This is a genomic window from Janthinobacterium longum (assembly GCF_051380735.1).
Taxonomy (GTDB): Bacteria; Pseudomonadota; Gammaproteobacteria; order Burkholderiales; family Burkholderiaceae_D; genus Janthinobacterium.
The window spans coordinates 113,386-169,910 of sequence record NZ_JBNYXQ010000001.1; the positions used below are offsets into that span (position 1 = coordinate 113,386).

The 56,525-nt window shown below is 61.2% G+C and carries 54 protein-coding genes and 3 tRNA genes (2 of these 57 only partly in view); 25 read left to right on the forward strand and 32 right to left on the reverse strand.

Annotation, left to right across the window (positions count from 1 at the left end; all coding sequences use genetic code 11):
• Positions 1 to 601: the 5' portion of an NAD(P)-dependent alcohol dehydrogenase gene (locus ACQ4WM_RS00490; protein WP_436544762.1), read on the reverse strand. The gene continues 452 nt to the left of window position 1, outside the view; 601 of the gene's 1,053 nt are visible here — the first part of the coding sequence; the start codon lies at positions 599 to 601; the stop codon falls past the left edge of the window.
• A gap of 176 nt (positions 602 to 777) precedes the next feature.
• Here ACQ4WM_RS00490 and ACQ4WM_RS00495 point away from each other — a divergent pair, with 176 nt between their 5' ends.
• Positions 778 to 1,707 (forward strand): AraC family transcriptional regulator, encoded by a 930-nt coding sequence (locus ACQ4WM_RS00495; RefSeq protein ID WP_436544763.1) that lies wholly within the window; start codon positions 778 to 780, stop codon positions 1,705 to 1,707.
• A gap of 81 nt (positions 1,708 to 1,788) precedes the next feature.
• Positions 1,789 to 3,318 carry an NAD(P)H-hydrate dehydratase gene (locus tag ACQ4WM_RS00500; protein WP_436544764.1) on the forward strand — a complete coding sequence of 510 codons (1,530 nt, stop codon included), beginning with the start codon at positions 1,789 to 1,791 and terminating at the stop codon, positions 3,316 to 3,318.
• A 5-nt stretch (positions 3,319 to 3,323) separates the two neighbouring features.
• Here ACQ4WM_RS00500 and ACQ4WM_RS00505 read toward each other — a convergent pair whose 3' ends face one another.
• Positions 3,324 to 3,971, reverse strand: a complete 648-nt coding sequence (locus ACQ4WM_RS00505) for an ABC transporter ATP-binding protein (RefSeq protein WP_409518362.1) — start codon at positions 3,969 to 3,971, stop codon at positions 3,324 to 3,326.
• Between the two features lie 106 nt (positions 3,972 to 4,077).
• Here ACQ4WM_RS00505 and ACQ4WM_RS00510 point away from each other — a divergent pair, with 106 nt between their 5' ends.
• Positions 4,078 to 4,767, forward strand: a complete 690-nt coding sequence (locus tag ACQ4WM_RS00510; protein ID WP_436544765.1) for an arylesterase — start codon at positions 4,078 to 4,080, stop codon at positions 4,765 to 4,767.
• Positions 4,768 to 4,930: 163 nt separating this feature from the next.
• On the opposite strand, the gene ACQ4WM_RS00515 is transcribed toward ACQ4WM_RS00510, so the two are convergent.
• The 11 genes from ACQ4WM_RS00515 to ACQ4WM_RS00565 form a co-directional block, all read right to left on the reverse strand.
• Positions 4,931 to 6,853, reverse strand: coding sequence for a SurA N-terminal domain-containing protein (locus tag ACQ4WM_RS00515; protein ID WP_436544766.1), 1,923 nt, complete (start codon positions 6,851 to 6,853; stop codon positions 4,931 to 4,933).
• Positions 6,854 to 7,165: 312 nt separating this feature from the next.
• Positions 7,166 to 7,242 (reverse strand) — tRNA-Asp (locus ACQ4WM_RS00520).
• Between the two features lie 17 nt (positions 7,243 to 7,259).
• Positions 7,260 to 7,336 (reverse strand) — tRNA-Asp (locus ACQ4WM_RS00525).
• Between the two features lie 115 nt (positions 7,337 to 7,451).
• A complete protein-coding gene (locus ACQ4WM_RS00530) occupies positions 7,452 to 7,724 on the reverse strand; it encodes an HU family DNA-binding protein (protein ID WP_065309571.1) in 273 nt (90 codons plus the stop codon).
• A 204-nt stretch (positions 7,725 to 7,928) separates the two neighbouring features.
• Positions 7,929 to 10,340 carry an endopeptidase La gene (lon, locus tag ACQ4WM_RS00535; protein ID WP_436544767.1) on the reverse strand — a complete coding sequence of 804 codons (2,412 nt, stop codon included), beginning with the start codon at positions 10,338 to 10,340 and terminating at the stop codon, positions 7,929 to 7,931.
• Between the two features lie 279 nt (positions 10,341 to 10,619).
• Positions 10,620 to 11,888, reverse strand: coding sequence for an ATP-dependent Clp protease ATP-binding subunit ClpX (clpX, locus tag ACQ4WM_RS00540; protein ID WP_436544768.1), 1,269 nt, complete (start codon positions 11,886 to 11,888; stop codon positions 10,620 to 10,622).
• A gap of 203 nt (positions 11,889 to 12,091) precedes the next feature.
• Complete coding sequence (gene clpP / locus ACQ4WM_RS00545) at positions 12,092 to 12,709, reverse strand: ATP-dependent Clp endopeptidase proteolytic subunit ClpP (protein WP_436546177.1); 618 nt, start codon at positions 12,707 to 12,709, stop codon at positions 12,092 to 12,094.
• Positions 12,710 to 12,794: 85 nt separating this feature from the next.
• On the reverse strand, positions 12,795 to 14,135 hold the full coding sequence (gene tig / locus ACQ4WM_RS00550) for a trigger factor (RefSeq protein WP_436544769.1): 1,341 nt from the start codon (positions 14,133 to 14,135) through the stop codon (positions 12,795 to 12,797).
• A 583-nt stretch (positions 14,136 to 14,718) separates the two neighbouring features.
• Positions 14,719 to 14,801: transfer RNA gene (locus ACQ4WM_RS00555), tRNA-Leu, on the reverse strand.
• A 162-nt stretch (positions 14,802 to 14,963) separates the two neighbouring features.
• On the reverse strand, positions 14,964 to 18,053 hold the full coding sequence (locus tag ACQ4WM_RS00560) for an efflux RND transporter permease subunit (RefSeq protein WP_436544770.1): 3,090 nt from the start codon (positions 18,051 to 18,053) through the stop codon (positions 14,964 to 14,966).
• Positions 18,050 to 19,219 carry an efflux RND transporter periplasmic adaptor subunit gene (locus ACQ4WM_RS00565; RefSeq protein WP_436544771.1) on the reverse strand — a complete coding sequence of 390 codons (1,170 nt, stop codon included), beginning with the start codon at positions 19,217 to 19,219 and terminating at the stop codon, positions 18,050 to 18,052. Before ACQ4WM_RS00565 ends, ACQ4WM_RS00560 begins: the two co-directional genes overlap by 4 nt.
• 293 nt (positions 19,220 to 19,512) lie before the next feature.
• Between ACQ4WM_RS00565 and hpnC the strand changes: the two genes are divergently transcribed.
• The 7 genes from hpnC to ACQ4WM_RS00600 all read left to right on the forward strand — a co-directional run bounded on the left by hpnC (position 19,513) and on the right by ACQ4WM_RS00600 (position 25,110).
• Entirely contained in the window at positions 19,513 to 20,397 is an 885-nt protein-coding gene (hpnC, locus tag ACQ4WM_RS00570; protein ID WP_436544772.1) for a squalene synthase HpnC, read from the forward strand.
• Positions 20,398 to 20,443: 46 nt separating this feature from the next.
• Complete coding sequence (gene hpnD, locus ACQ4WM_RS00575) at positions 20,444 to 21,277, forward strand: presqualene diphosphate synthase HpnD (protein ID WP_436544773.1); 834 nt, start codon at positions 20,444 to 20,446, stop codon at positions 21,275 to 21,277.
• Positions 21,270 to 22,634 (forward strand): hydroxysqualene dehydroxylase HpnE, encoded by a 1,365-nt coding sequence (hpnE, locus tag ACQ4WM_RS00580; RefSeq protein WP_436544774.1) that lies wholly within the window; start codon positions 21,270 to 21,272, stop codon positions 22,632 to 22,634. Before hpnD ends, hpnE begins: the two co-directional genes overlap by 8 nt.
• Before the next feature lie 136 nt (positions 22,635 to 22,770).
• Positions 22,771 to 22,932 (forward strand): hypothetical protein, encoded by a 162-nt coding sequence (locus ACQ4WM_RS00585; RefSeq protein ID WP_436544775.1) that lies wholly within the window; start codon positions 22,771 to 22,773, stop codon positions 22,930 to 22,932.
• Positions 22,933 to 22,966: 34 nt separating this feature from the next.
• A complete protein-coding gene (locus ACQ4WM_RS00590; protein WP_436544776.1) occupies positions 22,967 to 23,758 on the forward strand; it encodes a DUF1700 domain-containing protein in 792 nt (263 codons plus the stop codon).
• An 11-nt stretch (positions 23,759 to 23,769) separates the two neighbouring features.
• A complete protein-coding gene (locus ACQ4WM_RS00595) occupies positions 23,770 to 24,576 on the forward strand; it encodes a head GIN domain-containing protein (protein ID WP_436544777.1) in 807 nt (268 codons plus the stop codon).
• Between the two features lie 108 nt (positions 24,577 to 24,684).
• Positions 24,685 to 25,110, forward strand: a complete 426-nt coding sequence (locus tag ACQ4WM_RS00600) for a hypothetical protein (RefSeq protein ID WP_436544778.1) — start codon at positions 24,685 to 24,687, stop codon at positions 25,108 to 25,110.
• Positions 25,111 to 25,151: 41 nt separating this feature from the next.
• Here the strand turns inward: ACQ4WM_RS00600 and ACQ4WM_RS00605 are convergent, their stop codons facing one another.
• From ACQ4WM_RS00605 to ACQ4WM_RS00620, 4 genes are all read right to left on the reverse strand, one after another.
• Positions 25,152 to 25,331 (reverse strand): hypothetical protein, encoded by a 180-nt coding sequence (locus ACQ4WM_RS00605; protein ID WP_436544779.1) that lies wholly within the window; start codon positions 25,329 to 25,331, stop codon positions 25,152 to 25,154.
• Positions 25,332 to 25,361: 30 nt separating this feature from the next.
• Complete coding sequence (locus tag ACQ4WM_RS00610; RefSeq protein ID WP_436544780.1) at positions 25,362 to 25,904, reverse strand: DUF2812 domain-containing protein; 543 nt, start codon at positions 25,902 to 25,904, stop codon at positions 25,362 to 25,364.
• Positions 25,901 to 26,236, reverse strand: coding sequence for a PadR family transcriptional regulator (locus tag ACQ4WM_RS00615; protein WP_436544781.1), 336 nt, complete (start codon positions 26,234 to 26,236; stop codon positions 25,901 to 25,903). The genes ACQ4WM_RS00610 and ACQ4WM_RS00615 overlap by 4 nt, the downstream gene beginning before the upstream one ends.
• Positions 26,237 to 26,323: 87 nt before the next feature.
• Entirely contained in the window at positions 26,324 to 27,565 is a 1,242-nt protein-coding gene (locus ACQ4WM_RS00620) for a TIGR03862 family flavoprotein (protein WP_436544782.1), read from the reverse strand.
• Positions 27,566 to 27,698: 133 nt separating this feature from the next.
• Between ACQ4WM_RS00620 and ACQ4WM_RS00625 the strand changes: the two genes are divergently transcribed.
• Complete coding sequence (locus tag ACQ4WM_RS00625) at positions 27,699 to 27,926, forward strand: hypothetical protein (RefSeq protein ID WP_436544783.1); 228 nt, start codon at positions 27,699 to 27,701, stop codon at positions 27,924 to 27,926.
• Positions 27,927 to 28,034: 108 nt separating this feature from the next.
• On the opposite strand, the gene ACQ4WM_RS00630 is transcribed toward ACQ4WM_RS00625, so the two are convergent.
• From ACQ4WM_RS00630 to thrC, 4 genes are read right to left on the reverse strand one after another with little or no spacing between them, the layout of a single operon-like run.
• The gene (locus ACQ4WM_RS00630; protein ID WP_436544784.1) at positions 28,035 to 29,153 is read right to left on the reverse strand and encodes an outer membrane protein assembly factor BamB family protein; all 1,119 of its coding nucleotides are present in this window, start codon (positions 29,151 to 29,153) and stop codon (positions 28,035 to 28,037) included.
• Positions 29,154 to 29,213: 60 nt separating this feature from the next.
• On the reverse strand, positions 29,214 to 29,471 hold the full coding sequence (gene moaD / locus ACQ4WM_RS00635; protein ID WP_436544785.1) for a molybdopterin converting factor subunit 1: 258 nt from the start codon (positions 29,469 to 29,471) through the stop codon (positions 29,214 to 29,216).
• Positions 29,472 to 29,482: 11 nt separating this feature from the next.
• Positions 29,483 to 30,706 (reverse strand): molybdopterin molybdotransferase MoeA, encoded by a 1,224-nt coding sequence (locus ACQ4WM_RS00640; RefSeq protein WP_436544786.1) that lies wholly within the window; start codon positions 30,704 to 30,706, stop codon positions 29,483 to 29,485.
• Positions 30,706 to 32,196, reverse strand: a complete 1,491-nt coding sequence (thrC, locus tag ACQ4WM_RS00645) for a threonine synthase (RefSeq protein ID WP_436544787.1) — start codon at positions 32,194 to 32,196, stop codon at positions 30,706 to 30,708. The genes ACQ4WM_RS00640 and thrC overlap by 1 nt, the downstream gene beginning before the upstream one ends.
• A gap of 215 nt (positions 32,197 to 32,411) precedes the next feature.
• On the opposite strand from thrC, the gene ACQ4WM_RS00650 reads away from it, so the two are divergent.
• Positions 32,412 to 33,155, forward strand: coding sequence for an AAA family ATPase (locus tag ACQ4WM_RS00650; RefSeq protein ID WP_436544788.1), 744 nt, complete (start codon positions 32,412 to 32,414; stop codon positions 33,153 to 33,155).
• 73 nt (positions 33,156 to 33,228) lie between these two features.
• On the opposite strand, the gene ACQ4WM_RS00655 is transcribed toward ACQ4WM_RS00650, so the two are convergent.
• The 3 genes from ACQ4WM_RS00655 to kbl are packed head-to-tail and all read right to left on the reverse strand — an operon-like array spanning position 33,229 to position 36,896.
• Positions 33,229 to 34,629 (reverse strand): L-serine ammonia-lyase, encoded by a 1,401-nt coding sequence (locus tag ACQ4WM_RS00655; protein WP_436544789.1) that lies wholly within the window; start codon positions 34,627 to 34,629, stop codon positions 33,229 to 33,231.
• Between the two features lie 47 nt (positions 34,630 to 34,676).
• Entirely contained in the window at positions 34,677 to 35,642 is a 966-nt protein-coding gene (locus ACQ4WM_RS00660) for an NAD-dependent epimerase/dehydratase family protein (protein ID WP_436544790.1), read from the reverse strand.
• A 24-nt stretch (positions 35,643 to 35,666) separates the two neighbouring features.
• The gene (gene kbl / locus ACQ4WM_RS00665) at positions 35,667 to 36,896 is read right to left on the reverse strand and encodes a glycine C-acetyltransferase (RefSeq protein ID WP_436544791.1); all 1,230 of its coding nucleotides are present in this window, start codon (positions 36,894 to 36,896) and stop codon (positions 35,667 to 35,669) included.
• A gap of 201 nt (positions 36,897 to 37,097) precedes the next feature.
• Between kbl and ACQ4WM_RS00670 the strand changes: the two genes are divergently transcribed.
• From ACQ4WM_RS00670 to ACQ4WM_RS00705, 8 genes are all read left to right on the forward strand, one after another.
• A complete protein-coding gene (locus ACQ4WM_RS00670) occupies positions 37,098 to 37,673 on the forward strand; it encodes a helix-turn-helix domain-containing protein (protein ID WP_436544792.1) in 576 nt (191 codons plus the stop codon).
• Positions 37,674 to 37,764: 91 nt separating this feature from the next.
• Positions 37,765 to 38,691: an STM4015 family protein gene (locus ACQ4WM_RS00675; RefSeq protein WP_436544793.1), complete on the forward strand. Its 927-nt coding sequence runs from the start codon at positions 37,765 to 37,767 to the stop codon at positions 38,689 to 38,691.
• A gap of 6 nt (positions 38,692 to 38,697) precedes the next feature.
• Positions 38,698 to 39,774 carry an STM4014 family protein gene (locus ACQ4WM_RS00680; RefSeq protein WP_436544794.1) on the forward strand — a complete coding sequence of 359 codons (1,077 nt, stop codon included), beginning with the start codon at positions 38,698 to 38,700 and terminating at the stop codon, positions 39,772 to 39,774.
• A complete protein-coding gene (locus ACQ4WM_RS00685; RefSeq protein ID WP_436544795.1) occupies positions 39,767 to 40,606 on the forward strand; it encodes an STM4013/SEN3800 family hydrolase in 840 nt (279 codons plus the stop codon). The genes ACQ4WM_RS00680 and ACQ4WM_RS00685 overlap by 8 nt, the downstream gene beginning before the upstream one ends.
• Entirely contained in the window at positions 40,603 to 41,982 is a 1,380-nt protein-coding gene (locus tag ACQ4WM_RS00690) for an STM4012 family radical SAM protein (RefSeq protein ID WP_436544796.1), read from the forward strand. Before ACQ4WM_RS00685 ends, ACQ4WM_RS00690 begins: the two co-directional genes overlap by 4 nt.
• Entirely contained in the window at positions 41,976 to 42,851 is an 876-nt protein-coding gene (locus tag ACQ4WM_RS00695; RefSeq protein ID WP_436544797.1) for an STM4011 family radical SAM protein, read from the forward strand. Before ACQ4WM_RS00690 ends, ACQ4WM_RS00695 begins: the two co-directional genes overlap by 7 nt.
• A gap of 95 nt (positions 42,852 to 42,946) precedes the next feature.
• A complete protein-coding gene (locus ACQ4WM_RS00700) occupies positions 42,947 to 43,459 on the forward strand; it encodes a DinB family protein (RefSeq protein WP_436544798.1) in 513 nt (170 codons plus the stop codon).
• Between the two features lie 48 nt (positions 43,460 to 43,507).
• Positions 43,508 to 44,026, forward strand: coding sequence for a hypothetical protein (locus tag ACQ4WM_RS00705; protein ID WP_436544799.1), 519 nt, complete (start codon positions 43,508 to 43,510; stop codon positions 44,024 to 44,026).
• A gap of 219 nt (positions 44,027 to 44,245) precedes the next feature.
• Here the strand turns inward: ACQ4WM_RS00705 and ACQ4WM_RS00710 are convergent, their stop codons facing one another.
• Positions 44,246 to 46,429, reverse strand: a complete 2,184-nt coding sequence (locus tag ACQ4WM_RS00710; protein ID WP_436544800.1) for a prolyl oligopeptidase family serine peptidase — start codon at positions 46,427 to 46,429, stop codon at positions 44,246 to 44,248.
• 339 nt (positions 46,430 to 46,768) lie between these two features.
• Here ACQ4WM_RS00710 and ACQ4WM_RS00715 point away from each other — a divergent pair, with 339 nt between their 5' ends.
• Positions 46,769 to 48,556 (forward strand): GGDEF domain-containing protein, encoded by a 1,788-nt coding sequence (locus tag ACQ4WM_RS00715; protein ID WP_436544801.1) that lies wholly within the window; start codon positions 46,769 to 46,771, stop codon positions 48,554 to 48,556.
• Here ACQ4WM_RS00715 and ACQ4WM_RS00720 read toward each other — a convergent pair.
• From ACQ4WM_RS00720 to ACQ4WM_RS00740, 5 genes are all read right to left on the reverse strand, one after another.
• Positions 48,553 to 49,014 (reverse strand): DUF6386 family protein, encoded by a 462-nt coding sequence (locus tag ACQ4WM_RS00720; protein ID WP_436544802.1) that lies wholly within the window; start codon positions 49,012 to 49,014, stop codon positions 48,553 to 48,555. The genes ACQ4WM_RS00715 and ACQ4WM_RS00720 overlap by 4 nt on opposite strands.
• A 64-nt stretch (positions 49,015 to 49,078) precedes the next feature.
• A complete protein-coding gene (locus ACQ4WM_RS00725) occupies positions 49,079 to 50,458 on the reverse strand; it encodes a tetratricopeptide repeat protein (RefSeq protein ID WP_436544803.1) in 1,380 nt (459 codons plus the stop codon).
• Between the two features lie 120 nt (positions 50,459 to 50,578).
• Positions 50,579 to 51,208, reverse strand: coding sequence for a 3'-5' exonuclease (locus ACQ4WM_RS00730; protein ID WP_436544804.1), 630 nt, complete (start codon positions 51,206 to 51,208; stop codon positions 50,579 to 50,581).
• 35 nt (positions 51,209 to 51,243) lie between these two features.
• Complete coding sequence (locus tag ACQ4WM_RS00735; RefSeq protein ID WP_436544805.1) at positions 51,244 to 52,494, reverse strand: Hsp70 family protein; 1,251 nt, start codon at positions 52,492 to 52,494, stop codon at positions 51,244 to 51,246.
• A 102-nt stretch (positions 52,495 to 52,596) separates the two neighbouring features.
• On the reverse strand, positions 52,597 to 53,097 hold the full coding sequence (locus ACQ4WM_RS00740; protein WP_436544806.1) for a YidB family protein: 501 nt from the start codon (positions 53,095 to 53,097) through the stop codon (positions 52,597 to 52,599).
• A 95-nt stretch (positions 53,098 to 53,192) separates the two neighbouring features.
• Here ACQ4WM_RS00740 and ACQ4WM_RS00745 point away from each other — a divergent pair, with 95 nt between their 5' ends.
• From ACQ4WM_RS00745 to ACQ4WM_RS00755, 3 genes are all read left to right on the forward strand, one after another.
• Complete coding sequence (locus tag ACQ4WM_RS00745) at positions 53,193 to 53,918, forward strand: hypothetical protein (protein ID WP_436544807.1); 726 nt, start codon at positions 53,193 to 53,195, stop codon at positions 53,916 to 53,918.
• 74 nt (positions 53,919 to 53,992) lie between these two features.
• A complete protein-coding gene (locus ACQ4WM_RS00750) occupies positions 53,993 to 54,478 on the forward strand; it encodes a DUF6328 family protein (protein ID WP_436544808.1) in 486 nt (161 codons plus the stop codon).
• A 127-nt stretch (positions 54,479 to 54,605) separates the two neighbouring features.
• On the forward strand, positions 54,606 to 54,983 hold the full coding sequence (locus ACQ4WM_RS00755; protein WP_436544809.1) for a c-type cytochrome: 378 nt from the start codon (positions 54,606 to 54,608) through the stop codon (positions 54,981 to 54,983).
• A gap of 18 nt (positions 54,984 to 55,001) precedes the next feature.
• On the opposite strand, the gene ACQ4WM_RS00760 is transcribed toward ACQ4WM_RS00755, so the two are convergent.
• Complete coding sequence (locus ACQ4WM_RS00760; protein WP_436544810.1) at positions 55,002 to 55,460, reverse strand: DUF421 domain-containing protein; 459 nt, start codon at positions 55,458 to 55,460, stop codon at positions 55,002 to 55,004.
• 42 nt (positions 55,461 to 55,502) lie between these two features.
• Complete coding sequence (locus tag ACQ4WM_RS00765) at positions 55,503 to 56,420, reverse strand: LysR substrate-binding domain-containing protein (protein ID WP_436544811.1); 918 nt, start codon at positions 56,418 to 56,420, stop codon at positions 55,503 to 55,505.
• 102 nt (positions 56,421 to 56,522) lie between these two features.
• On the opposite strand from ACQ4WM_RS00765, the gene ACQ4WM_RS00770 reads away from it, so the two are divergent.
• Positions 56,523 to 56,525, forward strand: partial view of an aldo/keto reductase gene (locus tag ACQ4WM_RS00770; protein ID WP_436544812.1) — the start only. It continues 1,005 nt past the right edge of the window; 3 of the gene's 1,008 nt are visible here — the first part of the coding sequence; its start codon is at positions 56,523 to 56,525; its stop codon lies off the right edge, out of view.

Sequence of the window (56,525 nt, forward strand, 5' to 3'; positions counted from 1 at the left end):
CGGCGCCCATCGCATGTGCAATCTTGACGCCCATGTGACCGAGGCCGCCCATGCCCAAAATCGCCACCTGCTTGCCAGGGCCGGCTTTCCAGTGGTTCAGTGGCGAATACAGCGTGATGCCGGCGCACAGCAGCGGCGCGGCCGCGTCCAGAGGCAGGTTGTCGGGTATCGACAGCACATAGCCTTCCTTGACGACGATGCTGTCCGAATAGCCGCCCTGGGTGGCCGTTTTTCCGTCTGCTTCGACGCTGTTATAAGTCTGCACCAGACCGGGCATATACTGTTCCAGGTCCACATTGCGCGTCTTGCAGGTGGTGCAGGAATCGACGAAGCAGCCCACGCCCACATGGTCGCCCACTTTGAACTTGGTGACATTGGCGCCAACCGCAGTGACGACGCCGGCGATCTCGTGGCCAGGCACCATCGGGAAGGCCGCATTGCCCCATTCGTCGCGCGCCTGGTGGATATCGGAATGGCATACGCCACAGTATTTGATCGAGATGGCAACGTCGTCTTCGCGCGGGGTGCGGCGCTCGAAGCTGAATGGCTGCAGTTTGCTGGTCGGGCCGAGTGCGGCGTAGCCTTTGGCAGTAGTGGTCATGAAAACTCCTGTGGTCTGGTTGCGGGGATCACGCATGGCGTGCATGCGACAAGCCACAGTGTGCACCAGCGCGGCAGCGCACGTTACCGCGATCCTGCAAAAACTTTGCACGATAGTCCGAATGTGGCCGGGAACACGCTGTGCTTGCATCGCCGCCCTGCTACACTGGCGCTACCATGACACCTACAATGTTACCGCAAGATGAAATCGCCGCCCTGATCAGCCGCCATGCCCCTGGCAGCGGTGATTACGGCACGTTGATCGAGAGCCTTTCCTTCCACCGCCGCGACGCGCCTACCGATTCGCTATGTCATGCGGCGCGCCCCAGCGTGGCGATCATCGCCCAGGGTGCGAAAGAAGTGACACTGGGTAGCGAGGTCTTTCACTACAGCCGCATGCAGTACCTGCTGACGTCGGTCGACCTGCCGGTGCAGGCGCGCGTGGTGGAAGCGAGCGCGCAGTCGCCGCATCTGTGCGTGGTGCTGGCTATCGATATCGCCGACGTGGCTGCGCTGACTGCCAGCGACGACGCGGGCTTTTCGCGCCAGGTCCCGGTCGCACGCGGCATATCCGTCAGCGAGGTGCCTGGCGACCTGCTCGACGCCATGCTGCGTCTGGTACGCCTGCTCGATCAGCCTGCCGATATCGCCGCGCTGGCACCCCTGATCCAGCGCGAGCTGACCTACCGCCTGCTCAAGGGACCGGTCGGCGCGCGGCTGCGCCATATGTCCCTGGCCAGCAGCCAGTCGCACCAGGTCGGGCAGGCCATCCAATGGATACAGCACAATTACTGCGAGCCGCTGCGCATCGAGCAGCTCGCTGGCGTGGCCAACATGAGCGTGTCGTCGCTGCACCACCATTTCAAGGCAATTACCGCCATGACGCCGATGCAGTATCAGAAAACCTTGCGCCTGCAGGAAGCGCGCCGCTTGCTGCTGGTCGAGAAAATCGACGCCGGTACGGCCGGCTACCGCGTCGGCTACGCCAGCGAATCGCAGTTCAGCCGCGAATACAGCCGGCAGTTCGGCAAAGCGCCGATGCGTGACGTGGGCCAGGTGCGCGCACAACTGGCGGGCGCACCGGCAATCTATTCCAGCCCGCCATAGCTGCGCCGGGGGCACGTGTGCGCCTTGCATTGCGCGGCCATCGGCCTTATGTTGTCTGCATCGACATTAAGGAAGCCGCCCATGACCCTGCCTGCCACCGCCACCCCGCTCTACAGCATCGCCGAGATCCGCGCCATCGAAGCGGCCGCCACGCAGTCATTGCCGCAAGGCACGCTGATGGCGCGCGCCGGCCAGGCCGCCGCCAGCGCCGCCCTGAAAATACTGCACCATCTGGCAGACGCTGATGCCGCGCACATGCGCGTGCTGGTGCTGGCCGGCCCCGGCAACAACGGCGGCGACGCGCTGGAAGCGGCGTTTCACCTGGCCGGCAGCGGCATCGAAGTGCTGGTGTGGCTGGCGCCCGAAGCTGCGGCCACCTCGCCCGAACGCGAGCAGGCGGCCTCGCGCGCACGCAACAGCAGCGCCCGCTTTATCGACGGCGCCACCACCATGGCCAGCGCCGCCATCCATGCCGCACCGTGGAATCTGATCGTCGACGGTCTGTTCGGCATCGGTTCTGCGCGCTCCCTCTCTGGCGTATGCCGCGACATGGCGCAGCTGGTGAACCAGCAAAGCTGCCCGGTGCTGGCGCTGGACGTTCCGAGCGGCCTGCATGCCGATACCGGCGTGGTGGACGGCGTGGCGATACGCGCCAGCCACACCATCACTTTTATCGGCGACAAGCCGGGCCTGCACACGGCAGATGGCCGCGACCATGCGGGCGAGGTGGAAGTGGCGGCGCTGGCAATCGAGCCGGCACTGCTGCCACAGGCTGGCGCGCAACTGAACGGCCTGCACCTGTTCGCGCGCCATTTGCAGCCGCGCCGGCAAAACACGCACAAGGGCAGCTATGGCAGCGTGGCCGTGATCGGCGGCGCCACCGGCATGGCGGGCGCGCCCATCCTGGCGGCGCGCACCGCCCTGCATGCAGGCGCGGGCCGTGTCTACATCGGCTTTCCCGGCACGCCGCTGGCGTATGACAACGGCCAGCCGGAACTGATGTGCCGGCGCGCTCAGGAGATGGATTTCACGGGCCTGCAGTTTGGCGCACTGGTGGCCGGCCCGGGCCTGGGCAGCGACAGCGTGGAACTGCTGCAGCGGGCCATCGACAGCGACAGCCCGCTGCTGTTTGACGCCGATGCGCTGAACCTGATGGCGGCCGAGCCCGAACTGCAATCGGCGCTGGCCACGCGCGCCGGCGCCACCATCCTGACGCCGCATCCGCTGGAAGCGGCGCGCCTGCTCGACCTGACGGTGGCCGAAGTACAGGCCGACCGCCTCGCTTGCGCACGCCAGCTGGCGGCGCAACTGGGCGTGATCGTGGTATTGAAAGGGTCGGGTACGGTGATTGCGGCCCAGGATGGCAGCGTGGTGATCAACAATACCGGCAGCCCTGCGCTGGCAACGGCCGGCACCGGTGACGTGCTGGCGGGCCTGTGCGGCAGCCTGCTGGCGCAAGGCTGGCCGGAGTGGGAAGCCGCACTGGGCGCCGTGTGGCTGCATGGCGCGGCGGCCGATGCGCTGGTAGCCTCGGGCGCCGGACCGATCGGCCTGACGGCCGGCGAGCTGATACCGGCGATCAGGAAATTGATCAACACCCTGTCGGCCTGAGGAAACTAGACCAGCCGCCCGGCCGCAATCGTGATGGTGCGTCCGCAGCGCGCAGCGATCGAGGTGTCGTGCGTGACCAGTACCAACGTGGAGCCGCGTTCACGATTGAGTTCGAACATCAGCTGTATCACCGCTTCGCCGGTGGCCGCGTCCAGGCTGCCGGTGGGCTCGTCGGCAAACAGCAGCGGCGGCTGTGTCACAAAGGCGCGCGCCAGGGCCACCCTCTGCTGCTCGCCGCCGGACAGGTATTTCGGATAGTGCTTCAGGCGGCTGCCCAGGTTGACCCGGCCCAGCATCGCCTGGGCTTTTTCCTTTGCGTCCGGGTCGCCGCGCAGTTCCAGCGGCAGCATGACGTTTTCCAGCGCCGTCAGGTGGGCCAGCAGTTGAAACGACTGGAACACGAAACCGAGTTTTTCCTTGCGAAAGCCGGCCCGGCCGTCTTCGTCGAGGGCAAAAATATCGGTGCCATCGAGGATCACCTTGCCGGCGCTGGGCGTATCGAGGCCGGCCAGCAAACCGAGCAAGGTGGACTTGCCGGAACCGGAGGCGCCGACGATGGCCAGCGTCTCTGCCGTTTGCACGGTAAAATCAAGCTGATGCAGGATGGTGAGCTCGCCATCGGCATCGGGTACACGCTTGGCCAGCCCCACCACTTCGATGGCTTGCTGGCCGCTCTGGTTCGCTGTGAAAGCCGCCGGCCGCTGGCCGGATGCCGCATGGGGAATGAAATTGGTGGAAGTCGCTTTAGGGAATTCGGGCATGCTGATCTATCTTAAAAAATTTCGTGAACAAATAAGTACGGGAAAAACCAGCCAGTCGCGGCGGCGCTCCCTGTCCTTGCTTCCTGCGGCAGCCCTGCTGCTGGTATCGAGCATGACGAACGCCTATTCTGCACCAAAAACGCTGCTGGTGCTGGGTGACAGCCTGTCGGCCGAGTATGGCCTGGCGCGCGGCACCGGCTGGGTGGCGCTGCTGGAACAGCGCCTGAAAGCGCAAAAGAACGACACGCGCATCATCAACGCCAGCATCAGCGGCGAGACCACCAGCGGCGGGCGCGCGCGCCTGCCTGCCCTGCTGGCCAAACACAAGCCTGACGTGGTGCTGATCGAGCTGGGCGCCAATGACGGCCTGCGCGGCCTGCCGGTGGCGGCTGCCGAAGCAAACCTGCGCGCCATGGGCGACGCGGCCAGAAAAAGCGGCGCGCAAGTGGTGCTGGTGGGCATGCGCATGCCGCCCAACTACGGCCGCGACTATGCCGACCAGTTCTATGGCGTGTACGGCAAGCTGGCCAGGGAATGGAAGGCGCCGCTGGTGCCCTTCATGTTCGAAGGCATCGCCGACCAGCCGCAATTGTTCCAGGCCGACCGCATGCATCCGAACGCCCAGGCGCATCCGACCATTCTGAAGAATATCTGGCCGCAGTTGTCGCCATTGCTGGGCGCGAAATAATCTTGCTGTTGACTTGTTCGTAGTACGCAGCGGAAATCCGGGGTCAGACACTTCCGGTCTGACCCCAGCTTTACGCTGACAGCATTAATACCTTTACCAAGCACCTCGACATCTCCAAAAAAAATAGCCGCTCAAGAGCGGCTATTTTTTTGAGCAGCGAAGCTTACGGCGCTTCGGCTACCGGGGCGGCGGCGGTGACCGGTTTGACGATCTTCACTTTGGCCTTGCTCTTCAGGTACTCGACATAGTCGAACATTTCCTGTTGCGCCAGGATGCCGCCGATCTGGTCTTTCTCTTGCTGGCGGCGCGCGGCGTCCACTTCGGTCGGCTGCTGCACCTTGCCGACGCGGTAGATGCCATAGCCCAGGGCCGGCAATTCGACGCCCACATAGGCTGGCAGCTTGCTGGTGTCGACCTTCATCACCTGCGCGATGGCGGCGCGGTTCACGCCGTCAAGCTTGCTGCGCGAGACCCACTGGGCGGCGCCGAAACCGGTGGCGTCACCCGAGGTTTTCAGTGCTGCCAGCTTGCTTTCGCCAGCCTTCTTCGCCAGTTTGGCCGCTTCTTCCAGCGTCACGCGCTGGCGTATCATGGCGTCGACTTCGGCCAATGGGCGTTTCGATGCTGGCTTGAATTCCACCACGCGACCGGCGATCAGGGTATTGGCGCCAACGGATACGGCTTCCGTATTGCGCTTGTCCTTCAGGGAATCGTTCGAGAAGATGGCGGCCAGGAACTTGGCGTTATTGTATGGCGCCGTGCCCAGCGCCGGCGACGGCGTACGCGACAGATTGGCGACGGTTTCCACTTTCAGTTTCAACTTGTCGGCCACCGGCTTCAGGCTGTCTGACTGATCGTAGACGGTATCGGTAAAGACGGTTGCCATTTCCGAGTATTTTTTCGCCGCGAATTGCTTGCGCAGGTCGGCCGTGATCTGACCCTTCACTTCGTCCAGCGTCTGGATATGCGACGGCTTGATGCTGGTAACGGTCAGCACATGGTAGCCGTAGTCAGAGGTGATGACATCGCTGATCTCGCCTTGCTTGAGCTTGTAGGCGGCCTCTTCCAGCGGTTTTGGCAGTGCATCCTTGACGACAGGACCCAGGTCGCCGCCCAGTTCGGCCGAGGCCGGATCTTCCGACTTGGCCTTGGCCACGGCAGCAAAAGTAGCCGGCGCCTTGCGCACCTCGGCCAGGATGGCTTCAGCCTTGGCCTTGGCGGCAGCCTTGTCGGCGGCGGACGCGTCTTTCTTGACCGTGATCAGGATATGGCTGGCGTTGCGCGCTTCGGCAGTGGTGTAGGCCTTCTGGTTCTTGTCGTAGTAGCTTTTCACGTCGGCATCGCTGACGTCGACCTGGTCGCCCACTGCGGCGGCGTCGAGCACCACGTATTCGATTTTGGCTTGCTCGGGGATCTGGAAGAACTTGCCGTTCTTGTCGTAGAAATCCTTGACCATGGCGTCAGTCACTTTGACTTGTGACGTGAACTGGGCTACTGGCAACAGCAGTTCCTGCACTTCGCGCTCTTGCGAGGTGATGTCCGACAAATGCTTCGATACGGTATTCGGCGCAAACGCGGTGTTCTGCACGGCGCCGGCCAGTTGCTGCAAGGCCAGGTCGCTGCGGCGGCGCGCATCGTACATCTGCGGCGTCATGCCTTGGGCGGCCAGCATGGCCTTGTATTTTTCCAGGTCAAACTTGCCGTCGGCCATGGTCAGGCCAGGAATCTCCAGCACTTCCTTCTGCAGCACGGCGTCGCTGATGACCAGCTTGCTGCGACCGACTTCGGCGGCCACGGCGCGCTCGGCGATCAGGTTGTCAAGGATGCTCTGGCGTGCTTCCGGCGTATCGAACATTTTCTGGTCGAACTGCTCGCCCATCATCTGGCGGTAGCGGTCGATCTGCTGGCGTTGCGCTTCTTCATATTGCTGCTGCGTCACGACCTGGTCGCCGACCTTGGCGATGGTGTTCGCGCTGTCGCCGAAACTTTGGTAGCCACTGATACCGACCAGTGCAAATGACGGGACGATGACCAGCATCAGCAGAAACTGCATCAAGCGTCGATGGGTACGAATAAATTCAAACATGGGCAGCCAATTCGGATGAGTGGATCACTATAAAAAAAGGCGAACATGCGTTCGCCTTGATTTCTTCGGCGGAATGGACGGGACACAAGCCCACTTCCCCTTTACTTCCCGATTCTACAATGCCCCTAGCGCTATAGCAAGGGCAAATCAGGGCGCGCGCCCCGCAGGACAGCAGCGTTTTGCACCGGCGAATCGAGGCCTGTTCCATCAATAAAAAAGGCGCCGGGAATTACACCGGAGACTGGCAATATAATCGCGTGCACAAACAAAAAACCCGCGCGGCATATTCATGCAGCGCGGGTCTTGATATTCTGGCGGAGCGGACGGGACTCGAACCCGCGACCCCCGACGTGACAGGCCGGTATTCTAACCAACTGAACTACCACTCCTTGAGAGCGTATTTTTTTGGCGGAGCGGACGGGACTCGAACCCGCGACCTCCGACGTGACAGGCCGGCATTCTAACCAACTGAACTACCACTCCGAAAAATACACAGTACTACGTGCATCTGTTTTTCAGCCGGTTTCCCGTCCTGAAAATTACGGCACCCGAAAGCGCCGCCAGATGTTTCCGGTGATTGTCACCTCACCGAAGTCCGTTAGTTTACAGCATCCTTCAAAGCTTTACCAGCTTTAAATTTTGGCACTTTTGCCGCTTCGATGGTGATCGCTTCCTTGGTACGTGGATTGCGGCCGGTGCGTTCTGCACGCTCGCTTACCGAGAAAGTGCCGAAACCAACGAGTGTCACGCTGTCGTTGTTTTTCAGGGTTTCCGTCACGCCGCCGATAACAGCGTCGAGTGCGCGCGCAGCGGCCGCTTTGGAAATGTCAGCTGTTTCAGCAATGTGGTCGATCAATTCAGTCTTGTTCACTAGCATCCCCAATTACAAAGGTATAAAACGTTTACCGCGCTGTTGCAGTGCTTTTGGCGCTACAGCGGCGCGGCGAAAAAAATGTGCAGCCGTATTAAACAAGCCGCACTGTATATGTGTCAAGCGCTTTGGCGCCGCAATTCACGTTTCAATATGAAACAAGCGCCCTAAAAGCGCTTGTTTGGATAAAACGGCCGCAAAGAGTTAGTGTTTTACTACCTCGCCAGCAGCGTCAGGCTTGGCCGCAGCGGCCGCGACAGGCTCCACCGCAGGCACTTCCGGCAACGCTTCGGGCATGCGTTCAAGGGCAATTTCCAGCACTTTGTCGATCCAGCGCACCGGCACGATCTCGAGCTTGTTCTTGACGTTGTCCGGAATATCGGCCAGGTCTTTCACGTTCTGCTCGGGAATCAGGACCGTCTTGATGCCGCCGCGATGGGCCGCCAGCAGCTTCTCTTTCAGGCCGCCGATCGGCAATACTTCGCCGCGCAAGGTGATCTCGCCCGTCATCGCCACATCGGCGCGCACCGGAATGCCGGTAAATACCGACACCATTGCCACCGTCATCGCGGCACCGGCAGACGGACCGTCCTTCGGCGTGGCGCCTTCCGGCACGTGGATATGAATATCGCTCTTCTCGAATGCTTCCGGCTTGATGCCCAGGCGTGCCGAGCGGCTGCGCACGACGGTACGGGCCGCTTCGATCGATTCTTTCATCACGTCGCCCAAAGTCCCGGTGCGTATGATGGCGCCCTTGCCCGGCATCGACACGGCCTCGATAGTCAGCAGATCGCCGCCCACTTCGGTCCATGCCAGCCCGACCACCTGGCCGACCTGGTTTTCTTTCTCGGCCACGCCAAAATCATAGCGGCGCACACCGAGGAATTTATCGAGGTTTTTCGAGTTGACGATGACCTTTTTGTCCGACTTTTTCAGCAGCAGCATCTTGACTACCTTGCGGCAGATCTTCGACACTTCGCGTTCCAGCGAACGCACGCCGGCTTCGCGCGTGTAGTAGCGGATGATGTCGCGCAATGCCGACTCGGCCACCGAAATCTCTTCCTCTTTCAGACCGTTGTTCTTGATCTGTTTCGGCAGCAGGTAACGCTGGGCGATGCTGGTTTTCTCGTCTTCCGTGTAACCGGACAAACGGATCACTTCCATGCGGTCAAGCAGGGCCGGCGGAATATTGTACGAGTTCGAGGTGGCCACGAACATCACGTCCGACAGGTCGAAATCGACTTCGATGTAATGGTCGGAGAACGTGTGGTTCTGTTCCGGATCCAGCACTTCGAGCAGGGCCGACGACGGATCGCCACGGAAATCGGCACCCATCTTGTCGACTTCATCGAGCAGGAACAGAGGATTGCGCACGCCGACTTTCGACAGCGATTGCAAGATCTTGCCCGGCATCGAACCGATGTAGGTACGGCGATGGCCGCGGATCTCGGCCTCGTCGCGCACGCCGCCCAGCGCCATGCGCACGAACTTGCGGTTGGTGGCGCGCGCAATCGACTGCCCCAGCGACGTCTTGCCGACGCCAGGAGGACCGACGAAGCACAGGATAGGCGCTTTCAGCTTGTCGACGCGTTGTTGCACCGCGAGGTATTCCAGAATGCGTTCCTTGACCTTGTCCAGGCCATAGTGATCGCCCTCGAGCACTTTTTCGGCGTTCGACAGGTCGTTGTTGACCTTGGATTTTTTCTTCCAAGGCAAGTTGACCAGGGTATCGATATAGTTGCGCACGACTGTCGCTTCGGCCGACATCGGCGACATCAGCTTGAGCTTTTTCAGCTCGTTGGTGGCCTTGTCGAGCGCTTCCTTCGGCATCTTCGCGGCAGCGACTTTTTTCTCCAGCTCGTCGAGGTCGGCACCATCTTCGCCTTCGCCCAGTTCTTTCTGGATCGCCTTGACCTGTTCGTTCAGGTAATACTCGCGCTGCGATTTTTCCATCTGGCGCTTGACGCGGCCACGGATGCGTTTTTCCACTTGCAGGATGTCAAGCTCGCCTTCGAGCTGGCCCAGCAGGTGTTCGAGGCGCTTGGCCACGCTGAAAATTTCCAGGATGACCTGTTTTTGCTCCAGCTTGAGCGGCAGGTGCGCGGCGACCGTGTCGGCAAGGCGGCCGGCATCGTCAATGCCCGACAGCGAGGCGAGGATCTCAGGCGGAATCTTCTTGTTCAGTTTGACGTACTGGTCGAACTGCTGGACGATCGCGCGGCGCATGGCTTCGACTTCCGACTCGTCGCCCGGCTCGGATTCGAGCGGCGTCAGGTCGGCGATGAAGTGCGTGGGCGCATCGCTGATGTGGTTGATACGGGCACGCTGTGCGCCTTCGACCAGCACCTTGACGGTGCCATCGGGCAGCTTGAGCATTTGCAGGATATTGGCAACACAGCCAATTTCATAGATGTCCGAAGGCGATGGCTCGTCCTTCGCAGCTGCTTTTTGAGCGGCAAGCATAATGCTCTTGCCCTGCTCCATCGCAGCTTCCAGCGCCTTGATCGACTTTGGACGGCCAACGAACAGCGGTATCACCATATGCGGGAAAACGACGACATCCCGCAACGGCAATAACGGCAGTTGAGTTTGCTCAGTTAATTTGGAAGTTGTCATGGCGTACCTTATAGAAAGCGTGTTTACGATGTTGGCGCTCGCTGCCAAAACACAAGACCGGCGAGAATAAATAATTCTGGGAAACAAACTTTCTTTTGTTTATTTCGCAAAACACACCCGCATGACTCTAATAAATGCAGCATTCATAATAAAAAAGCCACGCGCAGCAGGTCTGCCGCGAGTGGCTTTCCGATTGAAGCCTGCAATATTATTGATTTAAATTGTACTGCCATGCATTAAGGAATCAAAACCCTTTTCATGCAAATACCTCGGCAGTGATCAGTTTTCTCCGGAGGCCTTGGCAGTCTCTTGATAAATCAATAAAGGTTTGGCGCCGCTGGTGATGGTGTTTTCGTCGATAACAACTTTCACCACGTTTTGCTGGCTCGGCAGTTCGTACATCACGTCCAGCAAGGCATGCTCGAGGATCGAGCGCAGACCACGCGCACCGGTCTTGCGTGCCAGCGCCTTCTTGGCGATCGCATGCAAGGCAGCCGGACGAATTTCCAGTTCCGCGCCTTCCATGTCGAGCAGCTTCGAGTATTGCTTGATCAGCGCATTCTTCGGCTCGACCAGGATCTGGATCAGCGCCTCTTCCGTCAGTTCCGCCAGGGTGGCGATGACGGGCAGGCGGCCGACCAGTTCCGGAATCAGGCCGAATTTCACCAGGTCTTCCGGCTCCGCTTCCAGCAGCAAATCGCTGGCCGAGCGCTGCGACTTGCTCTTCACGCTGGCCGAGAAGCCGATGCCGCTCTTGTCGGAACGGTTCGAAATGACTTTCGACAGACCGTCGAACGCACCGCCGCAGATGAACATGATGTTGGTGGTGTCGATCTGCACGAAGTCCTGGTTGGGATGCTTGCGCCCGCCTTGTGGCGGCACCGAAGCCATGGTGCCTTCGATCAGTTTCAGCAGCGCTTGCTGCACGCCCTCGCCCGACACGTCGCGCGTGATGGACGGGTTGTCGGACTTGCGTGAAATCTTGTCGATCTCATCGATATAGACGATGCCGCGCTGGGCTTTCTCGACATCATAGTTGCAGCTTTGCAGCAGCTTCTGGATGATGTTTTCCACGTCTTCGCCCACATAACCGGCTTCGGTCAGGGTGGTCGCATCGGCGATCACGAACGGCACGTTGAGCATGCGCGCCAGGGTCTGGGCCAGCAGGGTCTTGCCCGAACCGGTAGGACCGACCAGCAAGATATTGCTCTTGGCCAGTTCGATGTCGTCTTTCTTGCCCAGGTGCTTGAGGCGCTTGTAGTGGTTGTACACCGCCACCGACAGGATGCGCTTGGCCGTCTGCTGGCCGATCACGTACTGATCGAGCATGGCGGCAATTTCTTGCGGAGTCGGCAGGTCCGACTTGGTGCCGGTCACCGTCTCGATGCTCGACGTTTCATCACGGATGATGTCGTTGCACAAGTCGATGCACTCGTCGCAAATGAAGACGGACGGACCGGCGATGAGTTTCTTTACCTCGTGCTGGCTTTTGCCGCAGAACGAGCAATACAGTAATTTTTCGCCGCTAGAGGATTTTTTGTCTGACATAAGGCATTTTGGTTGGAACTACATTAACAATATTGCAAAATCGCTGGCCGGCAAAACGGCAGCAAGCCATCAAGGCTGCCACCCATGGCGCGAGTCGGATCAGCATGCACAAGCACCATGCTACCCGAAATAAAAGCGAAACGCCCGAACGTTTGAGCGCCCGGGCGTTTACTTAAATACTTAGCAATACCGGTAGGGGCACATCAAGCGCGGGTGGTCAACACTTTGTCGATCAATCCGTACTCCACAGCCTCGTCGGCAGACATGAAACGATCGCGGTCGGTATCTTTGGCGATCTGTTCGATCGACTGGCCCGTGCGCTCGGCCATGATGCCGTTCAAACGCGTACGCAAGTAAAGGATTTCCTTGGCCTGGATCTCGATATCGGACGCCATGCCTTGCGAACCACCGGAAGGCTGGTGAATCATGATGCGCGAGTTCGGCAGCGAGAAACGCTTGCCCTTGGCGCCTGCAGCCAGCAAGAAGGCGCCCATCGAGGCGGCCATGCCGGTACACAGGGTCGAGACGTCAGGCTTGATGAACTGCATCGTGTCGTAGATGGCCATGCCGGCTGACACCGAACCACCTGGCGAGTTGATGTACAGCGAGATTTCCTTTTCCGGATTTTCGCTTTCCAGGAACAGCAGCTGGGCGACCACCAGGTTGGCCATCTGGTCATTGACCGGACCGACCATGAAAATCAAGCGTTCCTTGAGCAGGCGCGAGTAAATATCATACGAGCGCTCGCCGCGGCCGCTTTGTTCCACCACCATCGGCACCAGGCCGAGCATTTCAGTGTCCAGCGCCGGATTACGGTACATACCTGTCATTTTATTTCCTTGTGAAGCAGTTAGAGGGCGCCGCCCAGGCCGCAAGGCCGGGAGCGGCACCCGGATGCCAACTGGTTTACGCTTGTGCGTTGCTTCCCATCAGTTCATCGAAAGCAACTGCTTTCGATGTCACTTTCGACAGGCCCAACACGTAAGTGACGACGTTTTCTTCCAATACAAGGGCTTCGATCTCACCGAGGCGACGACGGTCGCTGTAGTAGTACTTCAGCACTTCGCGTGGATCTTCGTAGCTTTGAGCGAAATCTTCGATTTGCGCCTTGACTTGCTCAGGCGTCGCTTGCAGATTGTTGTCGCCGACCAGTTGCGACAGGATCAGGCCCAGGCGTACGCGACGCTCGGCTTTTTCTGCGAACAGTTCTGGTGGGAAAGGCACGTCCTTGACGTTCATGCCGCGCTGCGCCATGTCCTGGCGGGTCATTTCAGCCAGGCGGTCGGAATCCAGGGTGATCAGCGTTTTTGGCACGTCCAGCTCGGCGACCTTGACCAGCGCGTCCATGACGGCTTCCTTGTTGCGTGCTTTCACGCGGCCAGCGACTTCGCGCTGCAGGTTGACTTTGATGTCTTCGCGCATTTTGGCCAGGTCACCATCGGCAACGCCCAAGGACTTGGCGAATTCGGCATCGACTTCCGGCAGGTGCGCCCACTCCAGCTTTTGCAGGGTGATGGTGAACGAGGCGCTCTTGCCGGCCACGTCCTTGCCATGGTAGTCCTCAGGGAAGGACAATGGGAAAGTCTTGGACTCGCCCACTTTCAGGCCCAGCGTCGCTGCTTCGAATTCTGGCAGCATGCGGCCTTCGCCCAGCACGAAAGCATAGCCATCAGCTTTGCCGCCAGGAAATTCCACATCGTCGATCGAGCCGACGAAGTCTACCGTCACGCGGTCGCCGTTAGCTGCGACTGGCTCGCCGCCGTCACCGTGTTCGCCGGCTTCGCCCTTGGTGTGGAAATGCACGCGCTGCTTGCGCAGGATGTCGATGGTCTTGTCGATTTCGGCTTCCGACACTTCGGCTTGCACGGTTTCGATTTCAACGGCGGCCAGGTCGCCGATGGTGACTTCCGGATACACTTCGAAAGTTGCGTCAAATGCCAGCTGGCCTTCCGCGGCTTCTTCTTTCGGCACGATGTTCGGGAAACCGGCCACGCGCAGATTGTTTTCGTTGGCGGCGTCGTTGAACGCGCGGCCGACTTTGTCATTCAGCACTTCGGATTCAATTTGATAGCCGTATTGTGCCGCGACCATTTTCAACGGCACTTTACCCGGACGGAAGCCCGGTGCCTTGGCCGTACGGGCTTGCACTTTCAGGCGCTTCTCGACTTCCGTGCGGACGTCCGTCAGCGGGAAGGAGATGGTGATACGACGTTCGAGTTTGCCCAAGGTTTCGACTGCAGTTGCCATGTAAAAAATCGTCCAAAAAATAAACACTGTTGGTGCGAGAAAAGAAGACCCGACCCCTTGCGCCATCACTGGCGGCAAGACATGGGTCCAGCTTCACTCGCTCGCATATTCATCTGCGCAGCCGGACAACAGGCTGGTGGACCCGGTCTGCCCGGCGAACTTCACCAGGCACCAGACAATCCGCTGTGTTCCATACTGCAACAGGGCTCCGACCGTCCGGCACTGCTTCGGTTCAAGCGCAGGGCCGGCCATCATTCGGTAAAGCGTGGCATTATAACAAAGCACCTGGAAAAGTGGCTGTCTCCAGTAATGCCCGTTATCGCCTGAAATCAGGCTTTCCAGCCTGCTTCGTCTACTAGTATATGCGATCTGCCGCCACGTCCCAAACAAAGAAATGCCGAAAACGGGAAGTTTTCATGCAAAAACCGCCTGTTTTACGCCGAATCGGCTAAAAACGGCATCGATTGCATTGCAAACCGGGAATGATGGAGAGTAAAACCGGGGAGATGGCGCTATAGCTGGTGGGGTCCCAGCTTGCCGAAAGAAAAACCTGATTGCACCACCAGATAAAATCCACCTGGTTTGGTGCGGATGGGGAGACTCGAACTCCCAAGCCGAAGCACTGGCTTCTAAGACCAGCGTGTCTACCAATTCCACCACATCCGCTTGTTTCAACTGCCTGATCCAGGCACTCCCGATTCTAACAACTCGGAAGCATTCTGGATACCTCGCTCTTGCCTGCCGAAGCTGGCTGCCAGAGCAAAGGCGGCATTCTACTGGATTTCCCAGAGGAATGCCGCCTTTTTTACTATCAGCCGCGCTGAAGTGCTACTTGTCCGGCGCCACCGGCTTCTTCACTCGGAACCACGCCGCATACAGGGCCGGCAGGAACAGCAGCGTCAATGCGGTGGCCAGTATCAGGCCGCCCATGATGGCGACCGCCATCGGCCCCCAGAACACCGAGCGCGACAGCGGAATCATGGCCAGCGCAGCAGCGGCGGCCGTCAGCACGATGGGCCGGCAGCGGCGCACGGCCGAGTCGATAATCGCATCCCACGGCGCGGAACCATCCTTGATATCCTGCTCGATCTGATCGACAAGAATCACCGAGTTGCGGATGATCATGCCGAACAGCGCGATCACGCCCAGGTTGGCGACAAAGCCGAGCGGACGGTGCAAGGCCAGCAGGGCAAACGCCGCGCCCGCCACGCCCAGCGGCCCCGTCAGGAACACCAGCAGCGCGCGCGAGAAGCTGTGCAGCTGCAGCATCAGCAAGGTAAAGATCAAAAAGATCGCCAGCGGCAGATTGGCCGCGATCGACGCCTCGGCCTTGCCGCTGTTGGCCGCCACGCCCTTGAGCGTGATGCGATAGCCCGGCGGCAATTTTGCCCGCAAGGCATCGAGTTGCGGCTGCAACTGGGTCGAGACGGTGGCGCCCTGGATAGTGTCGCCCACGTCGGACTGCACGGTAATCGCCCATTCACGCTTGTCGCGCCAGACCACGCCCGGCTCCCACACGAAATGGATGCGGGCGATCTGCGAAATCGTGACCGACTTGCCATTCGCGGCCGGGATATTCGTGTCGTTCAGCACGGAAATGGTGTTGCGCTCTTCCAGTGGCTGGCGTACCTGGATATCGATCAGCTTGTTGTCTTCGCGGAACTGGCCGATCACCGTACCCGACAGAATGGTATTGGCTGCCTGCATCACCGTCTTCGAGGTAATGCCCAGCGCCCGCATCTTGTCCTGGTCCAGGTCCAGGCGCATCACCTTGACCGACTCATTCCAGTTGTCGTTGACGCCGACCGTATTCGGGTTGGCGCGCAGGATATCCTTGACCTGGTCAGCGATATTGCGCACCGTGGCCACTTCCGTGCCGGTCACGCGAAACTGCACCGGATACGGCACCGGCGGGCCATTCGGCAACAGTTTCACCCTGCCCCGCACTTCCGGGAAATCGTGCTTGAAAACTTCGACAATCTTCTTGCGCAGCAATTCGCGGTCGGCCAGGCTTTTCGGCAGGACGACGATCTGCGAGACGTTGGTCTGCGGGAAAATCTGATCGAGCGGCAAGTAGAAACGCGGGCTGCCCGTGCCGACGTAGCTGGTCACGCTGTCCACGCCATCGAGTTTGCTGACGAAAGCTTCGAATTTCTTTACCTGCTTTTCATTGGCCGCAAACGTCGTGCCTTCGGGCGACCACATCTCCACCATCAGTTCCGGACGGCTGGAATCGGGGAAGAATTGCTTCTCGATAAAATTGAAGCCGTAGATGCCCAGCGCAAAAACGGCCAGGGTGGCGGCAATCGTCGTCTTGCGCCATTCCACGCACCAGGTGACGGCGCGGCGAAAACGGCGAAAGTTCGGCGTATCGAACAGCTCATGGTCATTATTGGCGTGCGGCTTGACCTTCAGCAGCAAGTAGCCAATGTATGGCGTAAACACCACCGCCACCACCCAGGAAATGATCAGCGCCAGCGCATTGACGGAAAACAGCGAAAAGGTATATTCGCCGGCAGTCGACTTGGCCAGGCCGATCGGCAAAAAGCCCGCCACGGTAATCAAAGTGCCAGTCAGCATCGGCATGGCGGTCGAGGTATAGGCAAAGGTGGCGGCGTCAAAGCGCGACATGCCCTCCTCCATCTTGCGCACCATCATCTCGACTGCAATAATGGCGTCATCGACCAGCAGGCCCAGCGCAATGATCAGGGCGCCCAGCGAGATTTTGTGCAGGTCGATGTCGAGCATGCGCATGAACAGAAAGGTGACGGCCAGCACCAGCGGGATGGTCAGCGCCACCACCAGTCCCGGGCGTACGTCGATGCGCAGCGGCTTGGTGTGCAAGCCCAGCGCGACAAAGCTGACCGCCAGCACGATCAAAATCGCTTCGATCAGGGTATGCACGAATTCACCTACCGAGGCCGAGACAGATGCGGGCTGGTTCGACACGCGCTGCAACTGTATGCCGACTGGCAAGCCTTTTTCCATGCGCGACACGGTTGCCTGCAAGGCCTTGCCCATCTCGATGATATTGCCGCCCTTTTCCATCGATACGCCCAGGCCGATCACTTCCTTGCCGTTGAAACGCATCTTGTCCTTGGGCGGATCGATGAATTCACGTTTCACGGTAGCAAAGTCACCGAGGCGGAAGGTGGTGCCATTGGCGCGCAGCTCCAGGTTTTCCAGGTCTTTCACCTTGACCATGGCGCCCGTGACCCGCACCTGCAGATTGTCGGTCGGCGTGACCAGCACGCCGGTGGCGTTGATGGTGTTCTGTTCCGATAACTGATTGACGATGGCTTCGAACGGGATGCCCAGCTGGGCGAATTTCTTGTGCGAAAAAACGATATTGATCTTTTCATCCTGCACACCGAACAGTTCCACCTTGGCTACCTGCGACACGCCCAACAATTGCTGGCGCACGTCGTCGGCGTAATCTTTCATTTCGGCATAGGTAAAACCATCGCCGGACAGGGCGAAAATGGAGCCATAGGTATCGCCGAACTCGTCGTTGAAAAACGGCCCGACCACGCCGGCCGGCAAGGTATTCTTGATATCGCCGATCTTTTTGCGCACCTGGTACCAGGCGGCCGAGGTTTCCTTCGGTGGCGTCGATTCGCGCAGTTCCAGCAGGATCAGGGTCTCGCCCGGCTTGGAATAGCTGGTGATCTCGTCGATGTACGGGGTTTCCTGCAGCTTGCGTTCCAGCTTGTCGGTTACCTGTTCGGCCATCTGCAGGGCGGTCGCGCCGGGCCAGTACGCTTGCAGCACCATGGCGCGGAAGGTAAACGGCGGATCTTCGTCCTGCCCAAGATTGGCATAGCTGAGCATGCCGCCGATCAGCAGCACCGCCATCAGGTAGCGCGTCAGCGGTATATGTTCAAGCGCCCAGCGTGACAGATTGAAACCGCCCTTCATTTGGCCGCCCCGCCAGCATTCAGGGCGGCTGTGGCCGGCGTCGCCAGATCGGCGCCGAGGATCGTCACCTTCTGGCCCGGTTTGAGCAGATTGACGCCGGCCGTGACCACCGTCTGGCCTTCTTTCACGCCCGAACTCAGCAACAAATCATTGCCGGCCACGCCGCCGACGGTGACATTGACCAGTTTCACGGCGCCGCTCTCCACTACCCACACCGAACTTTGCGATTTCTCATTGAACAGCGCCGTCAGCGGCACCTTGATTTGCGGCGTCGCCGTGGTGGAGGCAAATTGCACCACCGCCGTCATGCCCAGCCGGGCCTCGGGCGCGTTGGGAATGGTCACCTTGGCCAGGTAGGTGCGGGTGGCAGGGTCGGCCACCGGCGACACTTCACGGATCTTGCCCGGCAGCGCCTGTTTCGGGTCGGCCCACAGGCGCACCACGACGTTCTTCACGCCGCGCATGGTCTCGACCTTGTCCTCGGGAATGCCGATCACCACTTCCCGGTCGCCATTGCGTGCCAGCACGGCCACCGGCGTGCCGGCCGACACCACCTGCCCCACTTCCCCGTCGAGGCGGGTAATCACGCCATCGCCATCGGCCAGCAGGCTGGCATAGCCGGACTGGTTGCTTTGACCGCGGTAGACGGCCTGCGCCACTTCAACCTGCGCCTGGGCTGCCTTGTAGGTGGCATCCTTGCCATCGAGCACGGCCTGGCTGACGAAATTCTTTTCGCGCAAATCCTGGTAACGTTTCAGTTCGGCGCGCGCCAGGTCGCGGCTGGTTTCAGCGCTGTTAAGGCTGGCCTTGGCCTGCGCCTGTGACAATTGCAAGTCCTGCGGATCGAGCTGCATCAGCACTTGGCCCCGCTTGACGACGGCGCCCACGTCAACCTTGCGCTCGACGATCTTGCCGCCAACGCGAAAGCCCAGCTGCGAGGTGACCCGCGCCACCACTTCGCCGGCGAACTCGGCATTCACATCGACATTGCTGCTGGCCAGCACGATGGCGCGCACCGGGCGCACGTCTTCGACCTTGGGCGCGGGTTTGGAACACGCGGCCAAGGTTGTTGCAAGGACAGTGGCCAAGGCAGCCGCCGCCAGCAGGCGCAGGGCGGGAAGAGCTGGGGCGCCGGTCTCGCGGCGCAGGGTTTTCAGGGCAAACAAGGTATTTTCCTTTACTATGCGGGCTGTTAGATTTTATATGAGGAAACTTTTTGCCTGCCGACTGGGTAGCGCCAAACTTTTTCTCACGCAATATCCTTAAATTTGTGACAATCGCAGACGGTCTGGAGAGGAAGCGTTTTCCTTACTGACTTTCTGGTTAGTAATTATAATCGTGGCGGTATTTTTTTAGTGACTTTTGCGTCATTAATTAATATTTTGTTGCGTCGATAACTATTTACTGTGTCGCCTTTGCACCGGCCGTTGGTGGCCGTGCATGATGAGAGAAGTGTTTCATGCCTGTAGACCATTACGAAAATTTTCCCGTAGCCTCCGTTTTATTGCCGCGCCGACTGGTGCCGGCCGTTGAAGCCATTTATGCCTTTGCCCGCAGCGCCGACGACCTGGCCGATGAAGGCGACGCCCTGCCTGCCGAACGGCTGGCAGCCCTGCAGTTGTACGAGTCGGCACTGGACCGGATTGCGCGCCACGAAGCGCATGCCGCGCCAGGCCTTGATCCGATGTTTGCGCGCCTGGCTGCCACCATTGCCCAGTTCGACCTGCCGATGCAGCCGTTCTACGACCTGCTGTCGGCCTTCAAGCAAGATGTCAGGACCACGCGCTACGCCACCTATGCCGACCTGCTCGATTACTGCGCGCGGTCCGCCAACCCGGTCGGCCTGTTGATGCTGAGCTTGTACAAGGCGGCCGATGAAGACAATGTACGCGATTCCAATGCCATATGTTCTGCTTTGCAACTAATTAATTTTTTGCAAGATGTCGCGATTGACCGGCAAAAAGAGCGCATCTATCTGCCGATGGAAGACCTGACCCGCTTTGCCGTCTCGCCGGCCGCCTTCGAGCAGCCGGAAGCGCATGGCAAATGGAGCGCACTGATGCGTTTCGAGGTGATGCGTGCGCGCGCGCTGATGCTGTCCGGCGCGCCGCTGGCATTGCGCCTGCGCGGGCGTATCGGCTGGGAATTGCGGCTGGTGGTGCAAGGCGGCTTGCGCATCCTGGAAATGATCGAGGCCGTCAATTACGATGTGTTCCGGCGCCGGCCCAAACTGTCGAAGCGGGACTGGCTGATCATTTTCTGGCGCGCCCTGCGCATGTCGCGCAAAAGCGTGGCGGCAGCTGCTCAAGAAAACCCGCTATTTCCACCGTCGCCCACGCGCTAAGACGATAGAATAGCGGCTTCGATCTGTAACCCTTGCACTTTTGACTATGTCTCCCGACGAATATTGCCAACAAAAGGCCGCCCAGAGCGGCTCCAGCTTTTACTACAGTTTCCTGTTCCTGCCCGCCGAGCGCCGCAAGGCAATCACGGCCTTGTATGCATTCTGCCGCGAGGTAGACGATACGGTAGATGACTGCACGGACGAGAACGTGGCACGTACCAAGCTGGTCTGGTGGCGCAAGGAAGTCAAGTCCATGTATGAGGGCAACCCCAGCCATCCCGTGATGCGCGCGCTGGAACCACACCTGGCCGTCTACAAGCTGGAAGAAAAACACTTGCAGGCAATTATCGACGGCATGGAGATGGACCTGAACCAGACCCGCTACCTCGATTACCAGGCCATGAGCCGCTATTGCTGGCATGTGGCCAGCGTGGTCGGCATTTTGTCGGCCAGCATTTTTGGTGCGACCCGCCCGGAAACCTTGCTGTACGCCGAGAAACTGGGCCATGCCTTCCAGCTGACCAATATCATCCGCGACGTGGGCGAAGATGCGCGCAAGGGGCGCATTTACCTGCCGATCAGCGAACTGCAGCAATTTAATGTCACGGCGGCCGACCTGCTGAACGCGCGCCATACCGAAAACTTTGAAAACCTGATGCGCTTCCAGGTGGCGCGCGCGCAAAAGACCTATGACGAGGCGTTCGCCCTGCTGCCGGCGCAGGACCGCCGCGCCCAGCGCCCTGGCCTGATCATGGCCGCCATCTACCGCACCGTGCTCAATGAAGTCGAGCGCGACGGCTACCACGTGCTCACGCAGCGCATTTCGCTCACGCCTATCCGCAAACTGTGGCTGGCCTGGACCACCTGGATCCGTGGCTAAGGCAGTGCCGACGCCGCTGTCCGTCGCCGTTATCGGCGCCGGCTGGGCCGGTTGCGCCGCCGCCATGGAACTGGCGCGCGCCGGCCATGCCGTGACTGTGTATGAAGCAGCGCGCACCGTCGGTGGCCGCGCGCGCAAGGTCGAGCGCGACGGTACGGTGTTGGACAACGGCCAGCATATCCTGCTCGGCGCCTATACAGAAACCTTGCGCTTGCTCAAACTGGCCGGCCAGGACCCGCAAGCGCTGATCCTCGACCTGCCCTTGCAGATGCGCTATCCGATGGGGAGCGGCGGCATGGATTTTGTCGCGCCGCGCTGGCCGGCGCCGCTGCACCTGGCCTGGGCCTTGCTGCGCGCCAAGGGCCTGGCGCGTGCCGACAAGCTCTCGCTGCTGCGTTTTTCCAGCGCCATGCGCTGGATGGGATGGCAGTTGTACAACGATTGCACAGTGGCCGAGTTGCTGGAGCGCTTCGACCAGACCGAACGCCTGGTCCAGCTGATGTGGCGCCCGCTGTGCCTGGCGGCACTGAACACTCCACCAGAACGGGCTTCGGCCAAGGTCTTTGTCAATGTGCTGCGCGACAGTCTGGGCGCGCGCCGTCGCCGCGCCTCGGATATGCTGATTCCGAAAACCAATCTGAGCGCGCTGTTTCCAGAAGCCGCCGTCAGTTACGTGGAAAGCCATGGCGGGCAAGTGAATCTGGGGGCCAAGGTTGTAGCACTGCAAGCGCTGCCGGACGGACGCTGGCAGCTCAACAGTGCAGACACCCATGACCGCGTGGTGCTGGCCACCTCCGGCACCCAGGCCGCCAGCCTGCTGGCCAGCGTGGGCCACGCCGCCGTCGACGGCGTGCTCGCGCAGTTGCAGGCGTTTACCCATGAAGCGATCAGCACCTGCTACCTGCAATACGACACCGCCGTACGCCTGGACCTGCCGTTTTACGCGCTGGTCGATGCACCGGAACAGGCGCACTGGGGCCAGTTCGTGTTTGATCGCGGCCACCTCGACGGGCAGCAAGCGGGCTTGCTGGCGGTGGTGATCAGCGCCTCGGGCGAAGCCGCCGCGCAAGGCCATGAAGCGCTGGCCCAGGCGGTTGCAGCGCAACTGGCCCAGGTCTTGCGCATGCCGCAGCTGGCACAGCCCGCCTGGACGCAGGTGATTACCGAAAAACGCGCCACCTATGCCTGCACGCCGGACCTGGCGCGCCCGCCCAACGCCAGTGGCTTGCCGGGCCTGGTGCTGGCCGGTGACTATACGGCCGGTGACTATCCGGCCACCATTGAAGCGGCCGTGCGCAGCGGCGTACAGGCGGCCGCTCTCGTGTGCCAGATCAACACGTTCGCCGCGAAAGCGTGACCGCGCATCGCCCTGTAGTGTCGCTGACCCCTTGATTTGTGCAGCCTGTCGCACCGCGCTGGTGAGTACCTGGCCGTTTCGATACAGTCACATCATCGGCTACCAGGCCAGCAATGCAATTAACCCGGAAAACACCATGAAAACCACACCCTTCAAAACCACTTGCAAAACCGTGCTGCTGCTGGGCTTCGTGGCGCTGGCGATGGCGATCGTGGCCGGCACCCATCAAGGCCAGGCAGCCCGGCACGCACCGTTGATGCTGAGCCAGGCAAGCATGCTTCTGCCGACCCTGAGCTAGGCAATCGGTGAAAACGGAAAGCACAGGAAACATCATGCACCAACAAGACTATCTCGACGCGCTGCGGCGCGCGCTGGCCGGCCTGCCGCCAGACTTGATCGCCAAGACCATCAGCTATTATGAGCAGAGCTTCAACGATGGCCTGGCCGCCGGGCGCAGTACCGAGGAAATAGCGCACGACCTGGGCGACCCGAAAAAAATCGCCCTCACCCTGCGCGCCAACACCCAGCGCCGGGCCTTCGACCAGAAAAAGACGCCGGTCAACCTGCTGCGCCTGCTGGTCTCGCTGGCCGGTCTCGCCATCTTCAATCTGTTCATGGTGATTCCGGCCGCCGTCTACGCCGCGCTGCTGGCTACCTTGTATGCAGTCGGCCTGAGCTTTTACCTGGCCGGCATCGCCATTACGGCCAGCGGCCTGTCGGGCGCCAACGAACTGCTGCTTGATGGCCCGCTGCGCTACATGCTGATCCACGACGATGATGGCGGTGAAGGCGACGACCAGCGGCAGACCCGCATTACCATCGGCGACACAGGCATCGAGATCGACCATCTGCCCGGCCCGGTTGGCACGGCCCCGGACAACCCGCCGTCGCCGCCCTCACCATCCTCGCGCGTGATCGAACAAGCCGAGGCGCTGGCCGGCAGCGGCATCCATATTTACACCGACCCTGACCATGATGCGCGCACCACGCAAACTGTGTTCGGCATGGGCATGGTGCTGGGCGGCATTGCGTTATTCCTGCTCAGCCTGGTCGTCTCCCGCTACACCCTGATCGGCCTGCGGCGTTATATCGCCATGAATATTTCCCTGCTCAAAGGTCATTAAGGAGACTCGCCATGAAACGCCTGTTCAAAGTCGGCCTGTCCATGTTCCTGCTGGCCCTGGCACTGATCGCCCTGTCCTACACGGCCTTGCGCGCCAAGGGCATCAGCAACCCCAGCAGTTCAGCCGGCCGCGCCGTGCGCGCCGAAACGCGCCCGATTTCCGACGCCGTGACCCATGTGGACCTGAACGGCCCGATCGACCTGACGCTGCGCCGCGGCGCCACGGCGTCCTTGAAAGTGAGCGGCGAACAGCGCCTGCTGGCCAATGTCGATACCACCGTCGATGGTTCCACCATCCATATCGGCCCGAAAGGCATGTTGTTCCACCACCGTCAGCCCTTGCAGGTGGAGCTGGTGCTGCCAACACTGACAGGCGTCGAAGTGCGCGGTTCGGGCGATAGCCGTATTACCGGGTTCAGCGGCGACAAGTTCACCCTGGAACTGGCCGGCTCGGGCGACATCAGTTTTACGGGCCGCTACAAGCAGCTTGAAGCCAATGTCAACGGCAGTGGCAACCTCGACATCAACGGTGGTAACAGCGACAAGGTGACGCTGGACATGATCGGCTCGGGCCGCATCAGCGCCAGCGGCAATACCAGGGTGCTCAATGCCGAATTGAGCGGCTCGGGCGATATCGACGCCGAACACCTGGCCTCGGACACCGCCACCGTCAGCCTGCAAGGCTCGGGCGAAAGCACCGTCTTCGTGCGCGACACCGTCAAACTGACCCTGCGCGGCAGCGGCGACATCCACGTCCACGGCAACCCGCGCCAGCGCGACGCCCAGCGCACAGGATCGGGCGAGATTACCTGGCATTGACCGGCTGAAGTCCTGTTCCTGCGCAAAAGTACGTGTACTGAAGTGCTCGCACTCGACTTTGGTGCACGTCTCAGGTCCTATACTGGCCCATTGCAAAAGGAGACTGCCGTGGGCTGGTTTATCGTCAGCATACTGATACCGTTGATTGCTCCCATTATCGGCATGCTGCTATTGCAGCGGCTCCCATTGCCTGTCAACAACAACGAGAAACACCTGTTAGGCCCGATAAAGGATGGTCAACTGTGCTGGGCTTCTGTCGCCTTTTGCGCGCTGGCGATGTATGAGATCGCGGTGCCAGGTACGGAGGGTCCGCTTGTGTCGGGAAACGCCGTTCATTGGCTGAATGGTGGCTTTGTTCTTTTATTGGTGACCTCGGCGGTAATTGCAGCGGTTGGCGCGGCATTTCCCACAACAATCGAAACAGTCAGACGCAACAGCTGGCACAAACATTATCAGGCGCTTGCTACCTCGCTGGCCCTGCCGTTTTTGTCGGCCCTCGCTTATAGCGTGGTACGCTACGGCGTACTTAAGTAAGGACGACAAGAGGAGAAAATCATGACAACTTGGGTGAAAAGTCATTTTATCGATCCGAAACATGCAATGACAGCAATCTGCGTGACCAGCCTTTCCATCGGCGCCATCGGTTTTTCCATGGTGCTTTTGAGCGCTATTTTTGCTCGATAATAGTTGAACTTGCAGACCTGTCGGACGACCTTCATGGCGGGACGTTCATGGCGTTCGGCATGAGTCGCCATGACCATCCCGCTTTACTCTTGAGCAAGCTGTCAGGAACCACCGGCACGCAACTGACAAATGCGTCGCGCCAAGCCACCTACCGCATAGGCCAGCATCAGCAAGCAAGTGCCCATCAGGAAGCCCACCCGTGGTTCGGCCAGTAGCGCCTGGCGCGCTGGTGGCATGGCCGCCACCACCAGTAGAGGTAAGCCAGACAGCACGGCTATCATCAGATTGCGCCGATACTTGCGCACCTTCGACGCCGTATCCGTGAAAATTTCCGGCGTCTTGCCATTGATGACCGGCTTGCGCCAGCAACACCAGCCAGCCACATCCACTACCCGTTCCCAGCCTGCGTCGACAAACAACTGCGTGTAGGCGGGGTCGGTATTGAAAGCGAGATAATCCCATCGGTAAGCCACCTCGGCGGGCTCTCCCCGCTCGAACGTCATCAGCACGCCCAAGGGATCGGTGGAACGCAGGTGCAGCCCCTGGCGTGCCTGCGTTTGCAGCCACCGTTCGTGCATGCCGTCCTGCCAGGCCCACCACCACTTGAATTTCTTCACCATTTGCCCTTGCGTCGCCGTGCTCATGCCTTCTCCCCCAAAAGTGCCAATGTGTTGTTTGCTGCGGCTGCCATGATGGACAGGCGCCGGGCCTGCCCGGCCAGCACGCGTCGTCCCAGCGCGGTCATGCCATAAACCTTGCGTCGCTCCTCTTCCCTCAGCTTGAGAATCAGCCCCTGCTTTTCCAGGGCCGCAAACACGCCATACAGGGTTCCAGGCCCGATGCTGACGCTGCCTTCGCTGAGCGCGTCTACTTTCTGCATGATTGCGTATCCATGCAGTGGCTCGTGCAGGCAGGCGAGCACATAAAAGGTTGCCTCCGACAAGGGCAAGTACTGTGACGTATCGATATCATCCATGATGCCCCTATATCGCTATTCGTTATATCGGATGTCGATATAGCGAGACACGATACTAGCGTATGGAATTTCTTATTGTCAATAAAATTATGGGGAAAGCGAGGTTTCCAGCCACGTCACCGCCTGCTCCCCCGCCGCCTTGCCGCCAGCCAGGCAGGCCGTCAGCAGATAGCCGCCGGTCGGCGCTTCCCAGTCCAGCATTTCACCAGCCACAAACACGCCGGGCATGGCGCGCAGCATGCTGCCGTCGATACCGTCAAAGGACACGCCGCCGGCGCTGCTGATGGCTTCGTCTATCGGGCGCGGGCGCTTGAGCGTCACCGGCAGCAGCTTGACGGCGCGGGCGAGTGTTTCAGGGTCGGCAAAGTCGGCCGCGCTGACGCATTCGCGCAGCAGGCCCGACTTCACGCCCTTGAGGCCGAGCCGGCTTTGCAGATGGCTGGACATCGACCGCGCGCCGCGCGGGCGCGTTACTTCATCGATGACCCGCTCAAGGCTGTGGTCGGGCGTCAGGTCGAGCCAGATGGTGGTGCTGCCGTCACGCGCGATCTGCTCGCGCAGGGCCGCCGACAGCGCATAAATCAGGCTGCCCTCGACGCCGCCAGCCGTAATCACGAACTGGCCTTGTCGCTTGACCCTCACACCATCGATGTCCATCGCAGTGATCGCCACCGTCGTCAACGGTTCGCCCGCATGGCGGCTACTGAAATGCGCGCTCCAGTCCACGTCGAAACCGCAATTGGCCGGCACCAAAGGCTGCACCGCCACGCCCTGCGCCTGCAGCAGCGGCACCCAGGCGCCGTCGGAGCCGAGCCTGGCCCAGCTGCCGCCACCGAGCGCCAGGATCACGGCGTCAAACGCCAGCAGGCGCACGCCTTCTGGGGTGTCGAAGACCAGCTGGCCGTCCTGCCAGCCCCTCCAGCGGTGGCGCATATGAAATTGCACGCCGCCTTCCCGCAGCCGGTGCAGCCAGGCGCGCAGCAAGGGCGCGGCTTTCATGTCGGTCGGGAAGACGCGGCTCGAGGAACCGACAAAGGTCTCCACACCCAGGCCATGCACCCAGTCGCGTACCTGCTGCGGCCCGAACTGGTCGAGTGCGGGGCGCAGCCGGTGCGACTGCCGGCCGTAGCGCGTGACAAAGCTCTGGTAATTTTCCGCATGCGTGATATTCATGCCGCCACGACCGGCCAGCAGGAATTTGCGGCCGACGGACGGCATCGCGTCGAACAGGGCGACCTGCGCGCCGCGGTCGGCCGCCGCCTGGGCCGCCATCAGGCCGGCGGGACCGCCGCCGATCACGGCAATGCGTAAAGTAGGTGTGCTGGACATAAAAAAGCCGCGAAAGAAAACCCCGGCATTTTAGTCGACTTGAGGCCATACAGTGGTTGTTAGGCACTGAATTGATGCATACTGCGACAATCATAGCGTCATTGATCACGGTTAAGACACACAGGAGAAGACGATGGGCGCAGGTTTCTGGATTTCCCGCTATTTGCTGGCCAGCGGTATCTTGTTCATTATTCTGGTGGTCGTCGAGTTTAGTAAAGGCACCACCAGCCAGGCCGACATTCTGAGCGCGCTGGCCTGGTCGCTGGTCGCCTCGGCCATCTTTATCGGCTCGAAATACTGGCGCTATCGCAAGGCGGTGCAGTGTGCAATGTGTGGGGATGAGGGCAAGCCGAAAGCATAGGTATGCGCAGCATCACGGATGATGCGCATCAAAATAACGCGTCGCGCATCTTCAGTTATGGTCATAAGATCTGACTCACGAAGATGGCAACGCGTTCCGCAGCTTACTTTACTTCAGATTCACCGCTGCGTTTTTTTGCGGGGCAACGATGTACAGCACACCGCGCTGGGATATGGCCAGCGTCCCGCCAAGCGGATAAGACCAGACCACCTGACGCGTGCTCAAATCGACAGCCACGGTATTGCTGGCGTTGCTGACGAAAGCAAGGTTGTCGGTGACGACGACTTGATTGTAGGTTCCTCCCAAGCTGGCGACCCACTGCACCGCGCCGTAACCCGGCTCACGGGCTTCCAGCACAGTGCCGCTGGCGTGCAACAGATATAGCGTTTTGGCGCTCAGTGCCGGTTGACCGGTCGCCCCATTGCCCTGCACATACCAGCTGATGGCGCGTGTAGCCAGATTCAAAGCCGTCAGGCGACCACCCTGCGTGGCATACAGCATGCCGTTGCCCAGCACAACGGAGCTGCCGGTGCTCCAACCGCGCCAGTTGAAACCCGGGTCCGTTACGCTGTATTCAATCTTGCCGGTAGCGCTGTTGACGGCAGAGAAGACGCCACCGACATAGGTGTAAGCGTACTGGCTGTCCACGGCTGGCGTCCAGCCGTCGTACTGCGCCAGTGAAACAGTCCACTGTTGGGAGCCGGAGGTAGCGTCGTATTTGACCATGCCGCCGAAGTAGCCATAGTTGGAGTAGACGCTGCCGTTATAGATGGTCGGCGCCATGTAGCTTGACCACTGCGACGACATTGCCTGTTTAGCCAACAGCCCGCCGGTAGCCTGGTCAAATATCCATAGATAGGAATCGCCGTGTCCAGTGGAAGTGATATACACTTTGCCGTTAGCCGCCGCCGGCGGGTTGACGTTATACAGGCTACCCAGATCGACGTGCCACAGTTCCGTGCCGCTGTTTTCGCTGATGGCCTGCAGCGTCCAGATGGCAGAACTGGTTCTGCTCCTGCGCACCAGATAGATGACATTGCCGTCAGCAGCAATGGTGCTCGCGTACTGATCCGTTGTTGGCACATTGAAGCGGCGCGTAAAGGCGGATGGATCGACGGTGGCGGCGATGGCGCCGGTGTGGCCGGCGTTACCTTGATGAGTGCTCCACGCTGGCACACCCGGCAGCAAAGTCAGCGCCTTCAGGTTGATGGCTGAGGTGACGTTCACGCTTGGCCTCGGGCGGTGCATCCTCGAAGACAAACGGGCGCACGGCGTCGATGCATTCGACTAGCCGCCGGTGACGGGCGGGAAAAACGCCACTTCATCGCCATCCGCCACCGGCGTATCGGCCTGGCACATCAGCTGGTTGTGCGCCATGCGCAGCAGCTTGCCTTCGCCCAATGCTTCGGCCCAGTTGCCTCCGCGCGCCACCAGCAAGGCGCGCAGCTCACCGACGGTGGTGGTTGCTTGCGGCAGTTCCAGCACTTCCTGGCCAGCGCCGACAAGCTCGCGCACGCTGGCAAAAAAACGCAACTGTATCTTCACGCCCTGCTCCTTCAATACAACAATTCGTTAAACGGGATAAAGCGCAGCAGGTCGCCATGCGCGATCGACAAGCCCGGCGGACAGTCGATCAGGCCGTCGCCCCACACGGTGGAGGTCAGCACGCCCGAACTCTGGTTGGCAAACAGTTCCAGCGCGCCGTCGCTGTTGATTTTCGCGCGCAGGAACTCGTTGCGCCGGTCGGCCTTGATGCGCTCGAAAGCGGCCGCCAGTTGGTAGCTGCGCGGCGCCACACCGCCACTGACGCCCTGCAAGCGCAGGATAAACGGCCGCACGAACAGCAAAAAGGTGACAAAGCTCGACACCGGATTTCCGGGCAGGCCGGCAAAAAACGCTTGCCCGACTTCGCCAAACGCCAGCGGCTTGCCCGGCTTGACGGCGATCTGCCACATGTTCAGGCGCCCTTCCGCTTCCACCGCCGGCTTGATATGGTCTTCCTCGCCGACCGACACGCCGCCCGAGGTCAGGATCAGGTCGTTACCTTCTGCCGCCTGGCGCAGCACGGCGCGCGTAGCGTCCAGCGTGTCCGGCACGATGCCCAGGTCGTCGATCTCGCAGCCGAGGTTTTCCAGCAGGCCGCGCAGGGTAAAACGGTTCGAGTTGTAGACTGCGCCGGGCGGCAAAGGCTGGCCCGGCATGGCCAGCTCGTCGCCGGTGGAAAACAGCGCCACGCGCAGGCGGCGCAGCACCGGCAGCTGCGCCAGGCCGACCGAAGCGGCCAGGCCCATTTCCTGGCTGCGCAGGCGCCGGCCCGCTTCCAGTATCACGCTGCCCGTGCGGATATCCTCGCCCTGGCGGCGCACCCATTCGCCTGCCTGCGGCGCATGGTTGATGGTGACCACGCCATCGGCCAGCACGCACTGCTCCTGCATCACCACGCAGTCGGCGCCCTGCGGAATCAGGGCGCCCGTAAAGATGCGCGCCGCCGTCCCCGGCTGCAAGGGCTGGCCCACATGGCCGGCCGCAATGCGCTGCGATACGGGCAGGCCGGCAGCACCGCTGGCGCAGTCGGCAGCGCGTACTGCGTAGCCGTCCATCTGCGTGTTGTCCTGCTGTGGCACGTTCAGGGTCGAGGTTTGCGCCACGGCCAGCACCCGGCCGTTGGCATGCATGGTATCGACCAGTTCAACCCCGGTCACCGGCCTGGCGGCGTCAGCCATCAAGGCCAGCGCCTCGGCCACCGACAGCATCGGCTTGCGTTCAGTTGCGTCCGCCATCACAGTCCCGTATGGGCAGCGATATACGCCTGCATTTTGGCCACATCGGTGTCCATCACAACGAATTTTTGCGGCAGGTCTTCGATGTTTTCGAAGCCGGCCGGGCGCTCCGCGTCCACGCCCAGCGCATCGAGGATGGTTTCGTTGAACTTGGCCGCCAGGGCAGTTTCCAGCACGATCATCGGTACGTTCACCTCCAGATGCTCGCGCGCCACCTTGATGCCGTCGGCCGTATGGGTGTCGATGGTGATGCCGTAGTCGTCAGCCACGTCACGGATGGTATCGAGGCGGTCCTTGTGGGTCGACTTGCCCGACTTGAAGCCGTACTTGGCCACCAGCTTGAATTCGTCGCCATCGCTGCCCGGCTTGCCGGACAGGTCAAAACCGCCATGCGTATCGACTTTGGCGAACAGGGCTTTGACACGCGCGCTGTCGCGCCCGACCAGGTCGTAGACGAAGCGCTCGAAGTTCGAGGCCTTCGAGATATCCATCGACGGGCTGCTGGTGTGGTAGGTCTCGGACGCCTTGCGCACGCGGTAGACGCCGGTGCGGAAGAACTCGTCGAGCACATCGTTCTCGTTGGTGGCGGCCACCAGTTTCGAGATCGGCAAGCCCATCATGCGCGCAATATGGCCGGCACAGATATTGCCAAAGTTACCCGACGGCACCGTAAATGACACCTTCTGGTCGTGGCTGGACGTCGCCGCCAGATAGCCGCGGAAGTAATACACGACTTGCGCCACCACGCGCGCCCAGTTGATCGAATTGACGGTGCCGATCTTCTGCCTGGCCTTGTAGGGCAGGTCGTTCGAGACCGCCTTGACCATGTCCTGGCAGTCGTCGAACACCCCTTCGACGGCGATATTGTGGATATTCGGGTCCTGCAGGCTGAACATTTGCGCGCTCTGGAATGCGCTCATCTTCTTGTGTGGCGACAGCATGAACACGCGGATGCCCTGCTTGCCGCGCATCGCATATTCGGCTGCGCTGCCGGTGTCGCCGGAGGTGGCGCCAAAGATATTGAGTTCGGCGCCCGTCTTGGCCAGCGTGTATTCGAACAGATTGCCCAGCAGCTGCATCGCCATATCCTTGAAAGCGAGCGTCGGCCCGTTCGACAGCGCTTGCAGGATCAGGGTGGTCGATCCGCCCTTGACGAGGTTTTCTTCGAGCACGCGCAGCGGCGTGATGTCGGCGGCGTTTTCGCCGGCGCGGGCATTGCGGTAAACCGCTTTGGTATAGGTTTTCGCAGTCAGCGCCTTCAAGTCCGCCGCCGGGATATCGGTGGCGAACTTTTTCAGGATTTCGAATGCCAGGTCGGCATACGACAATGTGCGCCAGGCATCAAGCTCGGCACCGCTCACTTGCGGATAGTGTTCAGGGAGATACAGTCCGCCATCGGGGGCGAGGCCGCCCAGCAGGATGTCGGAAAATTGTTGTGGCTGTTGCGATTGCGCTGGCGCTTGGTCAGCGCGGGTAGACACATAGTGCATGAGATTAGGGTCCAGTTGAGCTGAGAGCGTGAAAAAGAATGGCAAACGAGCCGTTATTATAACCACCCCCGGCGCACCCGCCAGCCCGCCGCAGCCGCAGGCCAGGACCATATCGCCCCCGATATCAAAAAAACAGGCTCCTGTGCTGGCGCGCACGTGCAATTTGCGCCACACTCTGCGCCATAGTCGATGAGAAAAATTGCCCAGGAGACACAATGCCCATCAACAAGAAGCCCTACCTGCAAAGCGCCGCGCTGCGGCCGGATACGGTGATCGATCTTGAGCACTACCCGTTCACCATTCCGGCCATCCGCGACTTCACGCAGATGGATTTCCATCGCGACGTCACGTTTTTCGTCGGCGAGAACGGCAGCGGCAAGTCGACCATGCTGGAAGCACTGGCCGTGGCGCTGGGTTTCGGCAAGGATGGCGGCACGCGCAATGTGCGCATCACAGCGGTGTCGGACCAGGTTTCGGGTTTGCACGAACACCTGCGCCTGAGCAAAAGCTACAAGAAACCGAACGACAGCTATTTTTTACGGGCCGAAAGCTTCTTCAACGTCGCCAGCTATATGGATGAAATGCCGATTGCGTATCTGGACAGCTATGGCGGCAAGTCGCTGCACGCGCAGTCGCACGGCGAAGCCTTTATGGCCACCCTGATCAACAAGCTGCGGGGAAAGGGCCTGTATCTGCTCGACGAACCGGAGGCGGCGCTGTCACCGAGCCGCCAGCTGGCCGCGCTGTCGGTGATCCACCAGCTGGTGGAAGACGACTCGCAACTGATTATCGCCACCCACTCGCCAATCCTGCTGGCCTACCCGAACGCGAAAATCTTCATGTTTACGGGCGGCGGCATCCATGAGGTGGCGTATGAGGATACCGAACACTATGCCGTGACGCGCGATTTCCTGAACAATTATCCGCGCCGGCTCGAACAGTTGTTCGAGGAGGAGTGAGGTGGCTACAAGACGCAGCGGAAATCCGGGGTCAGACGGGGTCGCCGAGACCCGACGGGTCTGACCCCGGCTCTTAACAGGCAGCGTGATTGACAGTAATGACATGCACGGCCAAGCCACCCAGCGAGGTCTCCTTATACTTGTCCTGCATGTCCGCGCCGGTCTGGCGCATCGTCTCGATCACTTCGTCGAGGCTGACGAAATGGGTGCCATCGCCGTTCAGGGCCAGCGAGGCGGCGGTGATGGCCTTGACGGCGCCCATGCCGTTGCGCTCGATGCAAGGAATCTGCACCAGGCCGCCGATCGGGTCACAGGTCATGCCCAGATGGTGCTCGATGCCGATTTCGGCTGCGTTTTCGATCTGCTCGTTGCTGCCGCCCAACGCCGCCACCAGGCCGGCCGCTGCCATCGCGCAGGCCACGCCGACTTCGCCCTGGCAGCCCACTTCGGCGCCCGAGATCGAGGCATTGCGCTTGCACAGCATGCCGATCGCAGCCGCCGTCAGCATAAAGCGGCGCACGCCACCGACTGGATCGCTGGGACGGCAATCCTCGGCGTAGTAGCGCAGCACGGCGGGAATAATGCCGGCCGCGCCGTTGGTCGGCGCCGTCACTACCCTGCCGCCGGCCGCGTTTTCCTCGTTGACGGCCATCGCATACAGGCTGACCAGATGCACGGCGTCATGCGGCAGGTCGTTGGCACGGTTGCTTGATGCTTTCACGTCCTGCGCCTGGCGCCACAGCTTGGCGGCGCGGCGTTTTACATCAAGGCCACCGGGCAGCTTGCCGGTGGTTTCCAGGCCATGCGCGATACAGTCGCGCATCACGTGCCAGATGCGGTCCAGGCCCTGATTCAATTCGTCTTCGCTGCGCCGCACGCATTCGTTCGCGCGCAGCATCTCGGGAATCGACAAACCGCTGGCCACGCCATGGGCCAGCAACTGCTCCATGGTGTCAAACGGGAATACCGGTTGCGCGCCAGGCGCCGCCGGCACCGGCACTTCGCCCGCCTCGCGGATAAAGCCGCCGCCTATCGAGTAATACACCTTGTCGATGCGCGTGCCGTCCAACAGCTTCAAGGTCAAGCGCATGCCGTTCGGATGCTCGGGCAAGGACTCGCTCTTGTGCCACAAGAGGCCGGTGGCCGCCGTGAACGGCACACAGTGAGTCCCCAGCAAATGGATTTCGCCGGCTGCTTCAATCGCTGCCAGCCTGGCGTCGACTGTTTCGGGCGCCACGTCCTGCGGCGTTTCACCCATCAGCCCCAGGATCACCGCCTTGTCGGTGGCGTGGCCGATGCCGGTCAGCGCCAGCGAGCCATACAGGGCCGCTTCCACACCGACGACCTTATCCAGTGAGCCGTATTCGACCTGAAAATCGACCAGAAAACGCCGCGCCGCCACCATCGGCCCCACCGTGTGGGAACTCGACGGCCCGATGCCGATCTTGAACAGGTCAAATACGCTCATATCCATTGCTTGTCTCTTTGCTTTTATATTGTTAGTGGCGGCTGACTCTTCGTTCAGGCCGCTTTTTCGGAGTGGCCAGCGTCCACATTGGCCAGCATGTCGGCCACCATTTGCTCGACGCCGATGCGCGCCTTCCAGCCCCAGTGCGCCTGGGCCGTGCTGTCGTCCAGGCTTTGCGGCCAGCTGTCGGCAATCGCCTGGCGGCTGTCGGGCACGTAGGCGATTTTGAAGTCGGCGACTTTGGCGGCAATCGCCGCAGCCAGCTGTTCCGGGTTGAACGAGACGCCGGCCACGTTGTACGAGGAACGGATCTTGATTTGCCCGGCTGGCGCGTCCATCAGCTCGATGGTGGCGCGGATCGCGTCGGGCATGTAAATCATCGGCAAGGTGGTGGCTGCATTCAGGAAGCAGTCATAGCGCTCGCCACGCAGGGCAGCATGGAAAATGGCGATCGCGTAATCGGTGGTGCCGCCGCCAGGAGGCGACTTGTAGCTGATGATGCCCGGGTAGCGGATGCTGCGCACGTCGACGCCATATTTCGCATGGTAATACTCGCACAGGCGCTCACCAGCCAGCTTGCTGATACCGTACATCGAAGTCGGGTCCATCACCGTCATCTGCGGCGTATTGACTTGCGGCGTGTTCGGGCCGAAGGCGGCAATCGACGAAGGCCAGAAGATGCGCAGCGGCTTGCCCGCCTCGCCGCGCTCGCGCGCCAGCTCCAGGATATTGAGCAGGCCATCCATGTTCAGGCTCCAGGCCTTCAGGGGTGCCGCTTCGCCGGTGGCCGACAGCATCGCCGCCAGCTGGTAGACCTGGGTAATCTCTTCGTCGGCGATGATCTTCGCCAGGCCGTCCTTGTCGAGCACGTTCAGCTGCGCATAGCGCTTGGCGTCGTACACGTTCCTGGTGCCGATATCGCTGGCGATGACGTTGTCCGCGCCGTGCTGCTGCGCCAGCGCGCCGACCAGTTCACTGCCGATCTGGCCGTTTGCGCCGATGACTAAAATGCGTTCCATGCTGTATTCCTCGTCTTCTTGTTATTAATTGGTAGTAGTCTGGGTAGTCTTCAGAAGACCGAGTTCCTTGCCGGCCTGCTCGAAAGCAGCCAGCACCGTCACCAGTTGTTCGCGGGTATGGGCGGCCGACAATTGCACCCGCACGCGCGCCTGGCCCATCGGTACGACCGGATAGAAAAAGCCCGTCACCAGCACGCCCAGTTCATACAGGCGCGCGGCAAACTTCTGTGCCACCGGCGCGTCGAACAGCATCACCGGCACCACCGGATGGGTGCCCGGCTTGATGGTGAAGCCAATGCGCTCGATCTCGCTGCGGAAGAACGCCGTGTTCTCGTGCAGGCGGTCGCGCAGTTCGGTCGACTTGGCCAGGCGCTCCAGTACCGACAGCGAGGCGCCGGCTATCGATGGCGCCAGGGTGTTCGAAAACAGATAAGGGCGCGACTTCTGGCGCAGGGTGTCGATCACTTCCTTGCGCGCCGAGGTAAAGCCGCCCATGGCGCCGCCCAGGGCCTTGCCCAGGGTGCCGGTAATGATGTCTATGCGGCCCATCACGTTGTGGTGTTCATGCGTGCCGCGGCCAGTGGCGCCCATAAAGCCGGAGGCGTGGCATTCGTCGATCATCACCAGTGCGCCGTACTGGTCGGCCAGGTCACAGATCTTGTCGAGCTGGGCGATCGTGCCGTCCATCGAGAACACGCCGTCGGTAACGATCACCTTGTGGCGCTTGCCGGCGGCAGTGGCGGCCTGCAGCTGCACTTCCAGGTCGGCCATGTCATTGTGGGCATAGCGGTAGCGGCCGGCCTTGCACAGGCGGATGCCGTCGATAATGGAAGCGTGGTTCAGCGCGTCGGAGATAATCGCGTCGTTTTCGTCGAACAACGGCTCGAACACGCCGCCGTTGGCGTCAAACGCGGCTGCATACAAAATCGTGTCTTCGGTGCCCAGGAACGACGAGATGGCCTGTTCCAGTTCCTTGTGCACGGTTTGCGTGCCGCAAATGAAGCGCACCGACGACAGGCCGTAGCCGTATTTTTCGGTGGCGGCAATCGACGCCTGCTGCGTCTGCAGGTCGCCCGACAGGCCCAAGTAGTTGTTGGCACACATATTGATCAGGGTGCGGCCATCGTCACACACCACTTCAGCGCCCTGGCGCGAGGCGATCACGCGCTCGGGCTTGTACAAACCCTGCTGGCGCAGTTGATCGAGGTTCTGTTGCAGACCGCTGAAAAAGGTGTTCTTCGCTTGCTCGCTCATGATGATCCTTGTGTCCGTGTTGGGTTGTCGCCATAGGGGAAAAGCCGCCGCTTGACCGGTGTGCGCCGCATGCTGTACCGTGGGGCGCTGTTCAGAGCTTACACGGTTTTCCTGAAGCCACTCTGAAATCCACTATGTCGAACTAAAATTCAATATAGTGGATATTACCCAAGCCGATTGAACTTTGCAAGCCAACTGCCGATGAAAACCAGTGTTACAACCAATTCTCCGCCCGAAGTCGGCGCCACATTGCAACGGTTGCGCCTGGCGCGCGGCCTGACACTGGAGGATTTGTCGCGCGTCGCGGGTGTCTCGAAGTCGATGCTGTCGCAGATCGAACGCGAAAAGGCCAATCCGACCATCGCCATTACCTGGCGCCTGGCCAATGCCCTGGGCGTGCAGATCGGTGAACTGTTGTCGAGCGCGGAAAAACCGGTGGAAACCATCCGCGTCACGGACGCCCATGAAACCCCCACCCTGCCAGGCGACCATGCCGGCTATGTGCTGCGCATCCTGGGGCCGATGGAGCTGGCCGGCAAATATGAATGGTATGAAGTGACGCTGGCGCCGGGCGGCGAACTCGCTTCGCAGCCGCACGACCCGGGCACCACCGAGCATCTGACTGTTATCCACGGCAACCTGGAACTGGAAGTTGGGGCGGCAAAGAAAAAGGTCAAGAATGGCGGCACCGCGCGCTATCCGGCCGACCTGCCCCATACCATCCGCAACCTGGGCAAGACCGAAGGCAAGGCGCTGTTGGTGGTGATCCACAGATAGTTGCTGGCCAGCAGTGTGCAATATGCTGTTACGTCCATGCTAAGCTTTTGGAACAGACAATATTGTCACTGCCTTTCATGGAGCCTCAGCAATGACCATTTCCGACAGCACTACCACCTTCCACGGTAAAAAAGTTGTGCAGTACGACCCCGAGATCGCTTTCGATGCATCGCCGGACGTGGTCTACCGCCTGTCGCTCGAATACGACGACAAGCGCAAGATGCCGGACCTGATTGCCGGCTTCCTGGAAAAGGCCGACAAGAATACCCTGGAGGCGCTGATCATCGGCATGTGGGGCGACCCGTACGAGGCGGGCGCCGACGAGGTGATTGCCGCGCTGGCCAGCCATGCACCACAGCTGCCGAATCTGCGCGCGCTGTTTATCGGTGACATGACGTACGAGGAATGCGAGATTTCGTGGATCGTGCAAGGCAGCTACAAGCCGCTGCTGGACGCCTTTCCGCTGCTGGAAGAACTGCGCATCCGTGGCGGCAACGAACTGAAACTTGCCCCGTTCGCCCACCAGAACCTGCGCAAGTTCACCATCGAATCGGGTGGCCTGGACCAGGAGATCGGCCAGGCCCTGGTCGAGTCGAGCATGCCAAAGCTGGAACACCTGGAACTGTGGCTGGGCACCGACGACTATGGCTTCTCGGGCGACGTAGCGCTGTACCAGAAAGTGCTGGCGCAACTGGCCACGCCAGGCTTGCGCTACCTGGGTCTGCGCGATGCGCAAATCGCCGACGAACTGGCCGTCTGGCTGGCCAACGAGCCGCTGCTGGCTACCATCACCACGCTGGACCTGTCGCTCGGCACCATCGGCGACGTGGGCGCCGAAGCGCTGCTGCACGGCACGCAGTTGGGCAATCTGACGCGCCTGGACCTGTCGCACCACTACATCTCGGAAGCAAATCAGGAAAAACTCAAGGCCCTGCCGTTCGAGGTGGTGCTGGACGATCCGCAGGAAGACGACGAGGACGATGGCGAGGTGTATCGCTACGTGGCCGTCGGCGAGTAAACCCTGATGATGTTGCTGGCCACCAAAGGCAGCAAGCGCGTGCGCCTGCTGCAGCTGGCGCGCGCGCAGCTTGCGCTCGCGCCGGCCCAGGTGCTTGAATGGCGCGACTGGCTGGCCGAGCCATCCCTGCTCGACGCTGCCCTGGCCCGGCCCTGCCGGTTCAAGATCGAGCCGCCAGGCGACGATGCTGAGGTGCATCTGCAACTGCTGCAACACGGTTGCCGCCTGCTGGACCGCGCACCCGTGCGTGCGCCCGAACGCGGCGAACTGCTGGCGCAGCACGCCTGGTTTGCCGGCTTCTCGAACGCCATGGACCGCCTGTCACGCCAGTTGGCCGCCCTGCCCGGTGCGCATATTGTCAATGCGCCGGGCGAGATTGCCCTGATGACCGACAAGCTGGCCTGCCAGCGCCATCTGGCCGAACATGGCGTGGCGATCCCCGCGCTGCTTGGACGTATCGACGGCTACGAGCATCTGCAATCGCTGCTGCATCAATACGGCCTGGACCGGGTTTATCTGAAACCGCGCTATGGCTCGTCCGCCTCGGGCGTGGTGGCCTACCGGCGCAACCGCACCGGCCGCCAGCAGGCCACCACCTCGGCCAGCATCACGAAGGTGGGCGGCGAAACCCGGCTGTTCAATGTCAAGCGCATCACGCGCCATGACAACGCGGCAGATATCGCCACGTTGATCAACACGTTGGCGGCACAGCAATTGTATGCGGAGGCCTGGCTCGACAAGCCGCGCTGCGGCGACAGCCATTACGACCTGCGCGTGGTGGCGATTGCCGGCCAGCCCATGCACCGCGTAGCGCGCATGGGCACGCAGATGATGACCAATCTGCATCTGGACAATCAGCGCGGCGAGGTATCCACGCTGCTGGATGCGGCCGATATCGCGGCCATGGAAGCGGCGACCCGCCAGGCCGCGCTGGCCTTTCCCGCCAGCCATGTCACCGGCTACGACCTGGTGGTGCGCCGTGGCCAGGCCCATGTGCTGGAGGCGAATGCCTTTGGCGACCTGCTGCCCGGGCTGTTGTGGCAGGGGCTGGATACCTACGGAATGCAGATGCGCGATGTTTGAATTCACCATCCCCGACATGCATGCCATCGTCGGCAGCCACGATATCGTCTTCATTACCCTCGACACCCTGCGCCACGACGTGGCGCAGGCGCTGTTCGAGGCGGGCGAACTGCCGGTGCTGGCGCGCTTTCTGCCTGCCACCGGCTGGGACCAGCGCCATTCGCCCGCCACGTTTACCTACGCCGCGCACCAGGCCTTTTTTGCCGGCTTTTTGCCCACGCCGTCCAGGCCTGGCCGCCATCCGCGCCTGTTTGCCAGTGCCTTTGCCGGCAGCGAAACCACCTCGCCACGCACCTTCGCCTTCGAGGAAGCCAGCATCCCCGAGGCCTTGGCCGCGCGTGGCTACCGCACCATCTGCATCGGCGGCGTCGGTTTTTTCAACCAGCAGACGGCCTTGGGCCGTGTGCTGCCGTCCCTGTTCCAGGAAAGCCACTGGAGCCCGGGCATGGGCGTGGCCGGGCGTCATTCGACCGAAAAACAGGTGGCGCTGGCGTGTCGGCTGCTGGCGGAGAACGCACGACGCACCTTCCTGTTCATCAATGTCAGCGCGCTGCATACGCCCAACCGCGCCTACCTGCCCGGCTGCCGCGTCGACAATCTTGACAGCCATGCGGCAGCGCTGCGCTATGTGGACGGCGCACTGGCGCCACTGTTCGCCGCCTGCGCCGCACGCGCACCGACGTTTGCCATCGTTTGCTCGGACCACGGCAGCGCGTATGGCGAAGACGGTTATCGCGGCCACCGCGTGGCGCACGACAGCGTGTGGAACGTGCCCTATGCGCATTTTTTTATTGAATCTTCACCACCGCATTCCCAGGGAGCCGCACCGTGAATCCATCCGAACAGCCAGGCACCCTGGCGCAGCGCATGCGCCACACGCCCTACCAGGCCTATTCCTATTCCTACCCGCACAAGGCGGCCTATCGCACGCTGGCCCAGGCCACGCCACTTGCGCCAGTATGGGCGCCGCAAGACCGCTCTGCCCTGTTTGCCTACATTCATATTCCGTTCTGCGAGATGCGCTGCGGCTTTTGCAATCTGTTCGCCATGGCGCGGCCCAGCGCCGAGATGGTCGAGCGCTATGTGCAGCAGGTGCTGGTGCAGATGCGCGCGATGGATGGCGCCCTGGGCGAGCGGCGCTTTGCCCGCTTCGCGCTCGGCGGCGGCACGCCGACCTATCTGTCGGCGGCGCAGCTCGACACTTTGCTGTGCGGCGCCCGCGACATCCTCGGCATCGACCTGCAGCAAACACCGTCGGGCATCGAGGCCTCGCCCGAAACCATTACGGCCGAACGCCTGGCTGTCTGCCGCGCACATGGCATAGATCGGGTCAGCCTGGGCATCCAGAGCTTTGCCGCTGGCGAGATGCGCGCGCTGGCGCGCCCGCAGCAGAATGCCACCGTGCGCCAGGCGATAGCGCTGATACGCGAGGCGGGTTTTCCAACGTTGAACCTGGACCTGATCTACGGTATCGCCGGCCAGACGGTGGCCAGCCTGCTGGCCTCGATCGACAGCGCGCTGGCGTTCAAGCCGGAAGAAATCTATCTGTATCCGCTGTATGTACGCGAGCAAACCGGCCTGGGCAAGATCGCCCGCCGCAACGGCGCCGACACCTTGAACCCCATCATGCTGGCGCGCGAGGGCGACAGCCGCCTGGCCTTGTACGCGGCCGCGCGCGACCATCTGCGCGCGCAAGGCTATGTGCAGGTGTCAATGCGCATGTTCCGCGCGCCGCATGCGCCGAGCGACGCCGGCCCATCCTACTGCTGCCAGAACGACGGCATGGTGGGTCTGGGCGCGGGCGCCCGCTCGTACACCTCGCAACTGCATTATTCCAGCGAGTATGCGGTAGCGCGTACCGAGACCATCGGCATTATCGAGAACTACCTTGCGCTGGACGAAGCACGCTTCGCGCAGGCCGAACATGGCTATCTGCTGGGGATTGAGGATCAGCAGCGCCGCTATGTGATCCAGTCGCTGCTGACGGAACCGGGCCTGGACTGCGCCGCGTACACGGCACGTTTCGGCAGCGACTGCCTGGCCGACCTGCCGCAACTGGCCGAGCTGTTTGCTTTGGCGCTGGCAACGCAGGACGGCCCGCTGCTGCGCCTGAATGATCGCGGCTACTCCTACGCCGACACCATCGGCCCCTGGCTGGCATCAAACACCGTGCGTGCGCTGATGGCGGAAAGCGGCCAGGCGTGCTGACGGCGTCACCGGGCAGCTTGTCCTTCCTGTACAGGGGCACGCTAGCGAGCTGCAACTACGCCTGCGGCTACTGCCCGTTTGCCAAGAAGCAGGACAGCCGCACCGTGCTGGGGCGCGATGCACGCGAAGTAGCCCGTTTTACGGGCTGGGTGACGCAACAGACGCGCCCCATCAGCGTGCTGTTTACACCGTGGGGAGAAGCGCTGGTGCGGCGCCATTACCGTGTCGCCATGCACACCCTGGCGGCGCTGCCCCATGTCACGCAAGTAGCGCTGCAGACCAACCTGGCCGGCCCGTTAGCCTGGCTCAGCGAGATGGACGCGAACAGCCGGGCCAAAATCGGCCTGTGGTGCACCTTTCACCCGGGCCAGACGACAATCGCGCGCTTTCTCGAACGCTGTGCGCGTCTCGACGCCATCGGCGTGCGGTATTCGGTCGGTGTGGTCGCGCTGCATGAGCACTACGAGGCCATCCGAGCACTACGCGCGGCACTGCCCGCGCAGGTCTATCTGTGGCTGAACGCGTATGACCGGCGCGGCCCTGGCTATTACAGCGCCGACGACCTGGCCTGGCTCGACGAGATCGACCCGTGGTTCCTGCAGAACCGCCGCCCGGCACCATCGCGCGGCAAGGGCTGCTTCGCAGGAGAAACAGCGCTGTCGGTCGACGGCGACGGCGAACTGACGCGCTGCCATTTCCTGCCCGAACGGCTGGGCAACCTGTACGAAGATAAGCTGGCGGACATGCTGCAAGAGCGCAACTGTCCGCGTTTCAAGTGCGACTGCTATATCGGCTACGCGCAACGCAAGGACCTGCCGTTCCAGCAGCTGTTTGGCAACGGCGTCCTGGCGCGCCTGGGCCCCGCCTGAGGCTCAGGCAAAGGCTCAGGCACAAAGTCGGCCAGATTGCCAAATGCAGCAAACTCGTTATATTCTTCCGGCTGGCAATCCACGATCTTTTCCAGATGAATTTACCGCAAATACTCAGGCTGCTCCAATACAAACAATGGGCCGACAAGCGTACGCTCGAAGCCGTGGCACTAATTGATAAGGAGCTATTTCCCTCGGAAATGGCTTTCGCCTGTCAGCAACTGAACCACATGGTACGCGTGGAAGAAGTTTTCCGCGCCAGGCTGCTGGGCAGCACGGAGCCGCATGCAACGTCAAACTCGGAAGTCGTGCCCTCGCTTGACCAGCTAGGCAAGCGGCTGCTGGTCTCGAACGGCTGGCTGCTCGAGTACACCGCATCAATACCCGCTGAAAAACTGGCCGAAGAAATCCACTTCCGCTTTCTTGACGCCCAAGGCGGCACCATGACGCGCGAAGAGATACTTTTCCACCTCGTCAACCATGGCACCTACCACAGGGGCGCCATAGGCCGCGCCCTCGACCTCGCGGGAGGCTTGCGCCCGGCCGATACCTATACGGTTTTTATTCATGCCGTGGAGCCGGGGCGGAGGGCGGGGAGTTGCCTGTAGGCTGGCGTTGGCAAATTGGCGGCTTGCGAACAATAGCGACCAGTCTCCTTGAAACCAAGCACCAAACCTGGGGAGGAAAACATGGCTGTGCATCGTTTTACTATTTTTGCGGACTATTTTCAGTTCATAGTCCAAGACGAAGATTCAAAAGACGATTTCGGTGCGCTTTGGAATGACGCAGCAGTTGCCATGATGGTAGCAAATGGCGAAACAGCTCTTTCCTTGGGAACGCTCAGAAATGTCGATGTGACAGTTGACCTTCATGTTATTGATGGGCCGCCTGACATCCGGACGGACGACTTCGACCACGTAGTAGAAGGCGCATTTATATCGCCGACTGGAAGTATCGCCGTGATGGGTTGCACAGACTTCTTTCCAGATGCGTCGCGATTGAAAATACTACCCGGTTCCTATCGTTACATTTACCTGATCAGCGGAGTTCGTACAATTCAAACCGAATGGGAGCCTGCCGATGACCTGTATTCGCTGTACATCTGGCCTGCTGAGCGACGCGAACTACACCTTGTAAAGCAGTGGAAACCGGCGCGACTGGAAAGTGACTCTTGACAGTATCAGAAGAGCGTACCGATATTTTCGATTTTAAGGCGCCACTGCGCAGCGAGGCCTGGCGTCAAATGACTGGCTGCGCGCGTACGCAAGTACGGCCAGAAGCTGCAACGCCGCCACCGGCTTTTTCTCGGGTCCGAGTCTCTGGCCCGCCGTGATCAGTCTTTAAAAACCCAGGAAGCGCGGGAAAAGCCCACCCCGCGCTTCTCAAAACAAAGCTTACTGCGCCGCCACCTTGGCCGGCTCTGCTACAGGCGCTGGTGCCATCTTCAGCGCACGGCTAAGGAAACCCCAGCGATCTGCCACTTCCTCGATCTGCTTGGCGGTCGGCTTGCCGGCGCCATGGCCTGCCTTGCTGTCGATGCGGATCAGCACCGGGGCTGCACCGCCTTGCGCAGCCTGGGCGGCGGCGGCGAATTTGAAGCTGTGGGCGGGCACGACGCGGTCGTCATGGTCGGCGGTGGTGATCATGGTGGCCGGATAGCAGCCGCCCTGCTTCAGGTTGTGCAGCGGCGAATACTTGACCAGCGCCTTGAACTGTTCGGCATCGTCCGACGAGCCGTAGTCCGGCACCCAGCCCCAGCCCACGGTGAACTTGTGGAAGCGCAGCATGTCGAGCACGCCCACTTGCGGGATCGCAGCGGCGAACAGGTCCGGACGCTGCGTCATGGCCGCGCCGACCAGCAGGCCGCCATTGCTGCCGCCGCCGATGGCCAGTTTCGATGGCGAGGTGACTTTGTTGGCCACCAGCCATTCGGCCGCGCCGATAAAGTCGTCGAACACGTTTTGCTTGTTCAGCTTGGTGCCGGCCTGGTGCCAGGCTTCGCCGTATTCGCCGCCGCCGCGCAGGTTGGCCATCACGTAGACGCCGCCCATTTCCACCCAGGCCAGGTTGGCTACCGAGAACGATGGCGTGAGCGAAATATTGAAACCGCCATAGCCATACAGATAGGTTGGGTTGGAGCCGTCCAGTTTCATGCCTTTTTTCGAGACGATAAACATCGGTACCCGGGTGCCATCGCGGCTGGTGAAGAACTGCTGGCGCACGTCAAACGCGTTCGGATCGAAATCGACCTTCGGCTGGCGATATACCGTGCTCTTGCCGGTCTTCATGTCATAGCGATAGATGGTGGCTGGCGTGGTGAAGCTGGTGTACGAATAAAACGTTTCCGTATCGTTGCGCTTGCCGCTGAAGCCGCCGGCCGAGCCGATGCCCGGCAATGCCACTTCGCGCACCAGTTTGCCGTTCAGGTCGGTGATGGTGATCTGCGTCTGCGCATCCTTCAGGTAGTCGAGCACCAGCTGATTGTTCAGGATATTGGCCGACACCAGCGTCTGCTCGCTTTGCGGCACGATCTCTTTCCAGCCGGCAGGCAGCGGTTTGCGTGTATCGATGGCGATCACGCGCGACTTTGGCGCATTGTTGTCGGTGGCAAAGTAGAACACCGGGCCGACATTGTCGATAAACGAATACGAAGCGTCGAACTCTTCCAGCAGGCCAACGACCTTGGCGTTTTTCTGGCGCAGGTTCTTGTAGAAAATGCGGTTCTTGCGCTCGGTGCCCTGGGTGGCCGTGATGATCAGGTAATTGCCGTCGTCGGTGACACGGCTGCCGCCAAACGCCCATTCTTTCTGATCAGGACGGTCGAACACCAGTACGTCGGCGCTTTGCGGCGTGCCCAGCTTGTGGAAGTACAGTTTCTGGAAGTAATTGATATCGGCCAGCTTCGTCGCTTCCTTCGGCGCGTCGTAGCGGCTGTAGAAGAAGCCGGTGTTGTCGCGGGTCCACGAGGCGCCCGAGAATTTGGCCCATTTGATCTCGTCCGCCAGATCCTTGCCGGTATCGATATCGCGCACCTTCCACTCGTTCCAGTCGGAACCGGAGGCGGCCGTTGCATAGGCCAGGAACTTGCCGTTCGGGCTGATCGAGGTGCCGGCCAGCGCTACCGTGCCGTCTGCCGACAGGGTGTTCGGGTCCAGCAACAGACGCGGCTCGTCCGTCAGTTTTTTCACCGTGTACAGCACGGCCTGGTTTTGCAAGCCGTCGTTGCGCGTGTAGAAGTAGCGGCCGCCTTCCTTGGTTGGCGTGCTGAAGCGCTCGTAGTTCCACAGTTTCGTCAAACGCTGCTTGATCGCTTCGCGCTCGGGTATCGTGCCCAGGTAGGATTGGGTCAGCTTGTTCTGTGCCACCACCCAGTCATGCGTCTCGGCGCTGTTGGCGTCTTCGAGCCAGCGGTACGGGTCGGCGATCGTGGTGCCGAAATAGTTGTCCTGCTGCTCGACTTTCTTGGTGACCGGATAGGTCACGGCTTCGCTAGTGCCTGCCGGGCAGGTCTGCGCCAGGGCATTGCCACCGAAGGCGGCCAGCAAACTCAATACGAGGGTTGCACTACGTAATTGCATGGGTGATGTCTCATTGTTGGATGTCTGTAAAAGCGAGCCCGCAATACGGCCCTGCGGCTGCCCATGTTGACTTTCGCCAACGTAAATCATAGCGTGTATCCCAGCTTTTAATACACAGTTATGCCGGCCTTTCTCCGTCTTTTATTTGGGCATTTCATCAAGCGGTCATAAAACATATTTACCATATGCAAGATGATCATGGACCTTCCAGTGCCATGCCAACCCTGCCACACCTCTGCCATGCACACACTCGCTCTCTCTTCGGCCACGTCCCGCCCGGACCCAGCACTTGCCGCGACCGTAGCGTACCTGAAGTCTGCTCCACCCACCACGCCGCCCATGCCAGTTGAATCCGCCGATGTACTGCACGACATCCTCGCCGGACGCAAACTCTGCGCGCTGTTCCAACCCATCATCCAGATGGCCAGCGGCGACATCATCGGCTACGAAGGTCTGATACGGGGGCCGTCCGACAGCCCGCTGCATGCGCCGATGAACCTGTTCAAGGTGGCGCGCGCCTGCGGCCTGACGCTGGAGGTCGAGCATCTGTGCCGGCAGGTGGTGCTGGAACGTTTTGCGGAATTGAATCTGCCCGGCAAGCTGTTTCTCAATGTCAGCCCGGAATGCCTGTTGCTGCGCAATGCCCGCCATGGCGAAACGCTGGAATACATAGCGCAGATCGGCATCAACCCGGAACGGGTGATCATCGAGCTGACGGAAAACCAGCCCACCTATGACTACGAGCTGATGCGCGAAGCGGTGCTGCACTACCGTAACATGGGCTTCCAGATCGCCATCGACGACCTGGGCGAAGGTTTTTCCAGCCTGCGCCTGTGGTCGGAGTTGCGACCGGAATACGTCAAGATCGACATGCATTTTATCCAGGGCATCAATAACGACCCCGTGAAACTGCAGTTCGTGCGCTCAATCCAGGAGATCGCGGAGAAGTCAGGCACGCTGGTGATCGCCGAAGGCATCGAAGCGCAGGCGGAATTGCTGGTCTTGCGCGATCTTGGCGTCACGTTTGGCCAGGGCTATCACCTGGGGCGGCCCAACGCCATGCCGGCGCGCACGCTGCCGGCCGAAGTGGTGCAGGCGCTGGGGCGCAACGGCGTGGCCGTGTATCCACAGCGCAGCAGCCTGGAAAAGAATGGCGCCAGCATCCGCAAGCTGCTGCACCGCGTGTCATCGATCTCGACGGCGAAGAACAATAACGAGGTCTACGAGATTTTCATGAGAGAACCGAAGCTCATGATCATCCCGGTGGTGGACGATGGCGTGCCGCTGGGGCTGATCAGCCGCTTCGACATGATCGACCATTTTGCCCGCCCGTATCAGCGCGAACTGTATGGCAAGAAATCCTGCAGCGTGTTCATGGACGCCAAGCCGCTGATCGCCGACCATGAAACGAGCTTGCAGGAACTGAGCTACATCATGGCGCAGTCCGATGCCCACCATCTGTACAACGGTTTCATTATCACCGAGCATGGCCGCTATATGGGTATGGGCACCGGCCACGACCTGATGCGCGAAATCACGCAGATGCAGATCAATGCGGCCCGCTACGCCAATCCGCTCACGCAATTGCCCGGCAATGTGCCGATCAACGAGCATATCGACCGCCTGCTGCACAGTGGCAGCCGCTTCTGGGTCTGCTATTGCGACCTCGACCATTTCAAGCCATTCAACGACGTGTATGGCTACCGCAAGGGCGACGACGTGATACAGCTGACCGGCGAAATCCTCAGCAGCCATTGCGATGCCAACCGCGACTTTATCGGCCATATCGGCGGCGATGATTTCATGATCCTGTTCCAGAGCGAAGACTGGGAGACGCGCTGCCAGGCCATGCTGGACGATTTCGCGGCCGCCATCCTGGCCTTCTACAGCGTGGACGATTGCGAACGCGGTGGCTATATCAGTGAAGACCGGCAGGGCAAGAAAGTGTTTTATTCACTGATCAGCCTGTCGCTGGGCGTGATCAAGGTGTCGGCGCACCAGTATTACACCCACCACCAGATCGCCACGCAGGCGGCCGAAGCCAAGCGGCAGGCCAAGAAGATCCACGGCAACAGCCTGTTCCTGGACCGGCGCCAGGCGGCGATGCCATGCCCTGATCCGGTCTAGATCCGCAGCAGGTCGGCAAAGCTGTTGTCGTCCGTATCACCAGGCAACAAAGCCAGCGTAATATGCGCATCGTTGCGTCGCGCCAGCAGGCGATACTTGCCCGGTGCCAGCTGTACGAACATGCCGCCAAACACCGCTTCCGGTTCCAGGCCATCGGCCGTCACTTCCTCGGCTGCACCGATGAATACGCGCCCCGATCCGACGGCGAGATTGACTGTGACCTGAGGGTTGGCAAGCTCATCGACCAGCTCGACGGCATAGGCGCCATCGCTGCCCAGGTTCAGGAACGCCACATGGCCGGCGTTCACTTCCGCCAGTTCGGCGCTGGGAATGCTCCACCAGTCGACGTCGTCTTCCAGCCGGTGGCACAGGCCGGCCACGTCGAACACGCACATGGTGGCAGTGTCGGTAACGAAAGTGCAGGTTTGTGCAGCTTGAATGCCGGTTTCGCTGACCATGGCGGCCTCCTTCCCTGTTTTTTTGCAGTCCGCAGTATGGCATGGCCAAGGCAAAACATGCCGCTCAGTCCGGCGCCGCTGCGCGCGAACACTTCCACTGCCGGGTCATCGCGCGCGCCTTGCCCAGGTCGCCGGTGGACAGCTTGCGGGCATAGCCGGCAACAACGCCGCCAGCCGTGGCGTCGCCGCTCTCGGCCGCCAGCGCCACCCACATGTAGGAACGCACCGGATCTTTCGGCACGCCTCGCCCGCTGTTGTACATGCCGCCCAGGTTGTACTGGGCCAGTGCATGGCCCTGCTCGGCTGCGCGCGTATACCACTGCACCGCCATGTCGTCGTCCTGCTGCACGCCATGGCCATTCGCATACATCATGCCCAAGTTGTTTTGCGCGCTGGCGTCGCCCTGATCGGCGGCCTTGCGATACCAGCGCACCGCGCGCGCCGGATCGTGCTGCACGCCCTGACCGTTGGCGTACAGCACGCCAAGATTGAACTGGGCATTCGCGGCGCCCTGCGCGGCCGCCTTGCCATACCATTCAACGGCCTCGCGCGCATTACGCGCCACGCCACGCCCGCCAGCGAGCATGCCGCCCAGGTTGTATTGCGCCGAGCAATGGCCTTGCCGGGCGGCACGGCGGTACCAGGCCACGGCCCGCGCCTCGTCCCGTTCGACGCCCTGCCCTCGCGCCAGCATCAGGCCCAGGTTGAACTGGGCGTCGGCATCGTCCTGCTCGGCGGCGCGCAGCAGCCAGGCACAGGCGCGCAACTGGTCCAGCGCCACGCCCGTGCCTTCGGCATAGGCCACGCCCAGCTGGCGCTGCGCCACCGCGAGGCCTTGCACGGCCGCCTGGCGGAACCAGGCCACGGCCCGGGTATCGCTTTGCATCACGCCCTGGCCCCGCTTGTAGAGCAGGCCCATGTTCAGCTGGGCCAGGGCGTCGCCCTGCAGCGCGGCCTTGCGGAACCAGGCCAGTGCCAGCGCATCGTTGCGTTTTGCGCCCAGGCCCCGCGCATAAGCTTCACCCAGCAGCGACTGGGCGCTGGCCACGCCCTGCTCCGAGGCCCGGTAGAACCAGGCCAGCGCCAGCTCGTCGTTTTGCGGCACGCCACGCCCCTTGCGGTACATCTGCCCCAGGTTCTGCTGGGCCGAAGCGTCGCCTTGGGCGGCCGCGCGGCGGAACCACAGCACGGCCTCCTCGTCGCTCTGCGCGACGCCACGGCCGTGGTAGTACAACGCACCAAGATGATTTTGCGCGAACGCCAGCCCCTGCAGCGCGGCCAGGCGCAGCCAGATAAAGGCGCGCCCGTCGTCCTGCCGCACACCCTCGCCTTTCTTGTACAGGAGCCCGAGATTGAATTGGGCGTAGGCGTTGCCTTGCTCGGCCGCAGTGCGTAGCCACAGATAGATCTGGCGGCTCTCCCTGGCAGTATGGTGCTTGTCCATGTGCGCGCTCCCGTTGCCTGAATTGTAAATTCGGGGAGGCGGTCACGTTTGAGCGAACTCAAACGCCATAATATAAGTGCATCGTTTTGATGCGTCCGCTACGGGACGGCTGGCCGGCGCTCAGCGCTTGCGCGGATGTTTCTGCAGGAATTGCGGCACCTTGGCGGCCGCCAGCTTGTTGAGCGACACCAGCAGGTCGGCGTCGACGCCATCGATGCCGTAATTACTGCGCAAATGGCGGCCGATATGGATCAGCACCTGGGCGGCAACTTCCGCATCGGATTCGGCCCGGTGGGCCGCGCTTTTGAAGGCAATGCCCAACTGGCCGGACAACAGGCCCAGCTTGTAGCTCGACAGGCCAGGAAACACGCGGCGCGACAGTTTCAATGAGCATACCAGCGAGCGGTGCGCCGGTGCCAGGTCCAGCCGGGCGCTCTCGGCGCGCAGAAATTTTTCATCGAAGCTGGCATTATGGGCCGACAAGGTGTCGCTGCCGATAAAGTCCAGCAAGCGTGGCACTACTTCGGCTACCGGTGGCGCGTTATCCACCATCTTCTGCGTGATGCCTGTCAGGCCCGTGATAAACGAAGGAATGCGTGCATTGCAGTTAATCAGGCTGACGTAGCGCTCGGTCACCTGCCCGCCTTCGATGCGCAGCGCCGCCACTTCCGTGATGCGGTCGCCCATATCGGGCGACAGACCGGTGGTTTCAAAGTCGATCATGACGATCGGTTGCTCAAACACGTTCATGTAGCGGGCTTTCTCAGGTGCGGCGGTGGACCAGCTTAGCCGAATTTGCGCACTGCGTCGAGCGCCAGGCCGGCGCCGATGCTGCCAAACAGGTCACCTTCCACCTTGCGCGCCGACGGCACCAGGGCGGCGATTTTTTCGCGCAGCAGGCGCACGCCGCTCGAACCACCGGTAAAGAACACGGTATCGACCGCTTCCGGCGCCACGCCTGCATCGCGCAGCAGACGCAGCACGGTCTCTTCCACGCTGCCGCACAGGTGGCCGATGGCGTCGTCGAACTGGGCACGCTTGAGCAGCAGGCTTTGCGCCGGCGACAAGCGGTCCAGCTCCAGCTGCACTTCCTGCGCATCGGACAAGGCGATCTTGCCTTCTTCGACCTTCATCGCCAGCCAATGGCCGGCGCGTTCGTCGATCAGCTTTTGCAAGCGCTTCACTTTGTCTTGCTCGCGCGCATCGCGGCACACATCGGCCAGTTGCACCCAGATCTTCTTGGTGTAGGCCAGATTGATGGTATGCCAGGTGGCCAGGTTGAAATAGTAGCTTGACGGCACTTCGCTATTGTTATTCAGGCGGCTGCCATAGCCAAGCAACGGCATCACCGACGACAGGCTCAGGTATTTATCGAAGTCGGTGCCGCCGATATGCACGCCGCCGGTGGCCAGGATATCGTCGCGGCGCTCGGCCTTGCCGGCGCGTTCGGGCGACAGACGCACCAGCGAGAAGTCCGAAGTGCCGCCGCCGATGTCGGCAATCAGCACCAGCTCCTCGCGGTCGATTTGCGACTCGTAGTCGAAGGCGGCGGCAATCGGTTCGAACTGGAAGGCCACGTCCTTGAAACCGACAGCGCGCGCCACGTCCGCCAGGGTGTCCTGGGCCAGCTGGTCGGCCTGGGCGTTGTCATCGATAAAGAAAACGGGGCGGCCAAACACCGCCGAGGTAAATTCGCGGCCGGCCGACTGCTCGGCGCGCTTTTTCACTTCGCCAATAAATTGCGACAACAGCAGGCGAAACGGAATCGCGCGGCCGCCCACTTCCGTCTGGCCGTCGATCAGGCTGGTACCGAGCAGGCTTTTCAGCGAGCGCATCAGGCGGCCTTCGTAGCCGGCCAGGTAGCCGGCCAGGGCAGCGCGGCCAAAGCTCACTTCTTCGTCTTCCGCATTGAAGAACACCACCGACGGCAGGGTAGTCTTGCCGTCTTCCAGGCTGAGCATGGTGCTCTGCCCTGGACGCGCCCAGCCTACCGTGGAATTTGACGTGCCGAAATCGACACCGCAAGCATTGGCCATGTCGACCCTTCCCTGAATAAAGGGGCGTTATGCTACCAGAAAGCACGCTCCTGCACCAGAAGAATCGGCGCATGATGGCCTGCGGCGCCACCGGGGACAATCTCAGCCGAAAAACTTGCCCTTCAGTAAATTAAGCCCCTGCGCCATCAGGTCATTGCCTTCCGGTACCTGGCCGTTCGGCGTCAGGTGGTCGACCAGTTGTGGCAACAGCGCTGCCAGGCCGCCTGACGCCGCATCGGCTGGCAGGCCCAGTTTTGCAGCGATCTGGCTGATGGTATCGGCGCCCAGCGCACCCTGTACCTGCTCGCCCGACACCGCAGCATTCGCGCCAGTGCCGATCCAGCTTGCAACCTGGTCCTGCAAACCGCTTTCCTGGAATTTCTGCAGCAAGCCCGGCAAGCCGCCGTGCTGGTTGATCAGGTCCATCACGCTGGCCAGCAAGCCGGACTGGGCCGACGCTGCGCCACCCGCCACTTCGCCCTTGCTGCCCAGCATATCAATGGCCTGCCCTGCAAGTTGATCAAACAGTCCCATGAGTTTCTCCTGTGTTGTGCTGCAGGGAAAGCCCCCTGCCCCGCATGATTGTACTGTCTCCGGCGGCACCGCTGTTTTGCTGCCTGTACCATGTGCAACAGGCGGGTCGTGAAAATAATAAGATGCTTATTTAACCGTGCTTACACTGAAGGATGCGAATCGCGATGCAACTATTGACCTTGCCCGGCATCTGCTGGCCCCTGCAGGCAAGCGTGGGCCATATTGCCGTCACCAAGCCTGACATTACGGGCCACTTCAAGGCTGGCGCGGGGTTGGACGCGATTGCAGAATGCGAACTGGTTGATGCCGGAAAATTTCGCAATGGCGCGCCGCGCCAGTGGTGCCGCACCCATCAGTGCTACTGGGGCGTCAGGGCCGACCTGGCGCTGCTGGAAGCGTCGGGCAGGCGGCAATGCAAGCTGCATCACAGCCCCATGGGCTATCTGCTGCACCCGGAAGTGTTCGACCCGATGCGCCATCACGCCAGCAGCCTGGCCTTGGGTGAAGACGGCCTGCTGCATTTGCACGCAAAGGCCGACGCTGACGGCGCCTTGCTGGTGCGCACAGCCATGGCCATCGCCATCGACTGCAGCGCACTGCCCGGCGTGTTTCATCCTTCCGTGTTGCAGCTCAATATCACGCCGCCGGCCGCGCGGGCTTATGTGCAGGCGCTGCGCGCAGGCGTGTTACTGGGCTGCAGCGACTGCAGCCGCTGCGGCCATCCGCACCTGGACCTTGGCGACTTTGCCGTGAGGGCGCATCGCCGCCACTACTGCGGCAACTGCGGCCACGATGGCACGCACAGTGCGCAAGCGATGGTCTCGAATCCCTTGCAGAGGCTGCGCGAAGTGGCCTTGCGCACGCCCGAGCGCTGGCTGCAGTGGTTCTGAAGGTGCGCCTGCCAACAGTCCATTTTTCCGATCTGGAATAGACTGGCGTTTTACTGAAACGACTTGACGGCAACATGGTAAATAATATCAATCCCGAGCGGGACCAGAAAGAACAGCAGGACGCCAGCGACAGCGGCGACCTGTCCGACCTGCTCAGCGAGCTGCGCATCCTGCTGCCCGGCGCGCAGATGCTGACCGCGTTTTTGATCATCCTGCCCTTCAACGGCGGCTTTGCAAAAATCGTGCAGGCAGAAAAAATCGTCTTCCTGGCGACCTTCTTCCTGTCCATGACCAGCCTGGTGCTGCTCAGTGCGCCCGCCATCCAGCACCGCATCATGCGCCCTTTGAGCGACCGCGAACGCTTCAAGCGCGTGGCCGACCGCATCATGATGGCCGGCGCCCTGTCGCTGGCGTTCGCGTTTACCCTCGGCACCAACCTGGTGATCTCGGAAGTGTTCGGCCACGTGGCCGGCATCGTCGCCTGCGCCATCATCGCCGTGCTGATCATGGCCATGTGGTGGTGGATGCCCTTGTATCTGCGGCACCGCACGACCATCTGACCGAGGACTGCAACAGCGCCAGAGCAATAATTCCGCAATGGTCGATGCTTCCCGGCCTGCCTTGCAAGCAAGGACACCCGGCAGTAGGATATCGCCATCGGAATTTATACAGAAATTAACGCTACCAATGAAACCAGCAATCCTCGCCATATCAGCAATCCTGTCACTGATTCAAAGCTCACCGTCCGTCGCGGATAATCTCAACGGGAAAAATCTTTACACACAGCGATGTGCCATGTGCCACGGCGCCGATATCAAGGGAACAGGCCCTCTGGCGAACAAAAGCAATCCCCGTACACCCGACCTGACGACATCGGCTTTCAAAAAACGGCTGCAGGATTATCCGGGCGTGATCGTCTCATCGGTCATCCTGCGTCCGAATGGCGACCTGATACCACGCACCCTGAAAGAGAATGGCGTCAGGATTGCGCCCTACGCCTGGAAGGTGAAGGATTTTCGCGATCTGAATGATTATATGACCGGTGTGATTTCAAAAAGTCGCTGATGCCGGTGAGCAGGCCATCTATTTTTGCAGGATGGTAATTTTTCCGTCCGCTTCCAGGAACGCGCACTTCATGTCCGCCAGCGGGCAGTCCGCTTCGCGCAGCGCCTGCTCCACATCGCCTGCCGCCACGCGGCATTTCCTGACCACTTCTTCAAAAATCTTGCCGTCACGCCCCAGCAGCACGGGCGTGCCGTCGATCAGCTCGGCGATCTTGCGGCTGCGCGACGTCAGCAAGGCGATCAGCATGTTCAATCCCAGCAGGGTCAGGGCCAGCAGCAACCCGCCCGGGATCGAATCGTCGCCGCCCGATAGCGAATTCGACACCGCTTCACTGAGCAGCATCACCACCAGCAAGTCGAACGGCGTAAATTGCCCCACCGTCCGCTTGCCCGTCATGCGCATCAGCAACAGCAGCGCGATATACACCAGCGCGGCGCGCGACATCAATTCCCACCACGGTACATCGAGTTCGAACATGGCCAGCCTCCCAAGATAAGATTGCCATATTTATACGCCTTTTCAGGCCTCGACCGTCGCACCGTTGACGCCGGCTTGCGCCAGCAAGGTTACGCGAAAGATCCCCACCAGCGGGCGCAGGTTGACCTTGTGCCAGGCGGCCCATAGCGGCGTGCGGTAAGCGAACCACGGCAAGGCGCGCAGCACCACGCCGGCCGGCGCATGCTGGCGCAGGCTGTGCTGGATCATGGCCATGCCCAGTCCCGCCGCCACCAGCCCCAGGGCCGTCAGGGGTTCTGTCGCTTCCATGCGGATATCGGGCGTAAAACCGGCGCGGGCGCAGGCGGCCACAAAGTTATCGTGTTTCAGCGCGCTTTCCTTGTGCAGCACCGCAATCCATTCCTGGCCCGCCAGGTCTTCCGGCGTCAGGGTTTCCCTGCTTGCCAAGGGATGGCTTTCCGGCATGGCCAGCAGCATTGGGTCGCTCAGTACTTGCGCGCAGTCGAGATCGGGGTCGCCCGGCAGCGGCGGCTCGCACAGCAGCGCGATATCGAGGCTGCGCTGGCGCAGGCCTTCCACCTGTTCGGCCGAATGCATATTGTAAAGCGCGACATGGACTGCGGGCCGGGTCAGGCGCAGCGCCCGCAGGCCGTCCGGCAACACGCCCGAATGCATGGCGTTCTCGATATAGCCGATGCACAGGCCACCTTCATCACCCCTTCCCAGCCGCCTGGCCAGCGCTTCGAGCCGGTTGCCGTGCGTCAGGAACGCCTGGGTTTCGGCCAGAAACGTGCGGCCGTCGCGCGTCAGGCGGATGCGCTGGGCGTTACGTTCGAACAGGGTCAGGCCCAGTTTGTCTTCCAGTTGCGCGATCTGCCGGCTCAGCGGAGACTGCGAAATATGCAAACGCTCGGCGGCGCGTCCCACGTGTTCTTCCTCGGCCACGGCGACGAAGTATTGCAACTGGCGAATATCGAGCATGTCAGACCTTCAGAGACTTAAGTTGCGCAAATTATGTCTTGGACAGGCTTAACTTGTCCAGCTATTCTGATCGCACTACCCAACACCTTGAAGGAAAACATCATG

Coding starts and splice junctions, on each gene's coding strand:
- ACQ4WM_RS00625 (WP_436544783.1), top strand. CDS start 27,699: ATGGGCGCAGGTTTCTGGATTTCCCGCTATTTGCTGGCCAGCGGTATC.
- ACQ4WM_RS00745 (WP_436544807.1), top strand. CDS start 53,193: ATGCAACTATTGACCTTGCCCGGCATCTGCTGGCCCCTGCAGGCAAGC.
- ACQ4WM_RS00750 (WP_436544808.1), top strand. CDS start 53,993: ATGGTAAATAATATCAATCCCGAGCGGGACCAGAAAGAACAGCAGGAC.
- ACQ4WM_RS00685 (WP_436544795.1), top strand. CDS start 39,767: ATGTTTGAATTCACCATCCCCGACATGCATGCCATCGTCGGCAGCCAC.
- ACQ4WM_RS00610 (WP_436544780.1), bottom strand. CDS start 25,904: ATGAGCACGGCGACGCAAGGGCAAATGGTGAAGAAATTCAAGTGGTGG.
- kbl (WP_436544791.1), bottom strand. CDS start 36,896: ATGAGCGAGCAAGCGAAGAACACCTTTTTCAGCGGTCTGCAACAGAAC.
- hpnD (WP_436544773.1), top strand. CDS start 20,444: ATGTCTCCCGACGAATATTGCCAACAAAAGGCCGCCCAGAGCGGCTCC.
- ACQ4WM_RS00500 (WP_436544764.1), top strand. CDS start 1,789: ATGACCCTGCCTGCCACCGCCACCCCGCTCTACAGCATCGCCGAGATC.
- ACQ4WM_RS00675 (WP_436544793.1), top strand. CDS start 37,765: ATGACCATTTCCGACAGCACTACCACCTTCCACGGTAAAAAAGTTGTG.
- ACQ4WM_RS00655 (WP_436544789.1), bottom strand. CDS start 34,629: ATGGATATGAGCGTATTTGACCTGTTCAAGATCGGCATCGGGCCGTCG.
- ACQ4WM_RS00735 (WP_436544805.1), bottom strand. CDS start 52,494: ATGGCCAATGCTTGCGGTGTCGATTTCGGCACGTCAAATTCCACGGTA.
- lon (WP_436544767.1), bottom strand. CDS start 10,340: ATGACAACTTCCAAATTAACTGAGCAAACTCAACTGCCGTTATTGCCG.
- ACQ4WM_RS00640 (WP_436544786.1), bottom strand. CDS start 30,706: ATGGCGGACGCAACTGAACGCAAGCCGATGCTGTCGGTGGCCGAGGCG.
- ACQ4WM_RS00495 (WP_436544763.1), top strand. CDS start 778: ATGACACCTACAATGTTACCGCAAGATGAAATCGCCGCCCTGATCAGC.
- ACQ4WM_RS00510 (WP_436544765.1), top strand. CDS start 4,078: ATGCTGATCTATCTTAAAAAATTTCGTGAACAAATAAGTACGGGAAAA.
- ACQ4WM_RS00760 (WP_436544810.1), bottom strand. CDS start 55,460: ATGTTCGAACTCGATGTACCGTGGTGGGAATTGATGTCGCGCGCCGCG.
- ACQ4WM_RS00710 (WP_436544800.1), bottom strand. CDS start 46,429: ATGCAATTACGTAGTGCAACCCTCGTATTGAGTTTGCTGGCCGCCTTC.
- ACQ4WM_RS00605 (WP_436544779.1), bottom strand. CDS start 25,331: ATGGCGACTCATGCCGAACGCCATGAACGTCCCGCCATGAAGGTCGTC.
- ACQ4WM_RS00725 (WP_436544803.1), bottom strand. CDS start 50,458: ATGGACAAGCACCATACTGCCAGGGAGAGCCGCCAGATCTATCTGTGG.
- ACQ4WM_RS00700 (WP_436544798.1), top strand. CDS start 42,947: ATGAATTTACCGCAAATACTCAGGCTGCTCCAATACAAACAATGGGCC.
- clpP (WP_436546177.1), bottom strand. CDS start 12,709: ATGTACCGTAATCCGGCGCTGGACACTGAAATGCTCGGCCTGGTGCCG.
- ACQ4WM_RS00670 (WP_436544792.1), top strand. CDS start 37,098: ATGAAAACCAGTGTTACAACCAATTCTCCGCCCGAAGTCGGCGCCACA.
- ACQ4WM_RS00650 (WP_436544788.1), top strand. CDS start 32,412: ATGCCCATCAACAAGAAGCCCTACCTGCAAAGCGCCGCGCTGCGGCCG.
- ACQ4WM_RS00660 (WP_436544790.1), bottom strand. CDS start 35,642: ATGGAACGCATTTTAGTCATCGGCGCAAACGGCCAGATCGGCAGTGAA.
- ACQ4WM_RS00680 (WP_436544794.1), top strand. CDS start 38,698: ATGATGTTGCTGGCCACCAAAGGCAGCAAGCGCGTGCGCCTGCTGCAG.
- thrC (WP_436544787.1), bottom strand. CDS start 32,196: ATGCACTATGTGTCTACCCGCGCTGACCAAGCGCCAGCGCAATCGCAA.
- clpX (WP_436544768.1), bottom strand. CDS start 11,888: ATGTCAGACAAAAAATCCTCTAGCGGCGAAAAATTACTGTATTGCTCG.
- ACQ4WM_RS00560 (WP_436544770.1), bottom strand. CDS start 18,053: ATGAAGGGCGGTTTCAATCTGTCACGCTGGGCGCTTGAACATATACCG.
- ACQ4WM_RS00755 (WP_436544809.1), top strand. CDS start 54,606: ATGAAACCAGCAATCCTCGCCATATCAGCAATCCTGTCACTGATTCAA.
- tig (WP_436544769.1), bottom strand. CDS start 14,135: ATGGCAACTGCAGTCGAAACCTTGGGCAAACTCGAACGTCGTATCACC.
- ACQ4WM_RS00515 (WP_436544766.1), bottom strand. CDS start 6,853: ATGTTTGAATTTATTCGTACCCATCGACGCTTGATGCAGTTTCTGCTG.
- ACQ4WM_RS00590 (WP_436544776.1), top strand. CDS start 22,967: ATGCACCAACAAGACTATCTCGACGCGCTGCGGCGCGCGCTGGCCGGC.
- ACQ4WM_RS00720 (WP_436544802.1), bottom strand. CDS start 49,014: ATGGTCAGCGAAACCGGCATTCAAGCTGCACAAACCTGCACTTTCGTT.
- ACQ4WM_RS00615 (WP_436544781.1), bottom strand. CDS start 26,236: ATGGATGATATCGATACGTCACAGTACTTGCCCTTGTCGGAGGCAACC.
- ACQ4WM_RS00620 (WP_436544782.1), bottom strand. CDS start 27,565: ATGTCCAGCACACCTACTTTACGCATTGCCGTGATCGGCGGCGGTCCC.
- hpnC (WP_436544772.1), top strand. CDS start 19,513: ATGCCTGTAGACCATTACGAAAATTTTCCCGTAGCCTCCGTTTTATTG.
- ACQ4WM_RS00595 (WP_436544777.1), top strand. CDS start 23,770: ATGAAACGCCTGTTCAAAGTCGGCCTGTCCATGTTCCTGCTGGCCCTG.
- ACQ4WM_RS00730 (WP_436544804.1), bottom strand. CDS start 51,208: ATGAACGTGTTTGAGCAACCGATCGTCATGATCGACTTTGAAACCACC.
- ACQ4WM_RS00715 (WP_436544801.1), top strand. CDS start 46,769: ATGCCAGTTGAATCCGCCGATGTACTGCACGACATCCTCGCCGGACGC.
- ACQ4WM_RS00765 (WP_436544811.1), bottom strand. CDS start 56,420: ATGCTCGATATTCGCCAGTTGCAATACTTCGTCGCCGTGGCCGAGGAA.
- ACQ4WM_RS00585 (WP_436544775.1), top strand. CDS start 22,771: ATGAAAACCACACCCTTCAAAACCACTTGCAAAACCGTGCTGCTGCTG.